This is a genomic window from Streptomyces hesseae (genome assembly GCF_031845785.1).
Taxonomy (GTDB): domain Bacteria; phylum Actinomycetota; class Actinomycetes; order Streptomycetales; family Streptomycetaceae; genus Streptomyces; species Streptomyces hesseae.
In genome coordinates this window covers 55,598-96,622 of sequence record NZ_JAVRFI010000028.1, presented here as the reverse complement: position 1 = coordinate 96,622, position 41,025 = coordinate 55,598, and the positions used below count along the sequence as shown (strand labels likewise).

General features: G+C 72.1%; 37 protein-coding genes and 1 pseudogene (1 of these 38 running past the window's edge). 14 read left to right on the top strand and 24 right to left on the bottom strand.

Annotated elements, in window-relative coordinates; genetic code table 11:
* Positions 1-266 precede the first annotated feature (266 nt).
* Both RM609_RS29970 and RM609_RS29965 read right to left on the bottom strand, forming a co-directional pair.
* Entirely contained in the window at positions 267-776 is a 510-nt protein-coding gene (locus tag RM609_RS29970) for a hypothetical protein (protein ID WP_311614993.1), read from the bottom strand.
* Between the two features lie 72 nt (positions 777-848).
* Positions 849-1,124: an SH3 domain-containing protein gene (locus RM609_RS29965; RefSeq protein ID WP_438828570.1), complete on the bottom strand. Its 276-nt coding sequence runs from the start codon at positions 1,122-1,124 to the stop codon at positions 849-851.
* A gap of 116 nt (positions 1,125-1,240) precedes the next feature.
* Between RM609_RS29965 and RM609_RS29960 the strand changes: the two genes are divergently transcribed.
* On the top strand, positions 1,241-3,424 hold the full coding sequence (locus RM609_RS29960) for a serine/threonine-protein kinase (RefSeq protein ID WP_311615001.1): 2,184 nt from the start codon (positions 1,241-1,243) through the stop codon (positions 3,422-3,424).
* A gap of 52 nt (positions 3,425-3,476) precedes the next feature.
* Here RM609_RS29960 and ilvD read toward each other — a convergent pair whose 3' ends face one another.
* The 4 genes from ilvD to RM609_RS29940 form a co-directional block, all read right to left on the bottom strand.
* A complete protein-coding gene (gene ilvD / locus RM609_RS29955; RefSeq protein WP_311614989.1) occupies positions 3,477-5,327 on the bottom strand; it encodes a dihydroxy-acid dehydratase in 1,851 nt (616 codons plus the stop codon).
* A 133-nt stretch (positions 5,328-5,460) separates the two neighbouring features.
* Positions 5,461-6,138 carry a TetR/AcrR family transcriptional regulator gene (locus tag RM609_RS29950; RefSeq protein ID WP_311614987.1) on the bottom strand — a complete coding sequence of 226 codons (678 nt, stop codon included), beginning with the start codon at positions 6,136-6,138 and terminating at the stop codon, positions 5,461-5,463.
* Entirely contained in the window at positions 6,135-6,959 is an 825-nt protein-coding gene (locus RM609_RS29945) for a sugar phosphate isomerase/epimerase family protein (protein WP_311614985.1), read from the bottom strand. Before RM609_RS29945 ends, RM609_RS29950 begins: the two co-directional genes overlap by 4 nt.
* A 142-nt stretch (positions 6,960-7,101) precedes the next feature.
* Positions 7,102-8,034: a Ppx/GppA family phosphatase gene (locus tag RM609_RS29940; RefSeq protein ID WP_311614984.1), complete on the bottom strand. Its 933-nt coding sequence runs from the start codon at positions 8,032-8,034 to the stop codon at positions 7,102-7,104.
* A gap of 171 nt (positions 8,035-8,205) precedes the next feature.
* Between RM609_RS29940 and RM609_RS29935 the strand changes: the two genes are divergently transcribed.
* On the top strand, positions 8,206-8,988 hold the full coding sequence (locus RM609_RS29935; protein ID WP_438828569.1) for a DUF3109 family protein: 783 nt from the start codon (positions 8,206-8,208) through the stop codon (positions 8,986-8,988).
* 82 nt (positions 8,989-9,070) lie between these two features.
* Here RM609_RS29935 and RM609_RS29930 read toward each other — a convergent pair whose 3' ends face one another.
* Positions 9,071-10,735 (bottom strand): BACON domain-containing protein, encoded by a 1,665-nt coding sequence (locus tag RM609_RS29930; protein ID WP_311614981.1) that lies wholly within the window; start codon positions 10,733-10,735, stop codon positions 9,071-9,073.
* Positions 10,736-10,932: 197 nt separating this feature from the next.
* Here RM609_RS29930 and radA point away from each other — a divergent pair, with 197 nt between their 5' ends.
* Both radA and disA read left to right on the top strand, forming a co-directional pair.
* A complete protein-coding gene (radA, locus tag RM609_RS29925) occupies positions 10,933-12,372 on the top strand; it encodes a DNA repair protein RadA (RefSeq protein ID WP_311614979.1) in 1,440 nt (479 codons plus the stop codon).
* Positions 12,373-12,521: 149 nt separating this feature from the next.
* Entirely contained in the window at positions 12,522-13,652 is a 1,131-nt protein-coding gene (gene disA / locus RM609_RS29920; protein WP_311614977.1) for a DNA integrity scanning diadenylate cyclase DisA, read from the top strand.
* 88 nt (positions 13,653-13,740) lie between these two features.
* Here the strand turns inward: disA and RM609_RS29915 are convergent, their stop codons facing one another.
* Both RM609_RS29915 and RM609_RS29910 read right to left on the bottom strand, forming a co-directional pair.
* Positions 13,741-14,517 (bottom strand): hypothetical protein, encoded by a 777-nt coding sequence (locus tag RM609_RS29915; RefSeq protein WP_311614975.1) that lies wholly within the window; start codon positions 14,515-14,517, stop codon positions 13,741-13,743.
* Between the two features lie 232 nt (positions 14,518-14,749).
* Positions 14,750-15,283: a pyridoxamine 5'-phosphate oxidase gene (locus RM609_RS29910; protein ID WP_311614973.1), complete on the bottom strand. Its 534-nt coding sequence runs from the start codon at positions 15,281-15,283 to the stop codon at positions 14,750-14,752.
* A gap of 141 nt (positions 15,284-15,424) precedes the next feature.
* On the opposite strand from RM609_RS29910, the gene RM609_RS29905 reads away from it, so the two are divergent.
* The 5 genes from RM609_RS29905 to cseC all read left to right on the top strand — a co-directional run bounded on the left by RM609_RS29905 (position 15,425) and on the right by cseC (position 19,935).
* A complete protein-coding gene (locus RM609_RS29905; RefSeq protein ID WP_311614971.1) occupies positions 15,425-16,330 on the top strand; it encodes an HhH-GPD family protein in 906 nt (301 codons plus the stop codon).
* Positions 16,331-16,624: 294 nt separating this feature from the next.
* Positions 16,625-17,176: a SigE family RNA polymerase sigma factor gene (locus RM609_RS29900; RefSeq protein ID WP_126915368.1), complete on the top strand. Its 552-nt coding sequence runs from the start codon at positions 16,625-16,627 to the stop codon at positions 17,174-17,176.
* Positions 17,164-17,820, top strand: coding sequence for a hypothetical protein (locus RM609_RS29895; RefSeq protein WP_311614969.1), 657 nt, complete (start codon positions 17,164-17,166; stop codon positions 17,818-17,820). The genes RM609_RS29900 and RM609_RS29895 overlap by 13 nt, the downstream gene beginning before the upstream one ends.
* 7 nt (positions 17,821-17,827) lie before the next feature.
* On the top strand, positions 17,828-18,538 hold the full coding sequence (gene cseB / locus RM609_RS29890; RefSeq protein WP_311614968.1) for a two-component system response regulator CseB: 711 nt from the start codon (positions 17,828-17,830) through the stop codon (positions 18,536-18,538).
* A 101-nt stretch (positions 18,539-18,639) separates the two neighbouring features.
* Positions 18,640-19,935, top strand: coding sequence for a two-component system sensor histidine kinase CseC (gene cseC, locus RM609_RS29885; RefSeq protein ID WP_311614966.1), 1,296 nt, complete (start codon positions 18,640-18,642; stop codon positions 19,933-19,935).
* Between the two features lie 41 nt (positions 19,936-19,976).
* Here cseC and RM609_RS29880 read toward each other — a convergent pair whose 3' ends face one another.
* Complete coding sequence (locus RM609_RS29880) at positions 19,977-20,720, bottom strand: M23 family metallopeptidase (protein WP_311614964.1); 744 nt, start codon at positions 20,718-20,720, stop codon at positions 19,977-19,979.
* 330 nt (positions 20,721-21,050) lie between these two features.
* On the opposite strand from RM609_RS29880, the gene RM609_RS29875 reads away from it, so the two are divergent.
* Positions 21,051-21,386 carry a trypco2 family protein gene (locus RM609_RS29875; protein ID WP_311614963.1) on the top strand — a complete coding sequence of 112 codons (336 nt, stop codon included), beginning with the start codon at positions 21,051-21,053 and terminating at the stop codon, positions 21,384-21,386.
* Entirely contained in the window at positions 21,383-24,679 is a 3,297-nt protein-coding gene (locus tag RM609_RS29870) for an NACHT domain-containing protein (protein ID WP_311614961.1), read from the top strand. Before RM609_RS29875 ends, RM609_RS29870 begins: the two co-directional genes overlap by 4 nt.
* A gap of 3 nt (positions 24,680-24,682) precedes the next feature.
* Here the strand turns inward: RM609_RS29870 and RM609_RS29865 are convergent, their stop codons facing one another.
* Together RM609_RS29865 and RM609_RS29860 are read right to left on the bottom strand one after the other, a co-directional pair.
* A complete protein-coding gene (locus tag RM609_RS29865; RefSeq protein WP_311614959.1) occupies positions 24,683-25,318 on the bottom strand; it encodes a LysE family translocator in 636 nt (211 codons plus the stop codon).
* Between the two features lie 122 nt (positions 25,319-25,440).
* Entirely contained in the window at positions 25,441-27,966 is a 2,526-nt protein-coding gene (locus RM609_RS29860) for an ATP-dependent Clp protease ATP-binding subunit (RefSeq protein WP_229357660.1), read from the bottom strand.
* 481 nt (positions 27,967-28,447) lie between these two features.
* Here RM609_RS29860 and RM609_RS29855 point away from each other — a divergent pair, with 481 nt between their 5' ends.
* Positions 28,448-29,248 (top strand): SCO3374 family protein, encoded by an 801-nt coding sequence (locus tag RM609_RS29855; protein WP_311614956.1) that lies wholly within the window; start codon positions 28,448-28,450, stop codon positions 29,246-29,248.
* Here RM609_RS29855 and RM609_RS29850 read toward each other — a convergent pair.
* From RM609_RS29850 to RM609_RS29800, 11 genes and pseudogenes are all read right to left on the bottom strand, one after another.
* Positions 29,179-29,517 carry a histone-like nucleoid-structuring protein Lsr2 gene (locus RM609_RS29850; protein ID WP_311614954.1) on the bottom strand — a complete coding sequence of 113 codons (339 nt, stop codon included), beginning with the start codon at positions 29,515-29,517 and terminating at the stop codon, positions 29,179-29,181. The two genes, RM609_RS29855 and RM609_RS29850, sit on opposite strands and share 70 nt — an antisense overlap.
* Before the next feature lie 162 nt (positions 29,518-29,679).
* Positions 29,680-30,198: an amino-acid N-acetyltransferase gene (locus RM609_RS29845; protein ID WP_071962335.1), complete on the bottom strand. Its 519-nt coding sequence runs from the start codon at positions 30,196-30,198 to the stop codon at positions 29,680-29,682.
* A 9-nt stretch (positions 30,199-30,207) separates the two neighbouring features.
* Positions 30,208-30,603, bottom strand: a complete 396-nt coding sequence (locus RM609_RS29840; protein WP_126915359.1) for a BlaI/MecI/CopY family transcriptional regulator — start codon at positions 30,601-30,603, stop codon at positions 30,208-30,210.
* Positions 30,604-30,754: 151 nt separating this feature from the next.
* Entirely contained in the window at positions 30,755-30,934 is a 180-nt protein-coding gene (locus tag RM609_RS29835) for a hypothetical protein (protein ID WP_311614950.1), read from the bottom strand.
* Between the two features lie 124 nt (positions 30,935-31,058).
* Positions 31,059-31,844, bottom strand: coding sequence for a hypothetical protein (locus RM609_RS29830; protein WP_311614948.1), 786 nt, complete (start codon positions 31,842-31,844; stop codon positions 31,059-31,061).
* Positions 31,845-31,927: 83 nt separating this feature from the next.
* On the bottom strand, positions 31,928-32,560 hold the full coding sequence (locus RM609_RS29825; RefSeq protein WP_311614947.1) for a hypothetical protein: 633 nt from the start codon (positions 32,558-32,560) through the stop codon (positions 31,928-31,930).
* An 83-nt stretch (positions 32,561-32,643) separates the two neighbouring features.
* Entirely contained in the window at positions 32,644-33,441 is a 798-nt protein-coding gene (locus RM609_RS29820; protein ID WP_311614945.1) for a type III pantothenate kinase, read from the bottom strand.
* On the bottom strand, positions 33,441-34,466 hold the full coding sequence (gene nadC / locus RM609_RS29815) for a carboxylating nicotinate-nucleotide diphosphorylase (protein ID WP_311614999.1): 1,026 nt from the start codon (positions 34,464-34,466) through the stop codon (positions 33,441-33,443). The genes RM609_RS29820 and nadC overlap by 1 nt, the downstream gene beginning before the upstream one ends.
* A gap of 24 nt (positions 34,467-34,490) precedes the next feature.
* Positions 34,491-36,164 (bottom strand): annotated as a pseudogene (locus RM609_RS29810) (L-aspartate oxidase); the annotation flags it as partial.
* Positions 36,161-37,027: a pantoate--beta-alanine ligase gene (gene panC / locus RM609_RS29805; protein ID WP_311614943.1), complete on the bottom strand. Its 867-nt coding sequence runs from the start codon at positions 37,025-37,027 to the stop codon at positions 36,161-36,163. The pseudogene RM609_RS29810 and the gene panC, both read right to left, overlap by 4 nt.
* Positions 37,024-37,944, bottom strand: coding sequence for a Rossmann-like and DUF2520 domain-containing protein (locus RM609_RS29800; protein WP_311614941.1), 921 nt, complete (start codon positions 37,942-37,944; stop codon positions 37,024-37,026). Before RM609_RS29800 ends, panC begins: the two co-directional genes overlap by 4 nt.
* A 147-nt stretch (positions 37,945-38,091) precedes the next feature.
* On the opposite strand from RM609_RS29800, the gene RM609_RS29795 reads away from it, so the two are divergent.
* Both RM609_RS29795 and RM609_RS29790 read left to right on the top strand, forming a co-directional pair.
* On the top strand, positions 38,092-39,270 hold the full coding sequence (locus RM609_RS29795) for a threonine aldolase family protein (protein WP_311614940.1): 1,179 nt from the start codon (positions 38,092-38,094) through the stop codon (positions 39,268-39,270).
* Positions 39,271-39,615: 345 nt separating this feature from the next.
* Complete coding sequence (locus RM609_RS29790) at positions 39,616-40,734, top strand: DUF5937 family protein (protein ID WP_311614938.1); 1,119 nt, start codon at positions 39,616-39,618, stop codon at positions 40,732-40,734.
* A gap of 1 nt (position 40,735) precedes the next feature.
* Here RM609_RS29790 and RM609_RS29785 read toward each other — a convergent pair whose 3' ends face one another.
* Positions 40,736-41,025: the 3' end of a response regulator gene (locus tag RM609_RS29785; protein ID WP_311614936.1), read on the bottom strand. The gene runs 391 nt beyond the window's last position; 290 of the gene's 681 nt are visible here — the last part of the coding sequence; the start codon falls outside the window, past its right edge; the stop codon is at positions 40,736-40,738.

Below are 41,025 nucleotides of genomic sequence, written 5' to 3'. Positions count from 1 at the left end.
AACCTTACCAGATCCGTTTTCCGTTCCGTTTCCGGTCTGGATTCCGTTTCCGGCCCCCTGTTGGAGCGGGGTTTCTCGCCTTTGCCTTGCGGCTTCCGGCGTGATCACTACTTTAGCGGATTTCCCCGGTGGCGCCTAATCGGCGCCCGATCCGAATTTCGGACACGCCGAAATTCATCCCGTTCAGGGAGTCATACAAGTAGTGGAGGTCGTCGCCTCTTCGTCCTGTCGGACTCCGTGGCAACTCGGAGAACTCTACACGAGGTTCAGGGGTGCTTGCGCCGCCCCTTGGGTGCCCGGCCCGCCGGGTTGCCCGTGCGGGTCGTACGGAGGCGTTCGTGGCGGGCGCGGGCCCGGTCGTACTCGGCGCGGTGGAGCTTCTCGCCCGGGGCCTCCACCAGGCTGCGGCAGAAGTAGGCGAGCAGGGTGCCCAGGAAGCCGATCATCATGAGGCTCTGCATCGAGCGTTCGGCCGCCGCGTCCACCGGGGCCTCCGGGCGGCGGACGAACCGCTCCCATGTGCGACGGAAAGCAAGGGCGCTACAGATGGCGAAGGCCACGACGACCATCGCGTTGATCAGGCCGCCCACCTTGGCGATGGCCAGGCCCTCGTATCCCAGGCGCAGGACGAACGCGCCCGCTGCCGCCGCGGCCAGGGAGCCCACGGCGACCCCGGCCCGGCGCAGTGCGTAGCCGCCGTCATGGTCGACCCAGGTCGTACCGAAGAACCTGATGGATTCGGGCTGGGGGCCGGCCGTCTCGTGCTCACCGCTCATACGTCGATTATGGGCATGCGTCGATTACGGGCATGCCGGTCGACGGTCAGAGCGGTCAGGCAGTCAGAGCGGTCAGCCCGAGCAGGCGACCGCCACATAGCCACTGCTGCCCGTCTTCACATACGCGTCGGACACGTACTGGCCCGGGGCGATGCAGTCCCACACGTCCGTGGTGCCGCACGGGCCGGAGACGGTCTCGCCGCGGGTCTGGCAGCGGATGGAGACGCTGGAGCCCTGCGGGAGGACCTTGACGAGTTCGCTGTCGGAGCTGGGGCCCCGGCGGACATTGACCTGATGGCCAGGAGCGATCGGGTAGTACGCCATGGTGCTCTCCCCCGTGAGGTGAATGACATGTGCAGGCTAGCAACGCACGGCTGCGCCTCCCCGGTAGCCCCTGCCCCATCGATTAGGCTCCGCAAGCCGCCGAAAGCGGTCGAATCACACGGGTGACACGGGGGTGGGACATGCCGCCGCTGCGCAGTACGGGGGCCGGGCCGGAAGCGGACGATCCGCAATACGCGGGCCGGTACCGGCTGGAAGGGCGCCTCGGCTCGGGTGGCATGGGCGTGGTGCACCTGGCGCGCTCGCCGTCGGGGCTGCGCATCGCCGTCAAGGTGGTGCACGCCGAATACGCGGTGGACCCCGAGTTCAGGGCGCGGTTCCGGCAGGAGGTCGCGGCGGCGCGACGGGTGAGCGGTGCGTTCACCGCGTCCGTCGTCGACGCCGATCCCGATGGTGAACGGCCTTGGATGGCCACCCTCTATATCCCCGGGCCCACGCTGTCCGAGCAGGTGAAGCGGAATGGGCCGCTGAGCCCCGACGAGGTGCGGCGGCTGGCGGCCGGGCTCGCGGAGGCGCTGCGCGACATCCACCGGGCGGGCGTGGTGCACCGGGATCTCAAGCCCAGCAATGTGCTGCTCGCCGAGGACGGTCCGAAGGTCATCGACTTCGGGATCTCGCGGCCGTACGACAGCGAGCTGCGCACCGAGACCGGCAAGCTGATCGGTACGCCGCCCTTCATGGCCCCGGAGCAGTTCCAGCGGCCGCGTGAGGTGGGGCCGGCGGCGGATGTGTTCGCGTTGGCGTCGTTGCTGGTGCACGCGGCGACGGGGCGGGGGCCGTTCGAGTCGGAGAGTCCGTACATCGTCGCGTACCAGGTCGTGCACGACGAGCCCGATCTGGCGGGTGTGCCGGACGATCTCGTACCGCTGATCCAGGCCTGCCTCGCGAAGGAGCCTGCGGACCGGCCGACGCCCGACGCGATCATGGCCATGCTGCCGACGCCGGAGCCCGGGCCGGTGACGACGTCGCCGGTTTCCGCGCGCGTTCCCGGGCGCGTCCCGGGGTCCGTCCCGGAGGCCGGCTCCCTCTCTCCCCCTTCTACGGACGGCGGCTCCCGCCCCCGGTCCCGTCGGCTGCTGTCGCTCCGTCGGGCCGCCGCTGCCACCGTGGCCGCCGTCGCACTGATAGCGGGCGGTGCCTGGGTGATGGAGGAGGTGGAGAGCCTCGGCAAGCAGCCGACGCCCAGCCGCCCCACCCCGGCGGGCTCCTCCTGGCGCCCGTGGGAGACGTCCGTACTCGCCGACCCCGCCGGGAACGGTGAGGTGCGGGCCGGGTTCTGTACGTTCGCGGACGGCGCCCTGTACTGCGCGGGGCGGGGCGTGCACGCGGCCCGTATAGACGCCGCGTCCGGCAAGGTCGCGTGGCGGCGGGCGACTCCAGGCGGCGACCGGCCCGGACCCGGTGTGAGCGGGGCGCGGGCGCCGAGGGTGTCCGGTGGGCTGGTGCACGCGTTGTCGCCGGACAAGCGGGTGCTGTCCGCGCTCGACCCGGCCACGGGTGAGCCACGCTGGACGCGCGATGTGTCCGCGTACGACGGACGCGTTTATTACGCGGGCGACACCGTACTGCTGGTCGCCGGGGACGGTGTGATCACGGCGGTCGACGGGGCGACGAACCGGGAGCGGTGGCGGCATGCGCTGCCCGGTGGGATCAAGCCCGTCTTCTCCTTCTACGGGCGTGACGCCATCGGCGTCGCTCTCGCACCCGACGGGCGGCACACGAACGTCGTCGGTGTCGACCCGGTGCGCGGTACGACGCTGTGGCGGTGGACGGCGGACGGTGCGCTGACGGCCGTCGGGACCGGGCCGAACGGCAGTGTTTATCTCAGCGAGACCAATACACGGACGCAGGTTTCCACTGTCGTCCGCTATGCCCCGGGGATCGGGCGGGAACGGCGGATACCGCTCCGTACGCCCCTGGACGCGACGAGCGTCATCGCGAAGGGCGACGTGGTGTACGTCCTGTCCTCGGACGGCGGGCTGACGGCGATCGGTACGGCGGAGCTGCCCGGGCGGCCCGCGGGTGAGCTGTGGCGGATGGAGACGTCCGTCGCCAACGCGTCGGCGCTGGTCGCCGATGACGACGGGCGCCGGCTGTACCTCTCCGCCGCCGACGGGCGACTGCTGGCCGTGGACACCGGGCAGGGGACGCTGCTCGGGCAGACGTCGCCGCGGTTGGCGCGAGCGGGGCGCGGGGTTCTGGAGCTGCTTCCGGAGCCGGTGGTGGCGGACGGGAAGGTATTTGGCGCGGCGCCGGACGGGACGGTGTTCGCGGTGAGTGAGCGGAACCCGGCGGGGTGGCGGTAGGGCGACACCCCGCCGGAGCGGGTGAAGGCAGGGGCGGGCCGCTGAGGGCCGATTACCCCAGCTTGCTGACGTCCCGCACCGCGCCCTTGTCCGCGCTCGTCGCCATCGCCGCGTAGGCGCGCAGGGCCGCCGAGACCTTGCGGTCGCGGTTCTTCGGCGCGTACGTGCCGCCGAGGGCCTCGCGGCGGGCCGCCAGCTCGTCCTCAGGCACGAGGAGTTCGATCGAGCGGGACGGGATGTCGATGCGGATGCGGTCGCCGTCGTGGACGAGGGCGATCGTGCCGCCCGAGGCGGCCTCGGGCGAGGCGTGGCCGATCGACAGCCCCGACGTACCGCCGGAGAAGCGGCCGTCCGTCACCAGGGCGCAGGCCTTGCCGAGGCCGCGGCCCTTGAGGAAGGACGTCGGGTAGAGCATCTCCTGCATGCCGGGGCCGCCGCGCGGGCCCTCGTAGCGGATGACGACGACGTCGCCCTCCTTGATGCCCTTGGACAGGATCTTCTCGACGGCCTCCTCCTGCGACTCGCAGACGACGGCCGGGCCCTCGAACGTCCAGATCGACTCGTCGACACCGGCGGTCTTCACGACACAGCCGTCGACGGCGAGGTTGCCCCTGAGGACCGCGAGGCCGCCGTCCTTGGAGTAGGCGTGCTCCGCGGAGCGGATGCAGCCGTTCTCGGCGTCGACGTCGAGGGACTCCCAGCGCTCGGACTGGGAGAAGGCGGTGGCGGAACGGACGCAGCCGGGCGCGGCGTGCCACATCTCGACCGCCTCGGCGGACGGGGAGCCGCCGCGGACGTCCCAGGTCTTGAGCCACTCGGCCAGTGAGGGCGCGTGCACGGTGTGGACGTCCTCGTTGAGCTGGCCGCCGCGCCAGAGCTCGCCGAGGATGGCGGGGATGCCGCCGGCGCGGTGGACGTCCTCCATGTAGTACGTGCCGCCGGGGGCGACGTTCGGGGCGACCTTGGCCAGGCAGGGGACGCGGCGCGAGACGGCGTCGATGTCCTTGAGGTCGTAGTCGAGCCCGGCCTCCTGGGCGGCGGCGAGCAGGTGGAGGATCGTGTTGGTGGAGCCGCCCATGGCGATGTCGAGGGCCATGGCGTTCTCGAAGGCGGCGCGGGTGGCGATGTTGCGCGGCAGGACGGACTCGTCGCCCTGGTCGTAGTAGCGCTTGGTGATCTCCACGACCGTGCGGCCGGCGTTCTCGTAGAGCGCCTTGCGGGCGGTGTGGGTGGCGAGCACGGAGCCGTTGCCCGGGAGGGAGAGGCCGATGGCCTCGGTGAGGCAGTTCATCGAGTTGGCGGTGAACATGCCGGAACACGAGCCGCAGGTCGGGCAGGCGTTCTCCTCGATGCGCAGGACGTCCTCGTCGGAGACGTTCTCGTTCACCGAGTCGACGATGGCGTTGATCAGGTCGAGCTTGCGGACCGTGCCGTCGACGAGCGTGGCCTGGCCGGCCTCCATGGGGCCGCCGGAGACGAAGACGACGGGGATGTTCAGGCGCAGCGCGGCCATGAGCATGCCCGGGGTGATCTTGTCGCAGTTGGAGATGCAGATCAGGGCGTCGGCGCAGTGGGCCTCGACCATGTACTCGACGGAGTCGGCGATCAGGTCGCGGGAGGGCAGCGAGTAGAGCATGCCCGCGTGGCCCATGGCGATGCCGTCGTCGACGGCGATGGTGTTGAACTCGCGCGGGATGCCGCCCGCCGCCTTGATCGCGTCGGAGACGATCCGGCCGACCGGCTGGAGGTGGGTGTGGCCGGGCACGAACTCCGTGAAGCTGTTCGCCACCGCGATGATCGGCTTGCCGAAGTCCTCGCGCGCTACGCCCGCGGCCCGCAGAAGGGCTCGGGCGCCCGCCATGTTGCGGCCGTGGGTGACAGTGCGGGACCTCAGCTCGGGCATCCTGCTCACTCCTTGTGTCTCGGACGTCCGAGCCTACGCCGCTCGTCCGCGAAGCGGACAGGGTTTCCGGGATGCGAGATGCCCCACGTGGTGCCCGACGTAACGCCCGGCGTGACGCCCGGCGTGATGCCGGTCAGCGTGCCGGGGCGCCCGTCATGTGGCGCTGGACCGCCGGGGCGACCATCGCCACGACCTGGTCGAGGTCCGTGGATGCCATCGGTTCGATCTTGATGACGTGGCGCAGCATGATCACGCCCACCAGGTGTGCCGCCGCCAGCTCGGACCGCAGCTGCGCGTCGGGGGCCTTCAGCTCGGCGGCGATGCGGGACATCAGCCGGGTGTACACCAGATCGCGGAAGACCGCGGCGGCCGCCTCGTTGGCCACGGCCGACCGCACGATCGCGAGCAGCGGCTCGCGGGTGACCGGGTCCTCCCACAGCCCGAGGACGAAGCGGGTCAGCCGCTCCCCCGCACTGTCCAGCGACCCCTGGACGACGACCGCCTGGGCGTCGAGGGCGGGCGCGAAGGCCGTCTCGACGGCGGCGGCGAAGATCTGTTCCTTCGGGCCGAAGTAGTGGTGGACGAGCGCGGGGTCGACGCCGGCGCCCCTGGCTATGCCGCGGATGGACGCCTTGTCGTAGCCGCGCTCGGCGAATTCGGCGCGGGCGGCGGTGAGGATGCGCTCACGCGCGCCGGGGCCGCCGCCCGCGTCCGTACGGGCGGGACGGCCGCGGCGGCGCGGGGCGGCGGCCGGGGGACGGTCCTGGCTCTCGTCCGGCTGGTCCTCGGTCGGCTGGTCCTCGCTCGTCACGGTCTCGGCACCCCCGTCGGGGAGGCGAGGTGGAGGCGGGTGTACGCCAGGGCCTCGGCCAGGTCCGCTTCCCGCTCGGCGGCGGACATGGCCCGGCGGGTGTTGACCTCGATCACGACATGCCCGTCGAACCCACTCGTCGCCAGGCGCTCCAGCACCTCGGCGCAGGGCTGCTTGCCGCGTCCGGGGACGAGGTGCTCGTCCTTCGCGGAGCCGTTGCCGTCGGCGAGGTGGATGTGGGCGAGCCGGTCGCCCATCCGGTCGATCATCTCAAGGGCGTCCGTGCGGGCCGTCGACGTGTGCGACAGGTCGACCGTGAAGTGGCGGTAGTCGTCCTTGGTGACGTCCCAGTCGGGCGCGTAGGCGAGCATCTCGCGGTCGCGGTAGCGCCAGGGGTACATGTTCTCGACGGCGAACCGGACGTCGGTCTCGCCCGCCATGCGCCACAGCCCCTGGACGAAGTCCCGCGCGTAGGAGCGCTGCCAGCGGAACGGCGGGTGGACGACGACGGTGCTCGCGCCCAGCTTCTCCGCCGCCGCGCGGGCGCGCTGGAGCTTGACCCACGGGTCGGTCGACCAGACGCGCTGGGTGATCAGCAGACAGGGGGCGTGGACGGCCAGGATGGGTACCTGGTGGTAGTCGGACAGGCGACGCAACGCGTCGATGTCCTGGCTGACCGGGTCGGTCCACACCATGACCTCGACACCGTCGTAACCCAGCCGGGCGGCGATCTCGAAGGCCGTCGCCGTCGACTCGGGGTAGACCGATGCCGTGGACAGCGCGACCTTCGCATCCGGAATGCGCACCACTGGCTCTGTCACGAGGGACAGCGTATGCCCGCCCCTCCGGCGGCGGGCAGGTGGTTCCGTACGACGGGTACGTCGGGTACGTCGGGTACGTCACGGTGGGCCCTGAGCGGTCCGCCCGGTGGGGCGGACCAAGCCGCCCCACCGGGTGGTCCGCTCAGGTCGTGGGCAGGTGGTCCAGCCGGCGCAGGATCACGCCCTCGCGCAGCGCCCACGGGCAGATCTCGACCTCCTCCACGCCGAACAGCTCCAGCGCCGCCTCCGCCACGAGCGCGCCCGCGAGCAGTTGCCGCGCGCGTCCCTCGGAGACGCCGGGGAGCCTGGTGCGCTGGCCGGAGTTCATCGTGGCCAGCTTGGGCACCCACTCCTCCAGGGCCTTCCGGCTGAGCGTGCGCTGGGTGTACAGCCCCTCGGTGGAGCGGGCCGCGCCCGCGATCCGGGCGAGCTGTTTGAAGGTCTTGGAGGTGGCGACGGCGTGGTCGGGCGGGCCGAGGCGGGCGAAGTCGCCGACGGTACGGGCGATCTCCGTGCGTACATGGCGGCGGAGCGCCCGTACGTCCGAGGAGTCGGGCGGGTCACCGGGGAGCCAGCCCTTGGTGAGGCGGCCGGCGCCGAGGGGGAGGGACGCTGCCGCGTCGGGCTCCTCGTCGAGGCCGAAGGCGATCTCCAGGGAGCCGCCGCCGATGTCGAGGACAAGGAGCTTTCCGGACGACCAGCCGAACCAGCGGCGGGTGGCGAGGAAGGTGAGCCGGGCCTCCTCCGCGCCGGTGAGGACGGGCAGTGTGACACCGGTCTCCCGCTGGACGCGGGTGAGGACGGCGTCGGCGTTGGAGGCCTCGCGGACGGCCGAGGTGGCGAAGGGGAGCACTTCCTCGACGCCCTTGTCCTCGGCGGCCTGGAGCGCCTCCTGGATCACGCCGATGAGCCGCTCTATCCCGGCGTCGGTGATCGCGCCGGAGTCGTCCAGCAGCTCGGCGAGGCGCAGCTCGGTCTTGTGGGAGTGGGCGGGGAGCGGGCGGGCACCGGGGTGCGCGTCGACCACCAGCAGGTGGACCGTATTCGAACCCACGTCGAGGACACCGAGTCTCATGGCCTGAACGCTACTGCGGTGGCCGAGGGCACTTAGGCTTGAGGGGTGGCGAAGACGAAGAAGGCCAAACCGGACAAAGAGCGGGAAAGAGCCTCCAGCAAGCAGGTCAACGGCTCCGGGAGCTCCGGTGACTCCGGGAGCTCCGGCAAGAAGGACAAGCTCGGGTCCAAAGTGGTGAAGGCCGCCAAGGCGGCCCCGGTGCCCGACGAGGTCGGGCTCGACTTCGCCCGTGCCTGGGTCGAGTTCCCCGACCCGGCCGACGAGGAACAAGTCTTCCGCTGCGATCTGACCTGGCTGACCTCCCGCTGGACGTGCGTCTTCGGCGACGGCTGCCAGGGCATCCGGGAAGGACGCGCCGCCGACGGCTGCTGCACGCTGGGCGCGCACTTCTCGGACGAGGAGGACGAGCAGCGGGTCGCCGAGCACGTGGCGCGGCTCACGCCGGAGATGTGGCAGTTCCACGAGGTGGGTGCCGACTCCGGGTGGACGCAGGTCGACGAGGACGGGGAGCGGCAGACCCGGCGCTGGAAGGGCTCCTGCATCTTCCAGAACCGGCCCGGCTTCGCGGGCGGCGCGGGCTGCTCGCTGCACATCCTGGCGCTGCGGGAGGGCCGCGAGCCGCTGGAGACGAAACCGGACGTGTGCTGGCAGCTGCCGGTGCGGCGTACGTACGACTGGATCGACCGGCCGGACGACACGCAGGTGCTCCAGGTGTCGATCGGCGAGTACGACCGTCGGGGCTGGGGCGCGGGCGGGCACGACCTGCACTGGTGGTGCACGTCGGCGCGGTCCGCGCACGTGGGTGCGGATCCGGTGTACGTGTCGTACCGGGCGGAGCTGGTGGAGCTGATGGGTGAGCGGGGGTATGCGCGGCTGGTGAAGCTGTGCGAGGAGCGGATGGCTTCGCTGCTGCCGATGGCTCCGCATCCGGCGGACGACCGGCCCGGGGCCTGAGCGGGGCCGCTTGCGGGTGCGGGCCGGCGGGTGGGTTTGTGCCCACCCGTTCCGCCCCGCGGAACGATTGCCCACAAACCGGTTAGTGCGTCGGCGGTGGCGTCGTGGGCGGGTAGGTCGATTGGCTCGGCGTCGGGGTCGGAGTCGGGCGGAGGGTGCCGCAGCCTTCGATGGTGACGACCGTGCCGCCCGGGGCGATGGCCACACGGGCGCTCCAGGGGCCCGTGGGCTCCCGGCTGTGGTCGACGAGCACCGTGACCGTCACGGACTGCCCCGGACGCAGCACTCCCCCGGGCTGGCTCAGCCGTAGCCAGGGCGCCCCGGCGGACATCGACCAGCTGACCGGTTCGCCGCCGTCGGCGGTGAGCGTGATGAGCGTGGCCGTGCCGCTGGGCTGCGCCTCGACCGTCAGCCGACCGGGTCCGGCGGGGCGGGCGGCCTGGGTGTGCCTCGGCGCGACGGCGGCCGGGGGTGTGGGGCCGGCGGACCGCGTGGCCGGGGTGGGGCTGCCGTCCGGGCCGAGGACGGCCACGGAGACGTCCGGGAAGCGGTGGCCGAGGTGCCCCGGAGTGCCGTTGACGCGCCGGGTGGGGCCCGCCGGGGCGGTCGCCCCGTACGGATCCGCGTACGTGCCCTCGTACAGGCCCTCGTGGGGGCTGCCGCCCAGGCTGTCGGTCTCGGTGGCGGACACCGGGGCGGCGCCCGTGCCCTCGCCGAGCGGGGTGCCCCGGTAGGCGGCCCACAGGGCGAGGATGGGCGCGGCGACGACCGTGGCGACGACGGTGGTGGTCACGGCCCGGCTGCGCAGCCTGCTGCGGCGGGCGGCGCGGTCCTTGGGGGTGAGGGGGAAGCCACCGCGGTCGAAGCGCGGGGCGCCGGCGCGCTGCCCGCTCGCGCGTCGGCGCGGGGGGCGTGCGTCCAGGGCGCGACGCATCGCGGCGTGCGCGGCGGCGCGGGGAGCGCGGAGGACGGGCAGGGCGGCGGCCGGTGACACGGCCGTACCGGGCCAGGGCTCGCCCGCGACGGCCCGCTCGGCGGTACGGCGGCAGTCGGCGCACTCGTCGACGTGGCGGACGAGCTCGCGCCGGAGCGCGGCGCCCAGCAGCACTTCCCGGTCGCCCACGAAGCGGGTGACCACCGGGCAGCGGCCCGACTCGACGACGGCGAGCGCGGTGCGGGTGCGCTCGACCTCGCAGGCGGCGCTGGAGAGCAGGACGCGCGCCGCGTCGAGGTCCAGGCGGAGCACGGCGGCGACCTCATGGGGGGCGAGCCCGTGGCGTACGGCCAGTTCCAGGGCCTCGCGCTGCTCGGCGGTGGTGCCGGCGGCCTCGGGCCAGGCGAGCAGGGCCAGTTCCGCGCGGGCGCCCGCGTCGGGGACGGGCGGCGGGTCGCCGGGGCCGCGCTCGGCGAGCCTGCGCAGGCACTCCCAGCGGGCGAGGGCGTACAGCCAGGCGCGGTGCGCCTCCTCGGCGGCGGGGGCGCGGTCGGCGCGGCGCTCGGCGAGCGCCAGGGTCTCGCCGAGGGCGGCGACGGCGGACCCGTGGTCGCACAGCACGGACAGGCAGTAGGTGAACAGACCGTCGAGGTGCGGGCTGTTCTGGAGGCCTTCCGCGGGGCCTTCCTCGGCATGCTCAGTGTGCTCGGTGGTGCTCTCGACGACCTGGGGCTGGGCCGCGCGCGGCGCACTGCTGGGTGCGCGGTGCGCGCCGGTGGCATGCGTGGGGGGCTCGGGCCTGCTCGTCATCATCCCGGCGACGGTAGGCCGGTGCCGCGTCCACGTCCGCCCTGCCGACAGAGGTTTAGCCCATACGGGTGACCCTCTCCCTCAAAGGGGGACAGGAGCCCTACATTCCGCCCCGATTGGCCGAGCTCGGGACAGGGCGGTACGTACTGGCGGACGACGTCACGGCGGCGCTGTCAGTGGCCACCGCTACCGTGTTCCGCATGGCTGCCCGTACCTCTCGCTCGTCCGCCAAGGACCGGCCCTCCTACCGCTGCACCGAGTGCGGCTGGACCACTGCCAAGTGGCTCGGCCGCTGCCCCGAGTGCCAGGCGTGGGGCACCGTCGAGGAGTTCGGCGGCGCGCCCGCCGTGCGGACGACCGCGCCCGGCAGGGTGACCACCGCCGCGGTGCCCATCGCCCAGGTCGACGGCCGTCAGGCCACCGCGCGCGGCACGGGCGTCCCCGAGCTGGACCGGGTGCTCGGCGGCGGTCTGGTGCCCGGCGCGGTGGTGCTGCTCGCGGGCGAGCCCGGTGTCGGCAAGTCGACCCTGCTGCTGGACGTGGCGGCCAAGGCGGCCTCCGAGGAGCACCGCACGCTCTATGTGACGGGCGAGGAGTCGGCGAGCCAGGTCCGGATGCGCGCCGACCGCATCGGCGCGCTGTCCGATCATCTCTACCTCGCCGCCGAGACCGATCTGTCCGCCGTCCTCGGGCATCTCGACTCGGTCAAGCCGTCGCTGCTGATCATGGACTCCGTGCAGACCGTGGCCTCCCCGGAGATCGACGGGGCGCCCGGTGGCATGGCCCAGGTCCGCGAGGTCGCCGGCGCCCTCATCCGGGCCTCCAAGGAGCGCGGCATGGCCACGCTCCTGGTCGGCCATGTCACCAAGGACGGCGCCATCGCGGGCCCCCGCCTGCTGGAGCACCTGGTCGACGTCGTCCTGTCCTTCGAGGGCGACCGGCACGCGCGGCTGCGCCTGGTGCGGGGCGTGAAGAACCGCTACGGCGCCACGGACGAGGTCGGCTGCTTCGAGCTGCACGACGAGGGCATCACGGGCCTCGCCGATCCCAGTGGTCTCTTCCTCACCCGGCGTGCCGAGCCCGTGCCGGGCACCTGTCTGACGGTGACGCTCGAGGGCCGCCGCCCGCTGGTGGCCGAGGTGCAGGCGCTGACCGTCGACTCCCAGATCCCCTCCCCGCGCCGCACGACCTCGGGTCTGGAGACCTCGCGCGTGTCGATGATGCTCGCCGTGCTGGAGCAGCGCGGCCGCATCAGCGCCCTCGGCAAGCGCGACATCTACAGCGCCACGGTGGGCGGTGTGAAGCTCTCCGAGCCCGCCGCCGACCTGGCCGTGGCGCTCGCCCTGGCCAGCGCCGCCAGCGACACCCCCCTGCCGAAGAACCTGGTGGCCATCGGCGAGGTGGGCCTGGCGGGCGAGGTCCGAAGGGTCACGGGTGTGCAGCGGCGACTGGCCGAGGCGGCCAGGCTCGGCTTCACCCACGCCCTCGTGCCCGCCGATCCGGGCAAGGTGCCCAGCGGGATGAAGGTGCTGGAGGTCTCGGACATAGGCGAAGCCCTCCGGGTGCTGCCCAAGCGCCCCCGCCGGGAGCCCGCCAAGGGGGCGGACCGGGAGGCGAGCCAGAGGACCACTCCCGAATAGGCTGGGCGCCAGTAGACTTTCCCTGGTCCCGCCCGCACGTACGCTCCGCCGCACACCACAGCGCGCGACGCGCACGGCGTGCACGACGGCGCGTACGCGACAGCAGGGCGGCCACGCGGCACCGTTGACCTTGCGACCGGAGGAGTGCAGTGGCAGCCAACGACCGGGCATCGGGCCCCGGCAAGTCCGGAGGCGCCTCCGGTGGCTCCGGGGTCGACGGGCTGATGCGCACGCTGAGCGCCGTCGCGCCCGGCACGGCCCTGCGAGACGGCCTGGAGCGCGTTCTCCGCGGCAACACCGGCGGGCTCATCGTCCTCGGCATGGACAAGACCGTCGAGGCGATGTGCACCGGCGGATTCGTCCTCGACGTGGAGTTCACGGCCACCCGCCTGCGCGAGCTGTGCAAGCTGGACGGCGCGCTGATCATCGACAAGGACGTCAGCAAGATCGTCCGGGCGGGCGTCCAGCTCTACCCCGACGCGTCGATCCCCACCGAGGAGACCGGCACCCGCCACCGCACCGCGCAGCGCGTCTCCATCCAGTCGGGCTTCCCCGTGGTCTCCGTCAGCCAGTCGATGCGGCTGATCGCCCTGTACGTGGGCGGGGAGCGCCGCGTCCTGGAGGAGTCCAACACGATCCTCTCCCGCGCCAACCAGGCACTGGCCACCCTGGAGCGCTACAAGCTCCGCCTGGACGAGGTGGCGGGCACCCTGTCCGCCCTGGAGATCGAGGACCTGGTCACCGTCCGGGACGTCACCGCCGTCTCCCAGCGGCTGGAGATGGTCCGCCGCATCGCCACGGAGATCGCGGAGTACGTGGTCGAGCTCGGCACCGACGGCCGACTGCTCTCCCTCCAGCTCGACGAGCTGATCGCGGGCGTCGAGCCCGAACGGGAGCTGGTCGTGCGGGACTACGTCCCCGAGCCGACCGCCAAGCGCACCCGTACGGTCCCCGAGGCCCTCTCCGAGCTGGACGCCCTCTCCCACGCCGAGCTCCTCGAACTGCCCATCGTCGCCCGCGCCCTGGGCTACAGCGGCTCCCCCGAGACGCTGGACTCCGCCGTCTCGCCGCGCGGCTACCGGCTGCTGGCGAAGGTGCCCCGGCTGCCGGGCGCCATCATCGAGCGGCTCGTGGACCACTTCGGCGGGCTCCAGAAGCTTCTCGCTGCCAGCGTGGACGACCTGCAAACGGTCGACGGCGTCGGTGAGGCCCGGGCCCGGTCGGTGCGCGAGGGGCTCTCGCGGCTGGCGGAGTCGTCGATTCTGGAGCGGTACGTCTAGCTCCGCTGGTTGAGCGGTTACGCGGCTGCGGGTCCGCTGTGGCCGGTCGCGCAGTTCCCCGCGCCCCTTACGGGGCGCATCCGTCCGCTCAGGCCTTCTCCAGGGCGAACTCCGTGCGGTCGGTGACTCCGGCGATCTTCACCTCGACCCGGTAGGTCCCCGCCGCCGCGGCCGAGGAGCCGGAGGGCGTGGCGCACTGCGGGGCGCTGCGCCTGCGGTCCCACTCCACGGTGCGCTTGGTCTCGCCGGAGCCCGGCACCTCGAAGAGCACCGCTCCCGTGCCCCGGGGGCAGTCGCCGGAGTTCCAGACGTGCTCCTCGCCCTTGTCGTCGGTGATGACGAACGTGGCGGCGGTCGCCCCGAAGTTCACCTTGCAGGCGCTGCCGCCGGAGTTCTTCACGACGAGTTCGAACTTGGGCTTCTCGTCCGGTCGGTAGGAGTCCTTGACGCTGCGCACGCTCAGCCGCACCGAACCCGGTGTGCAGTCGGGCAGGCTCGACCCGGCCGCCACCGGCTTGCTGTCGCCGGTCACCGCCAGCCCGGGGCCACCGCCGAAGCCGCCGGCCGCACCGGCCGCGCCGTTCGCCCCGCCCGCGCCACCGGCCGCCCCGGAGCCGCCGCCGCTCCCGGCACGGTCACCGGAGCCGCCACCACCGCCGGTGGATCCACCGCCGCCCGAATCGCCGCGTCCGCCCGGTCGTTGACCGATGTGCGGCCCCGATGGCGTCGGGCCGGGAGTGATCGTGGCGTCCGCCGACGGCGCCTGGCCGTTCTTGGCTCCCTCGCTCTGGTCGCCCTCGGAGCCGCCGCCGTCACCCCCCATGGCAAGGAACCAGATGACGACCAGCACCAGAAGTCCGAGCATGCCAAGCGCAACTCCCCTCCGCCGCCAGTAGATGGAGGAAGGAAGCGGCCCGATCGGATTGCGCAGAGATCCCACGCGAAAACTCTACGAGAGATCGGCCGGGGGACCAGCCAGTACCCGCCGTAGGAGTGCCTGCTTTTCCCATCATCTGCCCGCGACCGGGGCTGTGGTGACGGTCCGCCCGGTCATCGGCACGGTCCGCGAGCATTCGTACGGCTCGCCGGAAGGCTCGTCAGATGGTCTGTTCCCACTCGGTCTTGTGCCCGAACCCCCGGCCGTTGTCGACCAGCCGCAGCCAGTCCGGGCGCAGCTCCCACAGACCGGTGCGCTCCATCGCCTGCCGCAGCCGGTCGGTCCGCTCCACGTACGGGAAGCGCGCGCTGTACGCGTGCCAGGCGGCCTCGCGGTCGGCGCCTTCCAGGAGGCGGCAGGCTCCACGGCCCTGGATGCCGGTGAGCGAGGTCCAGTCCTGTCCGTCGCGCTGTGCGGTGAAGGCGACACGGCCGTCGCCGGCGAGCAGGGCGCGGCCGTGACGGGTGGTGCCGGAGGTGACGAAGAGAAGCGACGGAACGGGCTCACCGAACTCACCACTGGTCGCATGTACCGCGTAGAGCACGGCGCACGCCTGCGGACCGTCCTCGTCCACATAGGCCAGGGTCAGGGTCGTGTGCGCGTCGAGAGCGTCCCTGATCTCTACGGGGATCTTGACGGGGATCTCGACGGGCGGCGTGAGCGGCGTGTGCGGACGGTCTGTCGGGTCGGTCATGGGATCAGCCTAGGAAGTCGCGGGCGGGGCCGGTCGGCGGTGGTGGCGCTCACCCGATCGGGGCGGCCGGGGGCGCACGTGGCCGACGCGGGCCCCAGCCGTTTCGCCGCTCCGCCCGGGCGTGCCAGGATCGGAAGTGACATGACTGCGATGCCTGCCACCACGCCTCAGACGTCCACCCTGTTGCACGCCCCGGTGATCGACTGGTTCTCCGTGCACGCCCGTGATCTGCCCTGGCGCCGCCCGGAGGCCGGGCCGTGGGGGGTGATGGTCAGCGAGTTCATGCTCCAGCAGACCCCCGTGAGCCGGGTACTGCCGGTGTACGAGCAGTGGCTGGCCCGCTGGCCGCGCCCGGCCGATCTGGCGGCCGAGCCGCCCGGCGAGGCGGTGCGCGCCTGGGGACGGCTGGGCTATCCGCGCCGGGCGCTGCGGCTGCACGCCGCCGCCTCGGCGATCACCGAGCGGCACGGCGGCGAGGTGCCGAGCGATCACGCCAAGCTGCTGGCACTGCCGGGTGTCGGCGAGTACACGGCGGCCGCCGTGGCGTCCTTCGCCTACGGGCAGCGCCACGCGGTCCTCGACACCAACGTCCGCCGGGTCTTCGCGCGGGCGGTGACCGGCACCCAGTACCCGCCGAACGCCACGACCGCCGCCGAGCGCCGGCTCGCCCGCGCCCTGCTGCCCGAGCAGGAGCCGGTGGCCGCCCGCTGGGCCGCGGCCACGATGGAGCTGGGCGCGCTGGTCTGCACGGCCCGTACGCCCTCCTGTAACAGTTGCCCGATCGCCGCCGAGTGCGCGTGGCTGGCCGCCGGGTCGCCCGCGCACGACGGGCCGCCGCGCCGGGGCCAGACGTACGCGGGCACGGACCGGCAGGTGCGCGGCAAGCTGCTGGCGGTGCTGCGCGAGGCGATCGCGCCGGTGCCGCAGGCCGCGCTGGACGCGGTGTGGCACGAGCCGGTGCAGCGGGCGCGGGCGCTGGACGGGCTCGTGGCCGACGGCCTCGTCGAGCCGCTGACGGACGGGCGCTACCGGCTGCCGCTGACGTAACGGCCACGCGTACGGCACGGCTGCGCGCACAGCCGTACGCACAGTCGTACGCACAGCCGTCATACAGCGGTCACAAAGCCATCGTCGTGAGCCGCCCCCGCCTTGCTTCCGAAACGGACAGAGCCGGTCTTTCTTTGATCTATTCCTCCGGCTGTTACACAACCTATGGATAGCTGTGCACCAGCCGACGGGCTCTCGCACATCGCGCCGCAACAGCTCCTCCGTAGCGTCCTACCCGTGCTGGAGGACCACCAGCGTGGCGCGGGGAACGCGAGTGGATTGGAGGCTGCGGTTATGGCGGGCAGCAGCGGCAAGGTGCTGGACTTCGAGGAGTACGTGCGCAACCGTCAGGACGCCCTCCTGCGCAGTGCCCGGCGTCTCGTCCCGGACCCCATCGACGCGCAGGACCTGCTCCAGACCGCGCTCGTGCGCACCTACGGCCGCTGGGACGGGATAGCGGACAAGTCGCTGGCCGACGCCTACCTCCGTCGCGTCATGATCAACACTCGTACGGAGTGGTGGCGCGCCCGCAAGCTCGACGAGGTGCCCACCGAGCAGCTCCCCGACGCCAGCGTCGAGGACGGCACCGAGCAGCACGCCGACCGCGCGCTGCTGATGGACATCCTCGGGGTCCTCGCGCCCAAGCAGCGCAGCGTCGTCGTTTTGCGACACTGGGAGCAGATGAGTACCGAGGAGACCGCGGAGGCGCTCGGTATGTCGACCGGGACGGTCAAGAGCACGCTGCACCGCGCGCTGGCCCGGCTTCGTCAGGAACTGGAGAGCCGGGACCTGGACTTCCACGCCCTCGAGCGCGTCGATCGGGGGCAGGAACGGTGCGCCGCCTGAAGCGCGCGGCCGGCTTCGGGCCGGCCATGATCACCGGTGGAGCGGTCACTGCGATGGCCGCTGCCGCCGGTCTTCTGCTTGCCGGCTGCGGGACGAGCAGCGACGGGGTGCGCAAGGAGGGGCCGGCGCAGAACCAGCCCGCCGCGAAGGCGGCCACGCGTACGCCCGCGTCGTCGACCGCGACCCCGGCCCAGAAGGTCGACGCGATCAAGCTGATCAAGGCCGATCCCAAGGTCAGCGATCAGATCAAGAAGAACCTCAAGCCCTGCGTCAAGGACCAGTACCCGGTCGACGTCACCTACGGCCAGCTGACCGGAAGCGACCGTACCGATGTCGTGGTGAACGTGCTGACGTGCGGGGATTCCCTCGGTATCGGCTCGTATGTGTACCGTCCCAAGGGGGACTCGTACGAGAATGTGTTCACGGTCGAGCAGTCGCCCGTGTACGCGGACATCGACCGCCGGGATCTCACGATCACCAAGCAGGTCTACGCTCCGGGTGACGCGGTCTGCTGCCCCTCGGGGGTCGACGTCCTGACGTACCACTGGTCGGACGGCACGTTCCATGAGACCGGCCGTACCCACACCGACTACAACAAGGTCGGCAACACCGGCAAGGTGCCGAGTGAAGGATCGGAGGGCTGAGAGCGGCGTGGCCGATACGCATGTGCTTTTCGTCGAGGACGACGACGTCATCCGCGAGGCGACGCAGCTGGCTCTGGAGCGCGACGGCTTCATGGTGACGGCGGTGCCGGACGGACTGCTGGGGCTGGAGAGCTTCCGGGCCAAGCAGCCGGACATCGCCCTGCTCGATGTGATGGTTCCGGGCCTGGACGGGGTCAGCCTGTGCCGCCGGATCCGTGACGAGTCCACCGTCCCCGTGATCATGCTTTCGGCGCGTGCCGACTCCATCGACGTCGTGCTGGGCCTGGAGGCCGGCGCCGACGACTATGTGACCAAGCCCTTCGACGGCGCCGTGCTCGTCGCCCGCATCCGGGCCGTGCTGCGCCGCTTCGGGCACGCCAGCGGCGCCGCCGGGGGCAACGGCGCGGCCGAGGAGCCCCAGGGCATCGAGGGCGGGGTGCTGCGCTTCGGCGACCTGGAGGTCGACACGGAGGGCATGGAGGTCCGCAAGGCGGGCACGCCCGTCGCCCTGACCCCCACGGAGATGCGGCTGCTGCTGGAGTTCTCCGCCTCGCCCGGCACGGTCCTCTCCCGCGACCGGCTGCTGGAGCGCGTGTGGGACTACGGCTGGGGCGGCGACACCCGGGTCGTGGACGTCCATGTGCAGCGGCTGCGCGGCAAGATCGGCCAGGACCGCATCGAGACGGTCCGTGGCTTCGGCTACAAGCTCCGGGGCTGAGGCCCCGATGATCGTCCCGGCGGTCGTCCCGGTGACTGTCCCGACGGTCGTCCCGGCCGGCTCGTTCGTGTCGGAGAGCCCGGTCGTGTCAGGGTGAAGTCGTGGTGAAGCTCGCTCTCCGCAGTGGCCTGCGCTGGAAGGTCAGTCTGGCCATCGCCTGCGTCGGCGCGCTCGTCGCCGTCGCGCTCAGTCTCGTCGTCCACAACGCGGCCCGTGTCTCCATGCTCAACAGCAGCCGCGACCAGATGGACGACCGGGTCCAGATCGCGCAGCGCTACTACGAGTCCACCGGCGGCAAACGGATGCTGCGCGCCCAGGTCAACGACCCGGCGCTGCCCAAGCAGCTGCGCGAGGCCGCCGAGCTCGGGCTGCGCGCCACCTACCTCCAGGACAACGGCACCGGAGCACCCGAGGTGTGGGCCTCCACCCCGCTGCGCGACGGCAAGATCCTCTCGATCCACACCCGGTTCAAGGACCGCTACGACATCCTCAACGACCTCGACCGGGCCCTGATCATCGGCTCCGTCTCCGTCGTCCTCGGCGGCACGGCGCTGGGCATCCTCGTCGGCGGCCAGCTCTCCCGGCGGCTGCGCAAGGCCGCCACGGCCGCCCGCAAGCTCGCGGACGGGGAGTCGGACATCCGCGTCCGCGACGCCATCGGCGGCCGGGTGCGCGACGAGACCGACGACCTCGCCCGGGCCGTCGACGGCATGGCCGAGGCGCTCCGCGACCGGCTGGAGGCCGAGCGCCGCGTCACCGCCGACATCGCCCATGAGCTGCGCACCCCGGTCACGGGGCTGCTCACCGCCGCGGAGCTGCTGCCGCCGGGCCGGCCCACCGAGCTCGTACGGGACCGGGCGCAGGCCATGCGCACGCTGGTCGAGGACGTCCTGGAGGTCGCCCGGCTGGACGGCTTCGCCGAGCGGGCGGAGATGCAGGACATCGAGCTGGGCGAGTTCGTCCAGCGCCGGGTGCGGGCGGCGGCCCCGGAGGCCGAGGTGAGCGTCCTGCGGACGGCGTACGTCTCCACCGATCCGCGCCGCCTGGAGCGCATCCTGGGCAATCTGCTGGCCAACGCCGCCAAACACGGCAAGGGCCCGGTCGAGGTCACGGTGGAGGGCCGGGTGCTGCGCGTGCGCGACCACGGCCCCGGCTTCCCGGAGGAGCTGCTGCGGGAGGGCCCGAGCCGCTTCCGCACGGGCAGCGAGGACCGCGCGGGCAAGGGCCACGGCCTGGGCCTGACGATCGCGGCCGGCCAGGCCAGGGTCCTCGGCGCCCGGCTGACCTTCCGCAACGCGGACCCGGTGATCGAGGGCGGCAGCGGTGCGATCGCGGTGCTGTGGCTGCCGGAGTCGTCACCGACGAGCACGAGCAGCTTCCCGGTGATCAGCGTCTGACGGACTCGTCTTCAGGAGTCGGCCAGGTCTTCAGGAGTCGGTCAGAGCGCGCCGCCGCGGGCGCCCATGAAGGCGACCGGGTCGACGGCGGAGCCGTAGTCCGGGGTCGTACGGATCTCGAAGTGCAGGTGGGGGCCGCTGGAGTTGCCGGTGGAGCCGGACAGGCCGATGTCCTGGCCGGTCATGACCCGCTGGCCCACGGAAACCTTCACCGAGGACATGTGGGCGTACTGCGAGTACTGGCCGTCCGCGTGCTTGATCACGACGGCGTTGCCGTACGCGGGACCGTCGCCGCCACCGTTGGGGCCGGCCTTGACGACCGTACCGGCGTGGACGGCCTTCACGGACGTACCGGAGTCCACGACCAGGTCCTGGCCGCTGTGCGTGCTGGCCCACATGCTGCCGGCCTTACCGAACGGCTGGCCGACCTGATAGCCGTCGACGGGGTGCACCCAGGCGTTGGCGCGGCTGCGCGAGGCCTCGGCCTCCTTACGGGCGTCCTCGGCCCGCTTCCGGGCCTCGTCGGCGCGCTCGGCGGCCTCCTGCTTCTCCGTCTCGGCCACCTTCAGCTGCGTCTCGGCCTGCGCGTGCAGCGCGCCGCTCAGCGACGTGGCGGACTCGAAGGCGGGAAGGACGCCGACCGAGGCGGAGGCACCTGCCGCGAGCGCGACCCCGGAACCGAGCGCGACCGACGCCCCGAGCCCGGCCGCCGCGAGAGCGGCGGCGCGGACGCGGAAAGCGGTCTTGCTCGAGTTACGGAAAGCGGTGCGCTTCGGCTTCGGCATACGGGAAAACCTCCGGAAAAAGAACAGGTCCCGGGCCGTCGGACCGGGATCACCATTCCTTGGTAACCGGTGTCCGGTGGTGCTGACAAAGCGCGCCACTACTAGGGCGAGCCGTAATAGAGACATGATCTTGGTCGTTGCGGGCGGGCCTCTTCGGGGCCGAATCGGGCGTTTCCCCCGCGAGGGTTTCCACTATCCGGCTTAGTGGCGACGAAACGGCCTGTGGGTCTTGTCACCGGGCCGGGACTTACGACCCTACGGATTCCGGGACCAAAGTCCCGGCGGTGCCGGTACGCTCCGGGTCAGCGCACGCACACGGGGGGCATCGCGATGAGTTTTGACGACATCGAGCTGTCGGACGCGGTCCGGGCCATACGCGACGGCCTGACCAGTGCGGCGGCGGCCGGGGCCGGGGAGGACCTGACGTTCGACGTGGGCGAGATCGCCATGGAGTTCACGGTCGAGCTGCGACGGGACGTGAAGGGCCGGGGCGGCGTGAAGGCCTGGGTCGTCGACGCGGGCACGGACGCGTCGCGGGGCTCGACGCGGACCCACAAGGTCGCCTTCAAGCTGACCCCGAAGGACCGCCGCACGGGCGAGGGCTGGAAGGTCGGCAACGACCGGCCGGCGGGGCTTTCGGGGTTCGGGCTCACGGACGAGCAGTGAGGCTCGCCGAAGCCCGCATGGTGGCGGTCCTGGGACCGCGGCAGGGCAGCGGGGTGCTGCTGACACAACGGCTGGTGCTGACGGCGACCCATGTGCTCGGGGGCGAGTCGTCCGCGATGGTCGCGGTCCCCGGCGAGCGCGAGACGGCGCGCTGCACACGCGTCTGGACCGGGGCTCCTGGGGACTGCGACGCCGTCCTGCTGGTGGCCGAGCGCGATCTCGTGGCCGACGGCGTCCTACCGCCGCTGCGCTTCGGCACCCTCACCCGCGCCGGGGCCGTCCACAACTGCCAGGTGTTCGGTTTCCCGCAGGTCCAGCGGTTCGCGGCGGACCAGTTGGAGGCCGTGCAGGTCCTGTGCACCCTGATGCCCACGTCGGGCTGGCTGCGCGAGCGCTACGTACTGCACAGCCGGCACCACCCGCCGCGTCCCCTCCGCGACGGCTCACCATGGGCGGGCCTGTCGGGAGGGCCCGTCTTCTCGGGCCCCGTCCTCCTGGGCATGGTCATCGAGGACCGCCCGGGCTGGCAGCATTCCGCCATCGACGCCATACCCATCGAGAAGATCCTCCTGAGCCCGGGCTTCTCCACCTCCGACCTGGCGCACGGCCTGCGGCCCGTACTGGAAGCGCTCCACCCGGAGCACCCTGCGGACTTCCCCTACGAGGACCTGTACGCCAAGGCGATCAAGGCCCGCTACAGCCGTATGGAGATCTTCGGCCTCGACGACCTGGGCAGCAATGAGAACAGCTGGGACCTGGACACCGCCTATCTGAGCCTGGAAGCGCTGGCTCCGGGGACCGTTGACCGCCCCGACAGCGCAAGCCTCCGTCCCGAGCCCCACCGGATCGAGGAATTGCTGGGCTCACGGCCGCGTGCCGTCCTGCGGGGCGAGGCCGGGGCCGGGAAGACCACGCTCGTGTGGTGGCTGGCCTCGCACACCGCCTGCCGGACGCTGCCGGAGGAGTTGGCCGCCCTCAACGGCCTGATCCCTTTCGTGATCCCCATGCGCAGCCTCACCGCCCGGGGCATCACCACCCCCACCCCCGCCCAGCTCCCCACCATCGCCCGGCTCCAGGTGGACGAGGCCCCGAGCGGCTGGGCCGGCCGCGTCCTGGAAGCGGGGCGGGCCCTGCTGCTCGTCGACGGGCTGGACGAGCTCCCGAAGGCCGAGCGCGGCCCCGCCCGCAGATGGCTCTCCGACCTGCTGCGGATGTACCCGGACACCCGCTGCCTGGTGACCGTGCGGCCGCGCGCGGTCGACAACGCCTGGCTGGAGCCCGAAGGCTTCGAGGAGCTCCAGCTCCTGCCCATGAGCGACGGCGACATCCAGTCCTTCGTGGCCGCCTGGCACAAGGCCGCCCGCCTGGAGTGCGACGGCTACGCCGACGAACTGCGCGCCGAGCACGAACGCGCCCGTCTCACCGCCCTGGAACGCGATCTCGCCCAGGAGTTCCAGCGCAACGCCGGGCTGCGCGACCTGGCCCGTACGCCGCTGCTGTGCGCGGTGATCTGCGCCCTCCACCGGCGGCGGCAGGGGCTCCTCCCCCGCACCCGCTGGCACCTCTACGAGGCCGCGCTCGCCATGCTGCTGGGCAACCGCGACGCCCACCGCCGCGTCGGCAGCCCGGAGGGCATCGACCTCACGATCGAGGACAGCCGACAGCTGCTCCAGCGCATCGCGGTCTGGCTGGTGCGCAACGGCCGCGCCGAGCTCTCGAGAGAGCAGGCGGTACGCCAGCTCGAACAAGCCATGAAGGGCCTGCGCCGGGTCCGTGAGCAGGGCTCGGCGAAGCAGGTCCTGACGCATCTCCTCAACCGCAGCGGACTGCTTCAGGAACGCACCGCGGATTCCCTCCAGTTCATCCACCGCACCTTCCAGGACTACCTGGCGGCGAAGGAGTTCCAGGACAGCGATTCGCTTGACGAACTGCTGGGGCATGCGGAGGAAGAGCAATGGCAGGACGTCATCCGGCTGGTCATCGGGCACTGCGGACGGGGAGAGGTACGGCGGGTCATCGTGGGGCTGATCGAGACCGCTGACGTGACCGACGGGCGGTGGGCCCGGTGGGCGCTGCGCACGCTGGCGGTGGAGTGCGCGATCAGTGCGGCGTATCTGGACGACGAACTACACAAGGCGGTCTGGGACGGGCTCGGGGCACTTGGCCCCCCGACCACGGAGCGAGAGGTGGAACTCCTTTCCGCTTTCGGTCCGGAGATCCTGCCGGTGCTGCCGGGGCCCGAAAGACTGGCCGCCGAGCCGGCGCAGCACGTCGTGAAAGTACTCAGTTCGCTCGGGGACGCCGCGCTGCCACTCCTCAAACGCTATGGACAGCACACATCGGCGCGGATCCGGGGCCGGGTGGCGGACGCATGGGGACGCTTCGAGGCCCGCGCCTTCGTCGAACACGTCCTTACGGACATGCGACTGGACGACATCCGGCTCGTCGTCTCCTCGCCGGAACAACTCGCCCAGCTCCCGGCTCTCGGCCCCATCGGCTCCCTGGACATCGTGGGCGGCCATAGGTCGGACAGCATCGACCGGTCCCTTTCCGGCCGGCCTCTGACAGGTCTGAGCCTCACCGAAAACCCAGTCGCATCGAATCTGGATTTCATCCGCGATCATCCGGAGATTCGCAACATGCGGATTACCGGCTGTTACGGGCTGCGCGATATGGCAGCCCTGGCCGATTCGGGGATTCAGAATCTGACGCTGGAGGCAGAATATCTTTCATTCGCCACCCTGAACGTTCTCGCCGAGTTACCGGTCCTCGCGTCCTTGCGACTGTTCGGCCTGCCGTCCGACAGTGGCGGAAGAATTCCGCCACTGTCTCCGGAGATTTCCACCCTCAGTCTCTCCCATCAAAGGGATCCTGTGCGGCTCGACGGCATCTCGGCTCTGGCGAACCTGCGGTCCCTTCACATCGAGGCGGATCTGTCGTCCCCGGCGGAGCTCGACAAGCTGGCGGGGCTGAACCGGCTGCATACCCTCGAACTCCGCATCAAGGCGGCCGAGGACCTCGTGAAAGTGAAGCCGCTCCGCCAGGTGCGCTCACTCGGCCTGACACTCACCGAGAAGCTCAAGGTGGCTGCCGGACTGTTCCGGGCGTTTCCCGAAATCGACGAGCTCCACCTCAGGCCGGCCGTCCCGGGCCTCATGGAACTGGACGTCTCCGATCAGCTCGCATCTCGCGTCGCGCTGGAGGTGTGGACGAGTGAACAGCAGCAGCTGAAAGTGATCGGCGCCGAGCGCCTCGGCGACCGTCTCACCATCAGGAGCGGCCACCGCGCCTGACCCCTACTCCCCCACCGCCAGCTTCACCCCGAACCCCACGATCGCCGTCCCCGTGACCCGGTCCATGGCCCGCCGGGCCGTCGGCTTCCGCAGCCAGTCCCGCAGCACGCGGGCGAAGCTCACCAGCACCACCGCCCACAGCACGCCCAGCGCCACATGCACCGACGCCAGCGCCAGCCCCATCAGGAAATGCGGCGCAGACGCCGGAATGAACTGCGGCAGGACGGCGACGTAGAAGACGCCCATCTTCGGGTTGAGCAGGTTGGTGACCAGCCCCTGCCGCCAGCCGGCGGGGAAGCCGCCCGGGGCGGCGGGCTCGGGCCCGTCGTCCGCCACCGCCGCCGTGGAACGGCTCCGCGCCTCCCACAACATCCGCGCGCCCATCCACAGCAGGTATGCCGCCCCGGCCCAGCGCAGCGTCTCGTAGGCGAGGCGGGAGGCCGCCAGGAGGGCCGTCACGCCGGCCGAGGTGAGGGCGCCCCAGCACAAGGCGCCGGTCTGGATGCCGAGGACGACGCCCCAGGCCCGGCGCTGTTCGCCGCGCGCGGCGGTGCGCAGGATGAGGGCGGTGTCGAGGCCCGGGGTGATGGTGAGGAGCCCTACGACCAGGGCGAATGACCACAGTGCGGTGATGACCATGGGATGCCAGCCTAATCAGCCGGTGATCCCCGGGCCATGGTTCCGTGCCCGCGATATCCGAAAACGGGTCGGCCCCGGGCCGTCTTCCGACGGTCCGGGGCCGATCAGCGCGCTACGCGCGCTTACGCGTCCTTCGACAGGTTCGGGCCCGCGCCACCGGCGGCGGACTCGACCGGCGGGGTGTCGGGCAGGGCCGACTTCTCCTCGCCGCGGAAGGTGAACTTCTTCTCCTCACCCTCGCCCTCGATGCCGACGACCACGATGTGGCCGGGGCGGAGCTCGCCGAAGAGGATCTTCTCGGAGAGGATGTCCTCGATCTCGCGCTGGATGGTCCGGCGCAGCGGGCGGGCGCCCAGGATCGGGTCGTAGCCCTTCTTGGCCAGGAGCAGCTTGGCGTCCGCGCTGAGCTCGATGCCCATGTCGCGGTCCTTCAGCCGCTCGTCCACCTTGGCGATCATGAGGTCGACGATCTGGATGATGTCTTCCTCGGACAGCTGGTGGAAGACCACCGTGTCGTCGACACGGTTGAGGAACTCGGGCCGGAAGTGCTGCTTGAGCTCCTCGTTGACCTTGGCCTTCATCCGCTCGTAGCCGGTCTTGACGTCGCCCTGGGCGGCGAAGCCCAGGTTGAAGCCCTTGGAGATGTCCCGGGTGCCGAGGTTCGTCGTCATGATGATGACGGTGTTCTTGAAGTCGACCACTCGGCCCTGGGAGTCGGTCAGGCGACCGTCCTCCAGGATCTGGAGCAGCGAGTTGAAGATGTCCGGGTGGGCCTTCTCGACCTCGTCGAAGAGGACGACGGAGAACGGCTTGCGGCGCACCTTCTCGGTGAGCTGGCCGCCCTCTTCGTAGCCCACGTATCCGGGCGGGGAGCCGAAGAGACGCGAGACGGTGTGCTTCTCGCTGAACTCCGACATGTCGAGGGAGATCAGCGCGTCCTCGTCGCCGAAGAGGAATTCGGCGAGCGTCTTGGACAGCTCGGTCTTACCGACACCGGAGGGGCCGGCGAAGATGAACGATCCGCCGGGGCGCTTCGGGTCCTTGAGGCCCGCGCGGGTGCGCCGGATGGCCTGGGAGAGCGCCTTGATGGCGTCCTTCTGGCCGATGACGCGCTTGTGGAGCTCGTCCTCCATGCGGAGCAGACGGGAGGACTCCTCCTCCGTCAGCTTGAAGACCGGGATGCCGGTGGCGGTGGCGAGGACCTCGGCGATCAGCTCGCCGTCGACCTCGGCGACGACGTCCATGTCGCCGGCCTTCCACTCCTTCTCCCGCTTGGCCTTGGCGGCCAGCAGCTGCTTCTCCTTGTCGCGGAGGGAAGCGGCCTTCTCGAAGTCCTGCGAGTCGATCGCGGACTCCTTCTCGCGGCGCACGTCGGCGATCTTCTCGTCGAACTCGCGGAGGTCCGGCGGCGCGGTCATCCGGCGGATGCGCATCCGGGAGCCGGCCTCGTCGATCAGGTCGATGGCCTTGTCCGGCAGGAAGCGGTCCGAGATGTAGCGGTCGGCCAGGGTGGCGGCCTGGACCAGTGCCTCATCGGTGATGGAGACGCGGTGGTGGGCCTCGTAGCGGTCGCGCAGACCCTTGAGGATCTCGATGGTGTGCGGCAGCGACGGCTCGGCGACCTGGATGGGCTGGAAGCGGCGCTCGAGGGCGGCGTCCTTCTCCAGGTGCTTGCGGTACTCGTCGAGCGTGGTGGCACCGATGGTCTGGAGCTCGCCACGGGCCAGCATCGGCTTGAGGATGCTGGCGGCGTCGATCGCGCCCTCGGCGGCGCCCGCACCGACCAGGGTGTGGAGCTCGTCGATGAACAGGATGATGTCGCCGCGGGTGCGGATCTCCTTGAGGACCTTCTTCAGGCGCTCCTCGAAGTCACCGCGGTAGCGGGAGCCGGCGACCAGGGCGCCGAGGTCGAGGGTGTAGAGGTGCTTGTCCTTGAGGGTCTCGGGCACCTCGCCCTTGACGATGGCCTGGGCCAGGCCCTCGACGACGGCGGTCTTGCCGACGCCGGGCTCGCCGATGAGGACCGGGTTGTTCTTGGTGCGGCGGGACAGCACCTGCATGACCCGCTCGATCTCCTTCTCGCGCCCGATGACCGGGTCGAGCTTGGACTCGCGAGCGGCCTGCGTGAGATTACGGCCGAACTGGTCCAGGACGAGCGAGGTCGAGGGGGTGCCCTCGGCCGGGCCGCCGGCGGTGGCGGCCTCCTTGCCCTGGTAGCCGGAGAGCAGCTGGATGACCTGCTGCCGCACCCGGTTCAGGTCGGCGCCCAGCTTGACCAGGACCTGGGCGGCGACGCCCTCGCCCTCACGGATCAGGCCGAGCAGGATGTGCTCCGTGCCGATGTAGTTGTGGCCGAGCTGGAGGGCCTCGCGGAGCGACAGCTCCAGGACCTTCTTGGCACGGGGGGTGAAGGGGATGTGGCCGGACGGAGCCTGCTGGCCCTGCCCGATGATCTCCTCCACCTGCTGGCGGACCGCCTCGAGCGAAATCCCGAGGCTCTCCAGGGCCTTAGCGGCGACACCCTCACCCTCGTGGATCAGGCCCAGGAGGATGTGCTCGGTGCCGATGTAGTTGTGGTTGAGCATCCGGGCTTCTTCCTGAGCCAGGACGACAACCCGCCGCGCGCGGTCGGTGAACCTCTCGAACATCGTTAATCGCTCCTCAGAGCGGTCAGGCAGTTAGGGGTCGGTCCCCTCCCTGTCCTTCCGCATGCTAGTCCCGCTGGGCGGGACAGCTCATTCCAACTGCCGACACCCGTCCTTGGCCTCCTGCCCCGAACAGCCGACATCTGCTCCAACCTGATGGTGGGAGACGATGTTCCCGCAGGCCAGGCATATACGCCCACCATCAGTACGCCCACGGCGAACGCCCACCTGGGCCGACACGCCCGCCCCCGGTCCGGCCACCACCCCTGGTGGCGCGCTCCGGGGCCCGTCGTACCGCGTCTCCCCTCGGGGAATGTCTTACCCGCAAGCACTGACAGTCCATGCGGCGCACCCCCCGTGCATCCGCTACGGGCGAACACCCCCGCACCACCCGGCGCGCCCATGCGCTCCGCTTGTGTTATACGCGGAGTGTTCAACTGCCCACGGCGCGTAACCTCTGGGGTCTTCCACAGTTGCACCGTTCATGACGGTAGTCCTCCCGCGCCCCTGCCGCCCCTCGGACGAATCGCCCCCGCCGGGAGCGCCGGGTCCGCGGGATCCGGGCACGCGGCGCCGCTGGCGCCAGTGGTACGAGTGCGTGCTCGGCTGGCCGACGGGGCCGACCGCGGGCGGGCGGCCCGTGGAGCTGCTCACCGGGGTCCGGTTCGACGCCCTGGGGATGCCGGCGGACGCCGGTCGCGCGGTGCTCGGGCGGGTTCCCTCGACCGGTCCGGTCGCCCTGGACCGCGGTAGCCGGACGATGTGGTTCCTGACCGCCGTGGGCACCGCCGACGAGCTGCCGGGGCTGCTCGGCTGGCTGGAGTGGGGCGGGGTGGCCCTGGAGCTGACCGCCCTGGGTACGGGCGGCCGGATCGTCGCTCCGGCTCCTGTCGGTACCGGAGCCCGCTCGGATCCCGGCAGAGCCGGGGAGCGCGGCCGGCGCGGCCGCTCGGGCCGGGCCGGTCGGTGCGGCCCGTACGGCTCCCAGGAGGGCGCCGAGGCCGTCTGGGTGCGACCTCCCGAGCCGGGGTGCGAGGTGGAGCCGACGCTGCCGGTGGTCGGCGTGAACGGCAGCGGTGGCGCCCCCGATCTCGTGCGGCTGGTGGGCGCGGCGGCCACGGAGTGCCATCGGGCCCGACTGCTGCGCGCCGAGAGGGCGCGCAGGGATCAGCCGCCGGGGGATCGCCCGGGAGGACCGGGAGAAGGACCGGACGATCAGGCGTTGGCCTTCTCGTACGCCTCGCGGATCTCGGCCGGGACACGGCCGCGGTCGTTGACGTTGTAGCCGTTCTCCTTGGCCCAGGCGCGGATCTTCGCGGTGTCCGGGCTGCCGGCGGCGGTGGCGACACGGCCCTTGCCACGGGCCGCGGAAGCGCGACCGCCGGTGCGACGGGCCGCCTTCACGTAGTCCGCGAGCGCCTCACGCAGCTTGTCCGCGTTACCGGTCGTGAGGTCGATCTCGTAGGACTTGCCGTCGAGAGCGAACGTCACGGTCTCGTCGGCCTCGCCGCCGTCGAGGTCGTCGACAAGAAGGACCTGAACCTTCTGCGCCACGGGGGATTCCTTTCATCAGCGGAAAAGGATTACGAAGGAATAGCAAACCGCCTTTCCCGGAAAAACACAAACCCTCCGGGAAGGTTCAGCTGGCCTTCCCCGTGGGAACGATGGCTTCCGGGCGTCCTCGATAGGGGCGCGATTCGGACATAGGGACCGCGATCACAGATGCAGAAGCATCCGGCTGTTGCCAAGGGTGTTCGGCTTCACTCGTTCGAGACCCAGGAACTCGGCAACACCCTCGTCATAGGAACGCAGCAGCTCGCTGTAGACATCACCGTCCACCGGCGTCTCCCCGATCTCGACGAAGCCGTGCTTCGCGAAGAAGTCGACTTCGAAGGTGAGGCAGAAAATACGCCGCACCCCGAGCCAGCGCGCGGTCTGGAGCAGCTTGTCCAGTACCTGGTGGCCCACTCCGCCGCCCCGGACATCTGGGTCGACCGCGAGAGTGCGCACCTCCGCGAGGTCTTCCCACATCACGTGGAGAGCACCGCATCCGATGACGGTACCGTCCTCGTCCCGCTCGGCGACCCAGAACTCCTGGATGTCCTCGTAAAGCGTCACCGTTGCTTTGTCGAGCAGGATGCGGTCGCGCACGTAGGCGTTGATGAGCCGGCGGACGGCGGGCACATCGCTGGTGCGGGCCCTGCGGACGGTGACGACTTTAGTTAGAGCGGACATGACCGGACGCTATCGCCCCGGCGCTCCCGGGGTCTCGTCGGGCCCGTCGAGTTGCACGACCCGGATCGCGTCGCGGAGCGCTTCCCGTTGTTCGGCCGACATCATGCCGAAGAAGGCGACGAGAGCGGCGGCGGGGTTGTCGCTGAGGGACCAGGCTTCGTTCATCAGTGCGGCCGAGTAGGCGGCCCGGTTGGAGACCGCCTCATATCGATAGGCGCGGCCTTCGGCTTCCCTGCGGAGCCAGCCCTTCTGATACAGGTTGTCCATTACGGTCATCACCGTCGTGTACGCGATGGACCGTTCCTGCTGAAGGTCTTCCAGGACTTCCCTGACAGTGACCGGCCGGTTCCACTCCCACACGCGCGTCATCACGGCGTCTTCCAGTTCACCCAGGCGTCGAACCACACGCGAATAATAGTGGGAGATGTCGCGAATGCCGGTTTATCGGCGCGGTTCAGCGCGGCAATCCGGGCGGCGAAAAGGGCGTACGCCCCGGGGAATGGCCCCGGACGTACGCCCTGTGCCCGTTCTGTACGTCGGTGCGTACGCGGCGTCCTCAGGCCCCGGCGGGCTTCGAGGACTGCTGGGCGGCGTCCACCCGGGCCAGTGCGGCGTCGACGATGGCGTCTTCCTTCGCCTTGTTCGCACCACCCTGACTTTTGACGATCGTCACGACCAGCGCGGTGAAGGCGATCGCCATCACTACGGGCGGGACCAGCGCGGCGACATAGTCCATGGCCGTCGGCTCCTTCTGGATCGGGGTTTCGCGCCGACTGCGCGACTCGTCTAGATTACGCATTCGCCTTTCCCCTCGGGCCGCCCGGGTGCCGGGCGGCCGGAATGCCGGGGGCCGGGCCGGGTCAGGCCGGGCGGGCCGCCGGGAGGCCGGACACGGCTCCCGGCGGTGGGGTGGGTTTACGGCGGGGCGGGAACACCTCGCCGGGGGTCGGGATGGGGCGGCCCGGCTGCGCCGGCTTCGGCTGAGGAGCGGCGGGCGGCGGCGTGGGGGCGGGCTTGCCCGGGGGCGCGGGAGCGGGCTTCTCCGGGGGCGTGGCCCCGGACCGGGCGTCGTCCTCGGCGGTGTGCGGGGTACGGCCGCCCGGGAGCGCGAGCAGGCGCGTACGCACCGGGAGGGCGCACGAGGAGTGGGCGCGCCCCGGTTGGGGGCGGGCACCGGGGACGCCCGGAACGGCGGGGGTGGCCCGGACCGTGGGCCGGGTCCGTACGGCCTGCTCGGCGAGGTGCTCGCAGCGCCGCAGCAGGGCGCGGCGGTGAACGGCCTCGGCGCCGCCCACCGGGAGCGCGCACAGCGAGCGCAGGGCGGCGAGGTCCTCGGAGCCGGGCAGATAGCCGTCCGCGAGGGCGTCCCGCAGCAGCCGCACGTAGCCGAGTGCCGCACCGGGCAGGGCGGCGCGGTAGCGGGCGAGCTCTGCCAGCAGGAAGGCGCGGAGCCGGCCGGCCTCGTGGTCGGCCTCGGTCATGGCTTCGGCGAGCCGGAGGCAGTCCCGGACCTCGGCGTCCCGTGCGGGGCCGGGGCGGGCGGGAACGGAATCGGGGCGGAGTGCGATGTCGAGGGCACGGCGCAGCACGCGCAGCTCGTCCGCGCTGAACGCCATGCCGCCGCGGGATCCATAAGGCGTGGGCATGGGCCGACTTTAAGTGCTAAGTGGACAAAATTCGCTTAGCTGGTTATTTCGGGCGTGGCACGAGAGGGGAGAGCGGGGCGCGGTCAGTGCTCGCGGCGGCGGGCGGCGCCCAGGGCTATGGCACCGGCGGAGAGAGCGGTCCCGGAGGTGGTGGCGAGCAGCAGGGTCGTGGAGGCCTCGCCGTCGTCCACGGGCCGGTGGCGGGGCGTGGGGCCGGACGCGTGGCCGGTGATCTCGACGACGATCGGTGCGTTGTCGTTGGCCGGATCCGGGTCGGGGGCGTTGCCGGGGCCGACGATCCGGACCCAGCCCTCCGCGCCCTCCACCTTCTTGTCGATACGGATCCGGAAGCGCAGCGTCTCGCGGTCGCCGGCGGCGAAGTCGCCACCGATGGCGCAGAGGTAGCCGCGGGCGGTCGTGTCGTGCGGGGCGCAGCGGTGGCCGGCGGCGCCGTCGGGGGCGATGGTGGTCCCTTCGGGCGCGGTGACCTCGTAGGCCCGGCGGTCGGCGGTGGCCGGGCCGGGGCCACCGTTGCGCACGCCGACCTCGACGTCGACCGTCTGGCCCACGCGGCCCGCGACCGGGTGGGCGATGGCCTGGTAGTCGGCGGGCGGGGACGGCCGGGGAGCGGCGGTCGCGGTGCCGCCCGTCAGGGCGGCGAGGGTGAGGGCGGCGGCCGCTGCCGCGATCCGACGCGCTGTTCGCTTCGGCTTCACGCGTGTCCGCCCACCCTTTCCCCGTTTCTTCCGGGGGCTCCGCCCCTGGACCCCCGGGCCTCGAACGCCGGACGGGCCGATTCTCAGCCCCGCATCATGTTGCGCTCGTAGACCAGCCGCAGGCCGATGAGCGTCAGCCACGGCTCGTGCTCGTCGATGACGGACGCCTCGCCCAGGACCAGGGGGGCCAGGCCGCCCGTGGCGATGACGGTGACGTCGTCGGGGTCCTCGGCCAGCTCGCGGGCCATGCGGCCGACGACGCCGTCGACCTGGCCGGCGAAGCCGTAGAGGATGCCGGACTGCATGGCCTCGACGGTGTTCTTGCCGATGACGCTGCGCGGCCGGGCGATCTCGATCTTGCGGAGCTGGGCGCCGCGGACGCCCAGGGCCTCCGTGGAGATCTCGATGCCGGGGGCGATCACGCCGCCGACGTACTCCCCGCGCGCGCTCACCGCGTCGAACGTCGTCGCCGTGCCGAAGTCGACGACGACGCACGGGCCGCCGTAGAGCTCGACGGCGGCGACCGCGTTGATGATGCGGTCCGAGCCGACCTCCTTGGGCTGGTCCATGAGGATCGGCACGCCCGTCTTCACGCCCGGCTCGACCAGGATGGCGGGGACGTCGCCGTAGTAGCGGCGGGTCACCTCGCGCATCTCGTGGAGCACGGAGGGGACGGTCGAGCAGATGCAGATGCCCTCGATGCCGTCGCCCAGCTCGTCGCCCAGCAGCGGATGGCGGCCCATCAGGCCCTGGAGCAGCACCGCCAGTTCGTCCGCGGTGCGGCGCGGGTCGGTGGAGATGCGCCAGTGCTCGACGATGTCCTCGCCGTCGAACAGGCCGAGGACGGTCTGGGTGTTGCCGACATCGATGGTGAGCAGCATCAGGAGGCCTCCTCGTGGAGGTCCAGGCCGATGTCCAGGATCGGGGAGGAGTGGGTCAGCGCGCCGACGGCCAGGTAGTCGACGCCGGTCTCGGCGTAGGCGCGGGCGTTGACCAGGGTCAGCCGGCCCGAGGACTCCAGCTTGGCGCGGCCGGCGACGAGCGCGACGGCCTCGCGGGTCAGCTCGACGGTGAAGTTGTCGAGCATGATGAGGTCCACGCCCTCGTCGAGGACCGGCGGGATCTGGTCGAGCCGGTCCACCTCGACCTCGATGTTCACCTCCGGGAACTCCTGGCGCACGGCCCGGAACGCCTCGGCGACACCGCCGGCGGCGATCACGTGGTTGTCCTTCACCAGCGCGGCGTCGGACAGCGACATGCGGTGGTTGACGCCGCCGCCGCAGCGGACCGCGTACTTCTCCAGCGCGCGCAGCCCGACGGTGGTCTTGCGGGTGTCGCGGACGGCGGCGCCGGTGCCCTCCAGGGCGTCGGCCCAGGCGCGGGTGGCGGTGGCGATGCCGGAGAGGTGGCAGAGGATGTTGAGCATGCTGCGCTCGGCGGTGAGCAGATCCGCGGTGCGGGTGCGGATGGTCAGCAGCTTCTGGCCCGCCTCCACCCGGTCGCCGTCCTCGACGTGCCGCTCGACCTCGAACTCGTCGGTGCAGGCCACGGAGAGGATGGCCTCGGCGACACGCAGACCGGCGACCGTGCCGGCCTCGCGGGCGGTGAAGTCACCGGCGGCGACGGCGTCCTCGGGGACGGTCGCGAAGGTCGTGATGTCCTTGCCGCCGTCGAGGTCCTCCTCGATGGCGAGGTGCGCGAGGTCCTCGACCTGGAGCGGGTCCAGCCCGGCCGCGACCAGCAGCCGTACGAGCTCGGGGTCGAGCCCGCACTCGAAGGCGTCCTCGTCGTACTCCCCACCGGAGCAGCCGCAGGCGTCGCCGCAGCCGCCGGTCGCCTCCGGCTCGGCGGCTTCCCGGCCGGAGCGGCCGATCTGGTGCAGGGGGGCGTCGTCGGTGGTGCTCACGCTGTTCTCCTTGGGGGCGGAGGCGGATACGGGCTCTACGGGCGGGAAGGCGGCCGACTCGGTGGTGGAGACCGCGAGGGTGCGGTCCGGGCGCAGCGTCACCAGGAGGTGGCGGCGGGAGCGGTCGTCGTCGCGGTCGGGGAAGTCCTCGCGCCAGTGGCAGCCACGGGTCTCCTCCCGGCGGAGGGCGGCGGCGACCAGGAGCTGGGCGACGAGGAGGAGGTTGGTCGTCTCCCAGGCCTCGGTGCCGGGGACGGGGGACTTGTCGGCGGCTTCCTCACGGATGCGGGCCAGCTCCGCTGCGGCCTGTTCGAGGCTTTCGGCGGAGCGGAGGACGCCTGCGCCCGCCGTCATGACGCGCTGGATCCGCGTGCGCGTCTCGGGGGCGATCAGGAGCGTTTCCGGCTCTCCCGTCGTGGTGGGGGTTTCTCCCGCCCGCCCACCCGTTGCCCCGAATGCCGCGATGTCCGCCGCGATGCGTTCCGCGAAGACCAGGCCCTCCAGGAGGGAGTTGGACGCGAGCCGGTTCGCGCCGTGCACTCCGGTGCAGGCGACCTCGCCGCACGCGTACAGGCCCGGCACGGTCGTCCGGCCGCGCAGGTCCGTCCGTACGCCGCCGGAGGCGTAGTGCGCGGCGGGCGAGACGGGGACGAGGTCCGTGACCGGGTCGATGCCGTGCGCCCGGCAGGCGGCCAGGATCGTGGGGAAGCGGCGCTCCCACTTCTCCGGGCCGAAGTGGCGGGCGTCCAGGTACATGTGCTCGGCGCCCGTCTCGCGCATGCGCCGCATGATGCCCTTGGCGACGATGTCGCGCGGGGCAAGCTCGGCCAGCTCGTGCGCGCCGAGCATGAAGCGGTCGCCGTCGGCGTCCACCAGGTGGGCGCCCTCGCCGCGGACGGCCTCCGAGACCAGCGGCTGCTGCCCCTCGGCGTCGGGGCCGAGCCACAGCACGGTCGGGTGGAACTGGACGAACTCCAGGTCGGAGACCTCGGCGCCGGCGCGCAGGGCGAGGGCGACGCCGTCGCCGGTGGAGACGGCGGGGTTGGTGGTGGCGGAGAAGACCTGGCCCATGCCGCCGGTGGCCAGGACGACGGCCCGGGCGCGGACGGCGCCGACGCCGTCGTGCTGGCCCTCGCCCATGACGTGGAGGGAGACGCCCGCCGCGTGGCCCTCGGCGTCCTTGAGGAGGTCGAGGACGAGGGCGTGCTCGATGGTCTTGATGCCCGCCGTGCGCACGGCGTCGACGAGGGCGCGGGAGATCTCGGCGCCGGTGGCGTCGCCGCCGGCGTGGGCGATGCGGTCGCGGTGGTGGCCGCCCTCGCGGGTCAGCAGGATCTCGCCGGTGCCGGCGTCGGTGTCGAAGCGGGCGCCGGTGGCGATGAGGCGGCGCACGGCGTCGGGGCCCTCGGTGACGAGGGTCCGTACGGCCTCCTCGGAGCAGAGGCCCGCGCCGGCGACGAGGGTGTCGTCGAGGTGCTGCTCCGGGGTGTCGCCGTCGCCGAGGGCGGCCGCTATGCCGCCCTGGGCCCAGCGGGTGGAGCCGTCGTCGAGGCGTGCCTTGCTGACGACGGTGACGCTCGCGCCGGCCGCCGCGCAGCGCAGCGCGACGGTCAGGCCCGCCACGCCGGAGCCGACGACCACGACGTCGGCGTCGACGGACCAGCCGGGGCGGGGGGCGTGGAGTCGTATGCCGGTCATCGCGCCGCTCCGACGGTGAGGGGGATGTTGTCGATCAGACGGGTGGTGCCCACCTTGGCGGCGACGGCGAGGATGGCCTCGCCGCTGTAGTCGTCGGGGACCTCGGTGAAGTCGGAGGGGTCGACGAGCGCCAGGTAGTCGAGGCGGAGCGGGGGCTCCAGGCCCGCCGCGCCATCCAGGATCGCCCGGGCGGAGCGCCGGACGGGGGCGGCGCCCTCGCCGGCCGAGGCGCCGGCGGTGAGCAGGGCGCGGGAGAGCTCCAGGGCCGTGGCCCGGTCGGCGTCGGAGAGGTAGCGGTTGCGGCTGGAGAGGGCGAGGTTGTCGCCCTCTCGGACCGTGGGCACGCCCACGATCTCCACGGGGAAGTTGAGGTCGCGCACCATGCGGCGGATCAGGGCGAGCTGCTGGGCGTCCTTCTGCCCGAACAGCGCGACGTCCGGCAGGGTGAGGTGGAGGAGCTTGCCGACGACGGTGAGGACGCCGTCGAAGTGGCCGGGGCGGCTGGCGCCTTCGAGGCGCTCGCCCATGGGGCCGGCGGTGACCCGGACCTGGGGCTCGCCGCCGGGGTAGACCTCGTCGGCGGACGGGGCGAAGACGAAGTCGGCCCCGGCCTTCCCGGCGATCGCGAGGTCGGCGTCGAGGGTGCGCGGGTAGCGGTCGAGGTCCTCGCCGGCGCCGAACTGGAGCGGGTTGACGAAGACGGTGACGACGACCTGGCCCGCCGGGCCCGCCAGCCGGCGCGCCTCGCGGACGAGGGTGGCGTGACCGTCGTGCAGGGCGCCCATGGTCATGACGACCGCGCGGCGGCCGCCGCGCGGGAGGGAGTGCAGCTCCGCTGCGGTGCGGATGAGCTGGGCGGTCACTGGTTGCCTCCGTCCGCGAGGACACCGAGCAGGTCCTCCGCAAGTTCGGGCTTGAGCAGGCCGTGCGCGAGGGCGCGGTCCGCGGTGGTGCGGGCCATCGCCAGATATCCGGCGACGGCTCCGGGAGCGTGGGCGCGCAGCTCGGCGACGTGGGCCGCGACCGTGCCGGCGTCGCCGCGGGCGACCGGGCCGGTGAGGGCGGCGTCGCCGCTGCGCAGGGCGTTGTCCAGGGCGGCGCCCAGGAGCGGGCCGAGCATCCGGGCGGGGTGCTCGACCCCGGCGGTGCGCAGCAGGTCCATGCTCTGGGCGACGAGGGTGACGAGGTGGTTGGCGCCGATGGCGAGGGCCGCGTGGTAGAGCGGGCGGGCGCTCTCCTCGATCCACTCGGGCTCGCCGCCCATCTCGATGACCAGCGCCTCGGCGGCCAGCCGCAGCTCCTGGGGGGCGGTGACGCCGAAGGAGCAGCCGGCCAGGCGCTGGACGTCCACCGGGGTGCCCGTGAAGGTCATCGCGGGGTGGAGGGCCAGCGGCAGGGCGCCGACGCGGGTCGCCGGGTCGAGCACGGCGGTGCCGTGCCGGCCGGAGGTGTGCACGAGGAGCTGGCCGGGGCGGACGGCGCCGGTCTCGGCGAGCCCGGCGACCAGGCCCGGCAGGGCGTCGTCGGGCACGGTCAGCAGGACCAGCTCGGCGTGGGCGAGCACATCGGCGGGCGCCATGACCGGCACGTCCGGCAGCATGGCCGCGGCGCGGCGCAGCGAGGCGTCGGAGACGCCCGACACGGCGACGGGGCGGTGCCCGGCGAGCTGGAGGGACGCCGCCAGGGCGGGGCCGACACGGCCGGCGCCGACCACGCCGACGGTGAGCCTGGCGGGGCGGTCCTGGGGGCTCGTGTGCTCGGAGGGGAGGTGTGCGTTCACGCGGCGGGATGCCTTCCGTTCCAGTCCGCGGGGGTACCGGACGATTCCTTTGTCATGCTACGCGAGCCACGCGGGGCGGTCCCGGGCCATCCCCAGCCCTGTGGATAACCCGTTGCCCCTGTCGTACCCGCGCATGATGATCCCCTCATGGCAGACGAACAGAAAACCGAGCACCCGGTGGATCCGCCGATGGACCGGGCTCGCAGGATGGCCGCGCTGCGCGGCGCCGAGCGGGTCCTGTCGAGCAACTCGCTCGCTCTGACGATCGGCGACAGGCTGGCTCGGCTCGCCGCCGAGGCCCCGGAGGCGTACGACCTCGACGAGGGCGTCGACATCTACGGCGACGGGGTCGTGGCGGAGCTGGAGCGCCGGGTCGCCGGGCTGCTGGGCATGGAGGCCGCCGCCTTCTTCCCCACCGGGACGATGGCCCAGCAGGTGGCCCTGCGCTGCTGGGCGGGGCGCACGGGCAACCCGGTGGTGGCCGCGCACCCGCTGTCGCATCTGGAGGTCCACGAGCGGGACGCGTACGCGACGGTCTCCGGGCTGCGCACGGTCCACCCCACGAGCGACCCCCGGCCGCCGACGGCCGCGGAGATCCGCGAGCTGGACGAGCCGTTCGGGACGCTGATGCTGGAGCTGCCCCTGCGGGACGCGGGCTTCGTGCTTCCCACCTGGGAGGAGCTGACCGAGGCGGTGGAAGCCGCCCGCGACCGTGACGCGGTGGTGCACTTCGACGGGGCACGGCTGTGGGAGTGCGCCCCGCACTTCGGGGTGGAGCTGCCGGAGATCGCCGCGCTCGCGGACTCGGTCTACGTCTCGCTCTACAAGTCCACCGACGGCATATCGGGGGCCGTGCTGGCGGGCCCGGCCTCCTTCGTGGAGGAGGCGAAGGCCTGGCGCCACCGGTACGGGGGCCAGCTCTTCCAGCAGTGGCCCGCAGCGCTCGCCGGGCTCGCCGGGCTGGATCGCGAGCTGCCCCGGCTGCCGGCGTACGTGGCGCACGCCAAGGTGGTCGCGGAGGCACTGAAGGACGCCTTCCACGCGGCTGGGGTGCCCTGGTTCCGGGTCCATCCGGACGTGCCGCACACCCATCAGTTCCAGGTGTGGCTGCCGTACCCGGCGGAGACGCTGACGGCGGCGGGAGTGCGGCTCGCGGAGGAGACCGGCACGTGGCTGTTCAACCGCTGGGACGAGGCCCCCGTGCCCGGGCTGGCCTTCACCGAGGTCACCGTCGCCGCGTCAGCGCTCGCATGGACTCCCGCAGCCGTTCGGGACGCGGTCGGGACGCTCCTGGAGCGGCTGGACGGGGGTGCTCTCGGTAACTGACGGGCGTACGGGCGCCGGGGCGGCGGCCGCGTGTCGTACGGGGCGGGCGGGGCGGAGGGCCGTCGTCCAGCGGGCCCACCGGGCCCGGCGGGCGGCGACGCGCTCGTCGACGACGGCCAGGAAGGCCCACCAGGTGCGGAGTTCCCGGACGGCCTGGCGGTCGCCGGTGCCCGGCACGGGCGGCGGGGCCTCACCCAGCCGGGAGGTGCGGTACAGGTCGAGCAGGTATTGCTGGTTCACGCTCATGTCCTCCACCGTGCGGCCCGGCCCACCCGTTCGGCGCGTGAATTGACGAGGACCGTCAATCGGCGGCCCGACCTGCGAAAAGGAAGGCACGATGACCACATGAGCGTGACGATCGACATCGCGGGCCTGCCGCCCGAGCGGCTGGTCTTCCGGGCCTCCCCGCTGGCCGAGCTGTGCACCGCCCTGCACGCCCTGGCCGAGCCCGGGCACCACCCCGGACTGCACGGCTGGACCACCGCGACGAACGCGGCGCTCAAGCCGGATCTCGCCGACCGGCTGTGCGAGGCGGACTTCCTGTGGAGCTCGACCTTCTCCGACATCTCCCACGCCTTCGCCGCCCTCCCGGGGACCCACGGCCAGCCGGGCGCCACCCTCGCCGAGGACCTGGACATGATGGACCGGCTCGACGACGAACTGTTCGTCGACGCCGCCCTGGAGATCTCCTGCTCCAGCAAATACAGCCTGCGCGGCCCGTCGCCGCTGGTGAACGCAGAGATCCGGGAACAGGCCCTGGAGCGCGCCACCGCGCGCGGCCCCCGCCAGCTGGCGTTCGCCAAGCGGCTGCTCCAGGACCCCCCGGCGGTCCGGGCCTGGCTGCGGCGGCTGTTCGAGGACAGCGCGGAGGCGTTCTTCAACGACGTCTGGCAGCGGGTGCGCGTCCAGCTCGCCAACGACGCCCGCCACAAGACGGAGATCCTGCGGCACAAGGGCCTCGCCGAGGCCCTCGCCGAGGTCTCGCCCGCCGTGACGCTCTCCCCCGACGGCTCCCGGATCGTCGTCGACAAGCTCACCAGCGGCCATACGACCGCGGTCGACCCGGCCGTCGGCGCGGGCGTCACCTTCGTCCCGTCGTCCCTCGGCTGGCCCCATCTATGGGTGCTGCACGCCCCCGGCTGGCGGCCGGTGATCCACTACCCGGTGGCCGCCCCCGAGCTGCCCGGGCCGCAGTCCCTCGACCTGCTCACCCTCCGCATGGAAGCACTGGCGCACCCGATGCGGATCAGGATGTGCCGCTATCTGGCACGGGCCGCGTTCACCACGGGCGAGCTGGCCGCCTCGCACGACATCAGCCCGCCGGAGGTGTCACGGCACATAGCGGTGCTGAAGAAGGCCGGACTGATCACGACACGGCGGCGCGGACGCTATGTGCTTCACCAGTTGGATTTGACCGTGGTGGCCCGGCTGGGGAGCGATTTCCTTGAAGGGGTGTTGCGCTGAGTCAGTACGCGGTTCCCCCGCCGCCCGCCCTGACCAGGCCCGTCTCGTATGCCATCACCACCACCTGCACCCGGTCCCGCAGGCCCAGCTTGGTGAGGATGCGGCCCACGTGCGTCTTCACCGTCGCCTCCGACAGCACCAGCCTCGCCGCGATCTCGCCGTTGGACAGGCCCTGCGCCACCAGCAGCATCACCTCGCGCTCCCGGTCGGTGAGCCGGCTCAGCTCAGCGGTGGTGGGCTCGGGGCCCGCGCTCGGCAGCATCGGGGTGAAGCGGTCCAGCAGCCGGCGGG

Excerpts from the sequence above, each read along its gene's own strand:
- RM609_RS29970 (WP_311614993.1), bottom strand. The coding sequence starts at position 776 with ATGAGCGGTGAGCACGAGACGGCCGGCCCCCAGCCCGAATCCATCAGG.
- RM609_RS29960 (WP_311615001.1), top strand. The coding sequence starts at position 1,241 with ATGCCGCCGCTGCGCAGTACGGGGGCCGGGCCGGAAGCGGACGATCCG.
- ilvD (WP_311614989.1), bottom strand. The coding sequence starts at position 5,327 with ATGCCCGAGCTGAGGTCCCGCACTGTCACCCACGGCCGCAACATGGCG.
- RM609_RS29940 (WP_311614984.1), bottom strand. The coding sequence starts at position 8,034 with ATGAGACTCGGTGTCCTCGACGTGGGTTCGAATACGGTCCACCTGCTG.
- RM609_RS29930 (WP_311614981.1), bottom strand. The coding sequence starts at position 10,735 with ATGATGACGAGCAGGCCCGAGCCCCCCACGCATGCCACCGGCGCGCAC.
- radA (WP_311614979.1), top strand. The coding sequence starts at position 10,933 with ATGGCTGCCCGTACCTCTCGCTCGTCCGCCAAGGACCGGCCCTCCTAC.
- RM609_RS29915 (WP_311614975.1), bottom strand. The coding sequence starts at position 14,517 with ATGCTCGGACTTCTGGTGCTGGTCGTCATCTGGTTCCTTGCCATGGGG.
- RM609_RS29910 (WP_311614973.1), bottom strand. The coding sequence starts at position 15,283 with ATGACCGACCCGACAGACCGTCCGCACACGCCGCTCACGCCGCCCGTC.
- RM609_RS29905 (WP_311614971.1), top strand. The coding sequence starts at position 15,425 with ATGACTGCGATGCCTGCCACCACGCCTCAGACGTCCACCCTGTTGCAC.
- RM609_RS29900 (WP_126915368.1), top strand. The coding sequence starts at position 16,625 with ATGGCGGGCAGCAGCGGCAAGGTGCTGGACTTCGAGGAGTACGTGCGC.
- RM609_RS29880 (WP_311614964.1), bottom strand. The coding sequence starts at position 20,720 with ATGCCGAAGCCGAAGCGCACCGCTTTCCGTAACTCGAGCAAGACCGCT.
- RM609_RS29875 (WP_311614963.1), top strand. The coding sequence starts at position 21,051 with ATGAGTTTTGACGACATCGAGCTGTCGGACGCGGTCCGGGCCATACGC.
- RM609_RS29865 (WP_311614959.1), bottom strand. The coding sequence starts at position 25,318 with ATGGTCATCACCGCACTGTGGTCATTCGCCCTGGTCGTAGGGCTCCTC.
- RM609_RS29860 (WP_229357660.1), bottom strand. The coding sequence starts at position 27,966 with ATGTTCGAGAGGTTCACCGACCGCGCGCGGCGGGTTGTCGTCCTGGCT.
- RM609_RS29855 (WP_311614956.1), top strand. The coding sequence starts at position 28,448 with ATGACGGTAGTCCTCCCGCGCCCCTGCCGCCCCTCGGACGAATCGCCC.
- RM609_RS29845 (WP_071962335.1), bottom strand. The coding sequence starts at position 30,198 with ATGTCCGCTCTAACTAAAGTCGTCACCGTCCGCAGGGCCCGCACCAGC.
- RM609_RS29835 (WP_311614950.1), bottom strand. The coding sequence starts at position 30,934 with ATGGACTATGTCGCCGCGCTGGTCCCGCCCGTAGTGATGGCGATCGCC.
- RM609_RS29830 (WP_311614948.1), bottom strand. The coding sequence starts at position 31,844 with ATGCCCACGCCTTATGGATCCCGCGGCGGCATGGCGTTCAGCGCGGAC.
- RM609_RS29820 (WP_311614945.1), bottom strand. The coding sequence starts at position 33,441 with ATGCTGCTCACCATCGATGTCGGCAACACCCAGACCGTCCTCGGCCTG.
- RM609_RS29795 (WP_311614940.1), top strand. The coding sequence starts at position 38,092 with ATGGCAGACGAACAGAAAACCGAGCACCCGGTGGATCCGCCGATGGAC.
- RM609_RS29790 (WP_311614938.1), top strand. The coding sequence starts at position 39,616 with ATGAGCGTGACGATCGACATCGCGGGCCTGCCGCCCGAGCGGCTGGTC.